55 protein-coding genes, 1 pseudogene and 1 CRISPR repeat array (1 of these 57 running past the window's edge) are annotated in these 54724 nt (G+C 69.2%); of the genes and pseudogenes, 29 read left to right on the top strand and 27 right to left on the bottom strand.

Annotation, left to right across the window (positions count from 1 at the left end; translation table 11 throughout):
* Nucleotides 1–69 precede the first annotated feature (69 nt).
* Nucleotides 70–384: a hypothetical protein gene (locus AC27L4_RS24425; RefSeq protein WP_487145094.1), complete on the top strand. Its 315-nt coding sequence runs from the start codon at nucleotides 70–72 to the stop codon at nucleotides 382–384.
* A 100-nt stretch (nucleotides 385–484) separates the two neighbouring features.
* On the opposite strand, the gene AC27L4_RS24420 is transcribed toward AC27L4_RS24425, so the two are convergent.
* The 4 genes from AC27L4_RS24420 to AC27L4_RS24405 form a co-directional block, all read right to left on the bottom strand.
* Nucleotides 485–1147 (bottom strand): SRPBCC family protein, encoded by a 663-nt coding sequence (locus AC27L4_RS24420; protein ID WP_487145093.1) that lies wholly within the window; start codon nucleotides 1145–1147, stop codon nucleotides 485–487.
* Nucleotides 1148–1230: 83 nt separating this feature from the next.
* Nucleotides 1231–3123 (bottom strand): hydantoinase B/oxoprolinase family protein, encoded by a 1893-nt coding sequence (locus AC27L4_RS24415; RefSeq protein WP_487145092.1) that lies wholly within the window; start codon nucleotides 3121–3123, stop codon nucleotides 1231–1233.
* A gap of 11 nt (nucleotides 3124–3134) precedes the next feature.
* On the bottom strand, nucleotides 3135–5186 hold the full coding sequence (locus AC27L4_RS24410; RefSeq protein ID WP_487145091.1) for a hydantoinase/oxoprolinase family protein: 2052 nt from the start codon (nucleotides 5184–5186) through the stop codon (nucleotides 3135–3137).
* 274 nt (nucleotides 5187–5460) lie between these two features.
* The gene (locus AC27L4_RS24405; protein ID WP_487145089.1) at nucleotides 5461–6468 is read right to left on the bottom strand and encodes a serine hydrolase domain-containing protein; all 1008 of its coding nucleotides are present in this window, start codon (nucleotides 6466–6468) and stop codon (nucleotides 5461–5463) included.
* 144 nt (nucleotides 6469–6612) lie between these two features.
* Here AC27L4_RS24405 and AC27L4_RS24400 point away from each other — a divergent pair, with 144 nt between their 5' ends.
* From AC27L4_RS24400 to nikR, 3 genes are all read left to right on the top strand, one after another.
* A complete protein-coding gene (locus AC27L4_RS24400) occupies nucleotides 6613–6963 on the top strand; it encodes an ArsR/SmtB family transcription factor (RefSeq protein WP_487145088.1) in 351 nt (116 codons plus the stop codon).
* Nucleotides 6960–7448 carry an SRPBCC domain-containing protein gene (locus tag AC27L4_RS24395; RefSeq protein WP_487145087.1) on the top strand — a complete coding sequence of 163 codons (489 nt, stop codon included), beginning with the start codon at nucleotides 6960–6962 and terminating at the stop codon, nucleotides 7446–7448. The genes AC27L4_RS24400 and AC27L4_RS24395 overlap by 4 nt, the downstream gene beginning before the upstream one ends.
* A gap of 547 nt (nucleotides 7449–7995) precedes the next feature.
* On the top strand, nucleotides 7996–8487 hold the full coding sequence (gene nikR, locus AC27L4_RS24390) for a nickel-responsive transcriptional regulator NikR (RefSeq protein ID WP_487145086.1): 492 nt from the start codon (nucleotides 7996–7998) through the stop codon (nucleotides 8485–8487).
* Between the two features lie 53 nt (nucleotides 8488–8540).
* On the opposite strand, the gene AC27L4_RS24385 is transcribed toward nikR, so the two are convergent.
* From AC27L4_RS24385 to AC27L4_RS24365, 5 genes are all read right to left on the bottom strand, one after another.
* Entirely contained in the window at nucleotides 8541–9305 is a 765-nt protein-coding gene (locus AC27L4_RS24385; RefSeq protein ID WP_487145085.1) for an energy-coupling factor ABC transporter ATP-binding protein, read from the bottom strand.
* Complete coding sequence (gene cbiQ / locus AC27L4_RS24380) at nucleotides 9302–10075, bottom strand: cobalt ECF transporter T component CbiQ (protein WP_487145084.1); 774 nt, start codon at nucleotides 10073–10075, stop codon at nucleotides 9302–9304. The genes AC27L4_RS24385 and cbiQ overlap by 4 nt, the downstream gene beginning before the upstream one ends.
* Nucleotides 10072–10611: a hypothetical protein gene (locus tag AC27L4_RS24375; protein WP_487145083.1), complete on the bottom strand. Its 540-nt coding sequence runs from the start codon at nucleotides 10609–10611 to the stop codon at nucleotides 10072–10074. Before AC27L4_RS24375 ends, cbiQ begins: the two co-directional genes overlap by 4 nt.
* A gap of 340 nt (nucleotides 10612–10951) precedes the next feature.
* Nucleotides 10952–11581, bottom strand: coding sequence for a cobalt transporter CbiM (cbiM, locus tag AC27L4_RS24370; protein WP_487145082.1), 630 nt, complete (start codon nucleotides 11579–11581; stop codon nucleotides 10952–10954).
* 17 nt (nucleotides 11582–11598) lie between these two features.
* The gene (locus AC27L4_RS24365) at nucleotides 11599–12366 is read right to left on the bottom strand and encodes a DUF4198 domain-containing protein (RefSeq protein WP_487145081.1); all 768 of its coding nucleotides are present in this window, start codon (nucleotides 12364–12366) and stop codon (nucleotides 11599–11601) included.
* Nucleotides 12367–12480: 114 nt separating this feature from the next.
* Here AC27L4_RS24365 and AC27L4_RS24360 point away from each other — a divergent pair.
* A pseudogene (locus AC27L4_RS24360) lies at nucleotides 12481–12597 on the top strand (XRE family transcriptional regulator); the annotation flags it as partial.
* A gap of 337 nt (nucleotides 12598–12934) precedes the next feature.
* Here the strand turns inward: AC27L4_RS24360 and AC27L4_RS24355 are convergent.
* From AC27L4_RS24355 to AC27L4_RS24315, 9 genes are all read right to left on the bottom strand, one after another.
* Nucleotides 12935–13873, bottom strand: a complete 939-nt coding sequence (locus AC27L4_RS24355; RefSeq protein ID WP_487145080.1) for an FCD domain-containing protein — start codon at nucleotides 13871–13873, stop codon at nucleotides 12935–12937.
* A 4-nt stretch (nucleotides 13874–13877) separates the two neighbouring features.
* Nucleotides 13878–15374 (bottom strand): aldehyde dehydrogenase family protein, encoded by a 1497-nt coding sequence (locus tag AC27L4_RS24350; RefSeq protein ID WP_487145079.1) that lies wholly within the window; start codon nucleotides 15372–15374, stop codon nucleotides 13878–13880.
* Nucleotides 15375–15380: 6 nt separating this feature from the next.
* Nucleotides 15381–16097, bottom strand: coding sequence for a cupin domain-containing protein (locus tag AC27L4_RS24345; RefSeq protein ID WP_487145078.1), 717 nt, complete (start codon nucleotides 16095–16097; stop codon nucleotides 15381–15383).
* On the bottom strand, nucleotides 16094–16819 hold the full coding sequence (locus tag AC27L4_RS24340) for a cupin domain-containing protein (RefSeq protein WP_487145077.1): 726 nt from the start codon (nucleotides 16817–16819) through the stop codon (nucleotides 16094–16096). Before AC27L4_RS24340 ends, AC27L4_RS24345 begins: the two co-directional genes overlap by 4 nt.
* Nucleotides 16816–18099 carry a nucleotide disphospho-sugar-binding domain-containing protein gene (locus AC27L4_RS24335; protein WP_487145076.1) on the bottom strand — a complete coding sequence of 428 codons (1284 nt, stop codon included), beginning with the start codon at nucleotides 18097–18099 and terminating at the stop codon, nucleotides 16816–16818. The genes AC27L4_RS24340 and AC27L4_RS24335 overlap by 4 nt, the downstream gene beginning before the upstream one ends.
* A 13-nt stretch (nucleotides 18100–18112) precedes the next feature.
* A complete protein-coding gene (locus AC27L4_RS24330) occupies nucleotides 18113–19222 on the bottom strand; it encodes an ABC transporter ATP-binding protein (protein ID WP_487145074.1) in 1110 nt (369 codons plus the stop codon).
* Nucleotides 19219–20022: an ABC transporter permease gene (locus tag AC27L4_RS24325; RefSeq protein ID WP_487145072.1), complete on the bottom strand. Its 804-nt coding sequence runs from the start codon at nucleotides 20020–20022 to the stop codon at nucleotides 19219–19221. Before AC27L4_RS24325 ends, AC27L4_RS24330 begins: the two co-directional genes overlap by 4 nt.
* Nucleotides 20019–20879, bottom strand: a complete 861-nt coding sequence (locus AC27L4_RS24320; protein WP_487145070.1) for an ABC transporter permease — start codon at nucleotides 20877–20879, stop codon at nucleotides 20019–20021. The genes AC27L4_RS24325 and AC27L4_RS24320 overlap by 4 nt, the downstream gene beginning before the upstream one ends.
* 217 nt (nucleotides 20880–21096) lie before the next feature.
* Entirely contained in the window at nucleotides 21097–22173 is a 1077-nt protein-coding gene (locus AC27L4_RS24315; RefSeq protein WP_487145068.1) for a polyamine ABC transporter substrate-binding protein, read from the bottom strand.
* Between the two features lie 433 nt (nucleotides 22174–22606).
* Here AC27L4_RS24315 and AC27L4_RS24310 point away from each other — a divergent pair, with 433 nt between their 5' ends.
* Entirely contained in the window at nucleotides 22607–22969 is a 363-nt protein-coding gene (locus AC27L4_RS24310) for a DUF427 domain-containing protein (RefSeq protein ID WP_487145066.1), read from the top strand.
* 16 nt (nucleotides 22970–22985) lie between these two features.
* Here AC27L4_RS24310 and gpt read toward each other — a convergent pair whose 3' ends face one another.
* The 3 genes from gpt to AC27L4_RS24295 form a co-directional block, all read right to left on the bottom strand.
* Nucleotides 22986–23486, bottom strand: a complete 501-nt coding sequence (gene gpt / locus AC27L4_RS24305) for a xanthine phosphoribosyltransferase (protein ID WP_487145065.1) — start codon at nucleotides 23484–23486, stop codon at nucleotides 22986–22988.
* 106 nt (nucleotides 23487–23592) lie between these two features.
* Nucleotides 23593–24348: a competence/damage-inducible protein A gene (locus AC27L4_RS24300; RefSeq protein WP_487145063.1), complete on the bottom strand. Its 756-nt coding sequence runs from the start codon at nucleotides 24346–24348 to the stop codon at nucleotides 23593–23595.
* A gap of 61 nt (nucleotides 24349–24409) precedes the next feature.
* Entirely contained in the window at nucleotides 24410–25267 is an 858-nt protein-coding gene (locus AC27L4_RS24295; RefSeq protein WP_487145061.1) for a LysR substrate-binding domain-containing protein, read from the bottom strand.
* Between the two features lie 203 nt (nucleotides 25268–25470).
* On the opposite strand from AC27L4_RS24295, the gene AC27L4_RS24290 reads away from it, so the two are divergent.
* Genes AC27L4_RS24290 through AC27L4_RS24280 form a run of 3 tightly spaced genes read left to right on the top strand, consistent with a single transcriptional unit; the run spans nucleotide 25471 to nucleotide 27798 of the window.
* A complete protein-coding gene (locus AC27L4_RS24290) occupies nucleotides 25471–26064 on the top strand; it encodes an ankyrin repeat domain-containing protein (RefSeq protein ID WP_487145060.1) in 594 nt (197 codons plus the stop codon).
* Nucleotides 26065–26101: 37 nt separating this feature from the next.
* Complete coding sequence (locus AC27L4_RS24285; protein ID WP_487145058.1) at nucleotides 26102–26572, top strand: nucleoside deaminase; 471 nt, start codon at nucleotides 26102–26104, stop codon at nucleotides 26570–26572.
* Nucleotides 26569–27798 carry a cyanate transporter gene (locus tag AC27L4_RS24280; protein ID WP_487145057.1) on the top strand — a complete coding sequence of 410 codons (1230 nt, stop codon included), beginning with the start codon at nucleotides 26569–26571 and terminating at the stop codon, nucleotides 27796–27798. The genes AC27L4_RS24285 and AC27L4_RS24280 overlap by 4 nt, the downstream gene beginning before the upstream one ends.
* 52 nt (nucleotides 27799–27850) lie before the next feature.
* Here the strand turns inward: AC27L4_RS24280 and AC27L4_RS24275 are convergent, their stop codons facing one another.
* Nucleotides 27851–28951, bottom strand: coding sequence for a DUF2336 domain-containing protein (locus tag AC27L4_RS24275; protein WP_487145056.1), 1101 nt, complete (start codon nucleotides 28949–28951; stop codon nucleotides 27851–27853).
* 11 nt (nucleotides 28952–28962) lie between these two features.
* Nucleotides 28963–29487 (bottom strand): hypothetical protein, encoded by a 525-nt coding sequence (locus tag AC27L4_RS24270; RefSeq protein WP_487145054.1) that lies wholly within the window; start codon nucleotides 29485–29487, stop codon nucleotides 28963–28965.
* A 639-nt stretch (nucleotides 29488–30126) separates the two neighbouring features.
* Here AC27L4_RS24270 and cas9 point away from each other — a divergent pair.
* From cas9 to AC27L4_RS24235, 7 genes are all read left to right on the top strand, one after another.
* On the top strand, nucleotides 30127–33390 hold the full coding sequence (cas9, locus tag AC27L4_RS24265) for a type II CRISPR RNA-guided endonuclease Cas9 (RefSeq protein ID WP_487145053.1): 3264 nt from the start codon (nucleotides 30127–30129) through the stop codon (nucleotides 33388–33390).
* On the top strand, nucleotides 33366–34274 hold the full coding sequence (gene cas1, locus AC27L4_RS24260) for a type II CRISPR-associated endonuclease Cas1 (RefSeq protein ID WP_487145051.1): 909 nt from the start codon (nucleotides 33366–33368) through the stop codon (nucleotides 34272–34274). The genes cas9 and cas1 overlap by 25 nt, the downstream gene beginning before the upstream one ends.
* 20 nt (nucleotides 34275–34294) lie before the next feature.
* Nucleotides 34295–34600 carry a CRISPR-associated endonuclease Cas2 gene (gene cas2 / locus AC27L4_RS24255; protein ID WP_487145049.1) on the top strand — a complete coding sequence of 102 codons (306 nt, stop codon included), beginning with the start codon at nucleotides 34295–34297 and terminating at the stop codon, nucleotides 34598–34600.
* 58 nt (nucleotides 34601–34658) lie between these two features.
* Nucleotides 34659–35751: a CRISPR direct-repeat array (repeat unit 36 nt; unit sequence AGCCTACCATGGGGAAATCGGTAGGGAAGCCACGGC).
* Between the two features lie 82 nt (nucleotides 35752–35833).
* Nucleotides 35834–36694: a helix-turn-helix domain-containing protein gene (locus AC27L4_RS24250; protein WP_487145047.1), complete on the top strand. Its 861-nt coding sequence runs from the start codon at nucleotides 35834–35836 to the stop codon at nucleotides 36692–36694.
* A gap of 74 nt (nucleotides 36695–36768) precedes the next feature.
* On the top strand, nucleotides 36769–37164 hold the full coding sequence (locus tag AC27L4_RS24245; protein ID WP_487145045.1) for a VOC family protein: 396 nt from the start codon (nucleotides 36769–36771) through the stop codon (nucleotides 37162–37164).
* A complete protein-coding gene (locus tag AC27L4_RS24240; RefSeq protein WP_487145043.1) occupies nucleotides 37161–37517 on the top strand; it encodes an MmcQ/YjbR family DNA-binding protein in 357 nt (118 codons plus the stop codon). Before AC27L4_RS24245 ends, AC27L4_RS24240 begins: the two co-directional genes overlap by 4 nt.
* Nucleotides 37518–37599: 82 nt before the next feature.
* Complete coding sequence (locus AC27L4_RS24235; protein ID WP_487145253.1) at nucleotides 37600–37941, top strand: hypothetical protein; 342 nt, start codon at nucleotides 37600–37602, stop codon at nucleotides 37939–37941.
* Here AC27L4_RS24235 and AC27L4_RS24230 read toward each other — a convergent pair.
* On the bottom strand, nucleotides 37825–38700 hold the full coding sequence (locus AC27L4_RS24230; protein ID WP_487145042.1) for an AraC family transcriptional regulator ligand-binding domain-containing protein: 876 nt from the start codon (nucleotides 38698–38700) through the stop codon (nucleotides 37825–37827). The genes AC27L4_RS24235 and AC27L4_RS24230 overlap by 117 nt on opposite strands.
* Here AC27L4_RS24230 and AC27L4_RS24225 point away from each other — a divergent pair.
* From AC27L4_RS24225 to AC27L4_RS24200, 6 genes are all read left to right on the top strand, one after another.
* Nucleotides 38652–38843 carry a helix-turn-helix domain-containing protein gene (locus AC27L4_RS24225; protein WP_487145041.1) on the top strand — a complete coding sequence of 64 codons (192 nt, stop codon included), beginning with the start codon at nucleotides 38652–38654 and terminating at the stop codon, nucleotides 38841–38843. The genes AC27L4_RS24230 and AC27L4_RS24225 overlap by 49 nt on opposite strands.
* A 371-nt stretch (nucleotides 38844–39214) precedes the next feature.
* On the top strand, nucleotides 39215–40297 hold the full coding sequence (locus tag AC27L4_RS24220; RefSeq protein ID WP_487145039.1) for a sugar ABC transporter substrate-binding protein: 1083 nt from the start codon (nucleotides 39215–39217) through the stop codon (nucleotides 40295–40297).
* Between the two features lie 121 nt (nucleotides 40298–40418).
* Nucleotides 40419–41429 (top strand): ABC transporter permease, encoded by a 1011-nt coding sequence (locus tag AC27L4_RS24215; protein WP_487145038.1) that lies wholly within the window; start codon nucleotides 40419–40421, stop codon nucleotides 41427–41429.
* Entirely contained in the window at nucleotides 41426–42943 is a 1518-nt protein-coding gene (locus AC27L4_RS24210; RefSeq protein ID WP_487145037.1) for a sugar ABC transporter ATP-binding protein, read from the top strand. The genes AC27L4_RS24215 and AC27L4_RS24210 overlap by 4 nt, the downstream gene beginning before the upstream one ends.
* Nucleotide 42944: 1 nt before the next feature.
* A complete protein-coding gene (locus AC27L4_RS24205; protein WP_487145035.1) occupies nucleotides 42945–43919 on the top strand; it encodes an ABC transporter permease in 975 nt (324 codons plus the stop codon).
* Nucleotides 43920–43936: 17 nt separating this feature from the next.
* Nucleotides 43937–45115, top strand: a complete 1179-nt coding sequence (locus AC27L4_RS24200; protein WP_487145034.1) for a dienelactone hydrolase family protein — start codon at nucleotides 43937–43939, stop codon at nucleotides 45113–45115.
* On the opposite strand, the gene AC27L4_RS24195 is transcribed toward AC27L4_RS24200, so the two are convergent.
* Both AC27L4_RS24195 and AC27L4_RS24190 read right to left on the bottom strand, forming a co-directional pair.
* Nucleotides 45099–46133, bottom strand: a complete 1035-nt coding sequence (locus AC27L4_RS24195) for an L-idonate 5-dehydrogenase (protein ID WP_487145033.1) — start codon at nucleotides 46131–46133, stop codon at nucleotides 45099–45101. The genes AC27L4_RS24200 and AC27L4_RS24195 overlap by 17 nt on opposite strands.
* The gene (locus tag AC27L4_RS24190; RefSeq protein WP_487145031.1) at nucleotides 46133–47080 is read right to left on the bottom strand and encodes a 2-hydroxyacid dehydrogenase; all 948 of its coding nucleotides are present in this window, start codon (nucleotides 47078–47080) and stop codon (nucleotides 46133–46135) included. Before AC27L4_RS24190 ends, AC27L4_RS24195 begins: the two co-directional genes overlap by 1 nt.
* Before the next feature lie 108 nt (nucleotides 47081–47188).
* Between AC27L4_RS24190 and AC27L4_RS24185 the strand changes: the two genes are divergently transcribed.
* The 5 genes from AC27L4_RS24185 to AC27L4_RS24165 all read left to right on the top strand — a co-directional run bounded on the left by AC27L4_RS24185 (nucleotide 47189) and on the right by AC27L4_RS24165 (nucleotide 50747).
* Nucleotides 47189–47944: an SDR family oxidoreductase gene (locus AC27L4_RS24185; RefSeq protein ID WP_487145030.1), complete on the top strand. Its 756-nt coding sequence runs from the start codon at nucleotides 47189–47191 to the stop codon at nucleotides 47942–47944.
* Complete coding sequence (locus AC27L4_RS24180; protein ID WP_487145029.1) at nucleotides 47944–48441, top strand: gluconokinase; 498 nt, start codon at nucleotides 47944–47946, stop codon at nucleotides 48439–48441. The genes AC27L4_RS24185 and AC27L4_RS24180 overlap by 1 nt, the downstream gene beginning before the upstream one ends.
* The gene (locus AC27L4_RS24175) at nucleotides 48438–49325 is read left to right on the top strand and encodes an NAD(P)-dependent oxidoreductase (RefSeq protein WP_487145028.1); all 888 of its coding nucleotides are present in this window, start codon (nucleotides 48438–48440) and stop codon (nucleotides 49323–49325) included. Before AC27L4_RS24180 ends, AC27L4_RS24175 begins: the two co-directional genes overlap by 4 nt.
* On the top strand, nucleotides 49322–49654 hold the full coding sequence (locus AC27L4_RS24170) for a hypothetical protein (protein ID WP_487145026.1): 333 nt from the start codon (nucleotides 49322–49324) through the stop codon (nucleotides 49652–49654). Before AC27L4_RS24175 ends, AC27L4_RS24170 begins: the two co-directional genes overlap by 4 nt.
* 103 nt (nucleotides 49655–49757) lie before the next feature.
* Nucleotides 49758–50747, top strand: coding sequence for a LacI family DNA-binding transcriptional regulator (locus tag AC27L4_RS24165; protein ID WP_487145024.1), 990 nt, complete (start codon nucleotides 49758–49760; stop codon nucleotides 50745–50747).
* Nucleotides 50748–50826: 79 nt separating this feature from the next.
* Here the strand turns inward: AC27L4_RS24165 and AC27L4_RS24160 are convergent, their stop codons facing one another.
* Nucleotides 50827–51912 carry a hypothetical protein gene (locus AC27L4_RS24160; RefSeq protein ID WP_487145023.1) on the bottom strand — a complete coding sequence of 362 codons (1086 nt, stop codon included), beginning with the start codon at nucleotides 51910–51912 and terminating at the stop codon, nucleotides 50827–50829.
* A gap of 489 nt (nucleotides 51913–52401) precedes the next feature.
* On the opposite strand from AC27L4_RS24160, the gene AC27L4_RS24155 reads away from it, so the two are divergent.
* Both AC27L4_RS24155 and AC27L4_RS24150 read left to right on the top strand, forming a co-directional pair.
* Nucleotides 52402–53154, top strand: coding sequence for a GNAT family N-acetyltransferase (locus AC27L4_RS24155; RefSeq protein ID WP_487145021.1), 753 nt, complete (start codon nucleotides 52402–52404; stop codon nucleotides 53152–53154).
* A 346-nt stretch (nucleotides 53155–53500) separates the two neighbouring features.
* Nucleotides 53501–54724, top strand: the 5' portion of a protein-coding gene (locus tag AC27L4_RS24150; protein WP_487145020.1) for an aminotransferase class III-fold pyridoxal phosphate-dependent enzyme. The gene runs 60 nt beyond the window's last position; only the first 1224 of its 1284 coding nucleotides appear in the window; the start codon lies at nucleotides 53501–53503; its stop codon lies beyond the right edge, outside the window.

The following is a 54724-nucleotide window of genomic DNA, read 5'->3' as shown; positions in this document are numbered from 1 at the left end:
CTGGTCTACCCCTATCTCTGGCGCCGGCAGGCCGACAGGCGCGAAACGGAGGGCAGCAAGGAGCGGCCCGTGTGTCTTCTGCTGGCCGTCCCATCGGACAAGGCCACCCATGTCCTGCTGCTTGCCATCTCAGGCACGCCGCCGCGATCCGATCAGACGGCCCTGACGATTCCGCCCCTTGAACGCCGTCGCGCCGGCCTGCGTGAGTGGAAGGACGCCTGGATCACCGTCTCCGAGGTCAACTACGATATCGCGGAGACGTCCTGCTGTCTCGATCCGAACGCCGAGGTTCTCGGTCGATTCAGCCCGTCGTTCCTATCGAAGATTGCAGCCGCTGCGCGGCCCTTCATTCGAGAAAAGTCCGCGAGAGTCGATCGGACATAGCGGCGTCCTCGCTTCTCCGGCTCACCCGCGACGGCAAACCCGTCCCTGCGTTCGCACCATTCTCCCTTCCCAGCCGGAAGGGCAGTCCCGCCGCCCGAAGCTACGCCTGCCGACCGACCAGGCGACGGAAGAAGGAGGCGATGAGCAGACCGAGGATGCGCAGGGCGCTGATCTGGTTTTCCCCACCGGGCGCGGCCGGCGGCAGCGGTGCTGCGGCCGGCGCGGCGGCCGCCGTAGGCATGGCGACGGTGGGAGCCGGCGCATCCGGGGTCGCAGTCGCCGCCGCGGGAGCGGGCGCCGCGGCCGGCGCCGGCGGCAAGGCTGCGAGCCGGGCCTCGACGTTGCGGACGAACTGGCCGATCAGGATGCCGGCCGTCTCGGTGATGATGCCGGTGCGGCCGAACTGGGCGATCGGGCCTGACAGCTGCACATCGGCATCGATGTCGACACGCGTGCCGGACGCGACCTCGGCCAGGCGATAGTCGAGCACCAGCTTGGAACGGCTGCCGCCCTTCTTGTCGAGGGCGCGGCCCTCGGCGTGGCCGCTATGCTCGGCGGGATTGGCGGTCACCTCGGCTTCGCCCTCGAATGAGGCGCCGAAGGGGCCGAGCTTGATGCCGACGCGGCCGGCATAGCGCCCGCCGCCCTTGTCCTCGGTCAGCTCCGCTCCCGGCATGCAGGCCGCGACGGCCGGCACGTCCTGGAACAGGTCCCATACGGCCGCCAGGGGACGGGCCACTTCGAACGATTGCGTGATCTTCATTACCTAGCTCCCCTCCAGGCAGCCTTCGGAGGCCGCGCCCCCGGCAGGTTCGGGAGAACCTGCCGGGGGCGCGGCCGCCGACATCAGGCGACGGGTTGCGCGTACCAGCCGGCGTCGGGGTCCGTCCAGCCCTCCGGCCTCGAGACCTTTCCGGCAGCCTTCAACCGGGCGAAATAAGGCCCGCGGTCGAACATCGGCGGCACGCCGCGCGCCTCGGCCAGGGCCTTGCGCCGAGCTTCGGTCGCTCCCGCGTCGGCCGACCATTTGCGCCCGTCGCGGATCAGCACGACGCCGTAGTCGTCATGGGCCGATTCGGGCGAGACCAGGCCGCAGGCGACGTCCTCGACCACCTTGTCGACGGGGCGCTGCAGCGGGTCGCCCCAGCCGCCGCCGCCGGTGGTGACGATGCGGATCACCGAGCCGGGCGCGACGGTGACCGTGTCGCACATGCCGGGATGGGAGGTCTCGCGGCCGTCGGGCTCGACCACGGAGACCTGGTAGTTGTCGCCGGCCTTGCCGCCGTTGACGCCGTAGCAGCCGAGCAGCGACCGATCGGCGTTGGAGATCAGCCGGCATTCGCCCAGCGTGCGGATGCGCTTGTCGTAGCCGAAGCCGCCGCGATGGTAGCCCGGCCCGCCCGAGCCCTGCTTCAGGCCGAGTTGCTCGACCAGGATCGGATAGCGCGTCTCGGAGAACTCGGCCGGCAGGTTCTTCGAGTTCGGCACGATGTGGACGACGTCCGAGCCGTCGGCCCAGGGCCGGCCCGGGCTGCCGCCGCCGAGCACCTCGCGGAACAAGTAGAAGTCCTCCTGCCGCCGGCCGCCGGTGACGCCCCAGATGCGGATGGTCTCGTGGTCGGCCGGCATGCGCCCGCCGGTCGCCTTGGACAGGCACGCGGCGAAGGAGCCGAGGGTGCGCAGCATCAGGAAGAAGCGCATGCCCGTCGGCTTGCCGAAGGTCGGCGTGATCAGCGTGCCCTTCTCCGGGAAGACCACCTCGATGACGTCGAGAACGCCCTCGTTGGAGTCGATCTCGGCGGCGCGCTCGGGCGAGGCAGCCAGGGAGCGCAGGGTCGGCGCCAGCCATTTGCGGAAGTAGCGTCCCTCCACCTCGTCCAGCGACCAGTTGATCGGCCCCTTGGCTTCGGGGTCGGTGCCGGTGAAGTCGAGGATGATCTTCTCCGGCGTCTTGGTCATCTTGATGCGCAGGGCATGCAGGCGCGGTTCATCGACGCCGTCGGCCTCGATATAGTCCTCGAAATGGTACTCGCCGTCCTTGATGCGCGGCAGGATCTCGCGGCGGAAGATCTCGGCGGTGTTGCGCAGGATCTGGTCGAACGCCGCCTCCAGCGTCTCGACGCCGTAGCGCTCGGCCAGGGCGACGATGCGGCGCGAGCCGAGCTTGGCGGCGCCGATCTCGGCGTCGAGGTCGCCGGCCAGGTGCTCGGACAGGCGCGAGTTGCGGATGATGATCTTGAACGCCGCCTCGTTCAGCTTGCCACGCTCGTAGAGCTTGATCGGCGGGATCAGCACGCCCTCCATCCAGCTGTCGGTGGCGTGCACCGGCAAGCTGCCCGGCACGGAGCCGCCAATGTCGTCGTGATGGCCGAAGACCTGGCTGAAACCGATCAGCCGCTCGCCGTGGAAGATCGGCACGGTGGTGCACAGATCCGGGACGTGGCCGATGCCGCCGCAGGAGTTGTACGGGTCGTTCCAGAAGAACACGTCGCCGGGATGGATGTCGTCGGCGCCGAAATATTCGAACACCGGCTCGACGATCGCCGAATAGGACCGCCCGGTGAGCTTGCGGCCCTTGGCGTCGAACAGCGCCACGCGATAGTCGTGCTGGTCGCGGATCATCGGCGAGCGCGCGGTGCGCTCCACCGCCGCCTCGATCTCCAGCTCGGCGGCGCGGATGGTGCCGTGGATGACCTCGAGCTCGATCGGCCCGAGCGTCGTGCGCGTCTTGTCCAGCATGGTCCCCTCCCTCACTGGCTCTTTTCAAGAATCAGATTGCCGTAGGCGTCGGCCCGCACGCTCCAACTCGTCGGCACCACCACGGTCGAGCCATATTCCTCGATGATGGCGGGCCCGGCGACGGACTGGCCGACGGCGAGCTCGGTGCGGCGGTAGAGCGGGCAGTCGATCCAGCCGGTCCGGCGCCAATAGGCCTCACGGCTGGCGAAGGGACGGGCCGGCTCGCGGCTGACCGTGTCGGGGCTCAGCGTCGGCCGGTGCTGCACGCCCACGGCCTGGACGCGCAGATTGACCAGCTCGACGTCCTGCTCGCCCTCGTAGTGGAAGCCGAAGGTCTGATCGTGAACGCGGTGGAAATCCTTCCACATGTGCGCGATCGCCGCCTCGCCGGAAAGGCCGGCGGGAATGTCGACCTGCACCTCGTGGCCCTCGCCGAAATAGCGGACGTCGGCGATGCGATGGATCTCGACCTTGTCCTCCGGGATGCCCTCGGCGGCGACGTCGGCGAGGCCGCCGCGGGCAAGCTCGTCCCAGGCGGCCAGGATCTCGGCCACGTCGGCGTTCGACTGCTGGCGCACCAGGGTGCGGATATAGTCGCGCCGCACATCGGAGACATGCAGGCCGAAGGCGCAGAGATTGCCGGGATTGGGCGGAGAGACGATGGTGCGGATGTCGAGGAAGTCGGCGACCTCGGTGGCGAACAGCCCGCCGGCGCCGCCGAAGGCGACCATGGCATAGGCACCGGGGTCGCGGCCGCGGGTGGTCGTGACCTGGCGGATGCCGAACACCTGGTTGACGGCGGCGATCTCCAGCGCGCCGGCCGCCACCTCCTCGGCCGACATGCCGAACTCGCGGCCGAGCTCGGCATAGGCCTTGCGCGCGGCCTCCAGGTCGAGCTTGATGGCGCCGCCGATCAGCGCCGCCGGCAGGCGCCCGAGCGCGATGGCGGCGTCGGTGACCGTCGGCTTGGTGCCGCCCCGGCCGTAGCAGATCGGCCCGGGATCAGCCCCGGCGCTCTTCGGCCCGACCTTGAGCTGGCCATAGGGGTCGGTCCAGGCGATCGACCCGCCGCCCGAGCCGACCGTGACGATGTCGAGCATCGGCGTCTTGACCGGATAGCTCTCGACCATGGAGGACGAGGTGTACATCGGCTTGTAGTTCTCGATGATGGCCACGTCCGTGGACGTGCCGCCGACATCGATGGTCAGGATGTCCTTGAAGCCGGCGAGATGGGCCATGTGGATCGAGCCGAGGATGCCGGCCGCCGGCCCCGACAGCAGCATGGTCACCGGCCGCTCGCCGGCGGTCGAATGCTTCACCACGCCGCCGTTCGACTGCATGATCAGGAAGGGGATGTCGCCGGACTGGGAGCGGATGCGGTCGGCGGCGTTCTGCAGATAGGTCTTGCAGTAGGGCTTCACCAGGACGTCGATCAGCGTCGTCATCGCCCGCTCATATTCGCGGTATTCCGGCAGCACCACCGAGGAGAGCGAGACGAACACGTCCGGGAAATGCTCGCGGATCAGGGCGCCGATGCGCTCCTCATGGGCCCCGTTGGCGTAGGCGTGCAGCAGGCAGACGCCGATGCAGGTGACGCCGTCCTCGACCAGCTCGCGCACCGCCTGCAGCGTCGCCGCCTCGTCCAGGGGCTCAAGCTCGGAGCCGTCGAAGGCCATGCGGCCCGGTACCTCGCGCACCAGATGCAGCGGCACCAGACGCGGCGGCTTCACCCAGAAGAAGGAGTTGCCGTAGCCGTCCGGCACGGACTGGCGGGCAATCTCGATCATGTGGCGGAAGCCGCGGGTGACGACCAGCCCCAGCCCGGCGAACTTGTGCTCGAGCACGGCGTTGGTCGCCACGGTCGAGCCGTGCAGCAGCATGCGCACGTCCGCATGGGTGCTGCCCACCTCGTCAAGCACCTTCTGCACGCCGTTGAGCAGCCCGATGCTCGGATCGGCCGGCGTCGAGGGAGTCTTGACGGCGGTGATCCCGCCCGTCCGTTCGTCGATGGCCACCACATCCGTGAAAGTGCCGCCCGTGTCGATGGCGATCCGCAACCCCATGCCGTCCTCCAATATCCATATAGTGGATACCATGTTCATATTATGCATATGAAAATCCGGACTGGCAAGCGGTCGCCATTGGGAAGGCGGCGAAGATGCGCTTCGGCGAAGGACGCGATGGCCGGCCGACGGGCCGTCGGCGCGGCGCCGCGTTGGGAAAGACCGTGCAAACGGGGGGCTTCGGGGACTGCTCGGGCGGCGGCCGGCCCCACGCCGAGTCGCGATCCGTGCTTCGGTTCCGGATGCCGGGAACTCGCCTCGCGGTGGATCGGGCCTACCGCATGGATGCCGCAACACCGCGCAGGAGGTCGAGGAAGGCCGTCGTGCGCACGCCCTTCGGAGTACGGGCGAGGTCGACGGTCTGGACGGCGACGAACCGCCGGGACGGGACCACGGCGACGATCTGTCCGCCATAGCCGGTGGCCATCACCGCCCCTTCGCCCCACTCTTCCGGCGACAGCACCCACCACAGATAGCCGTAGCCGCGATCGCCGCGGTCGGTGCGGGAGCGAGCCGCGGTCGCCTCCCGCACCCAGGCGGCAGGCACGATCTCGGCCCCGTTCCAGCGCCCGCCATCGCGAATCAGCAGGCCGAAGCGGGCGAGGTCTCGCGCGCTCATGCTGAAGGGATAGGCGGGGTGGATGGAGGCGGCCTCCAGCACGTAGCGGCCGTCGCGGGCGGAAAAATCCTCCATGCCGATCGGCCCGGCGATGCGGTGGGCGAAGCTCGCGAAGATGTCCTCGCCGGTCGCCCGCCGATAGATCGTGCCGAGGGCGTTGAAGTCCCAGTTGTTGTAGAACCAGAATGCACCAGGCGGATAGCTGCCCCGGGCCGGCCGCTTGCGCCGGATATCCTCCGTCTCGTAGGCGGCCGGATGGAACACCCCGGAGCGCGCCGCGAGCAGGTCGCGGACGCGCGCCTGCTTCTCCGCCACCGTCAGGCCGGGCGGCTTGTCGTCGATGCCGAGTTGCGCCAGCGTGGCGTCGAGATCGATGCGGCCCTCGGCCACCGCAAGGCCGTAGAGCGTCCCGAGCAGGCTCTTGCGCACGGAGCGCACGTTGAGCCTGCGGTCGACCTCGCCCCATGCGGCGGCGATCCGGTCGTCGCGGACGATGACGACCGCGGCGGGCCTCTGCGCCGCCGCATAGGCCTCGACCTGTCGCGACACCGCGGCAGCCCAGGGCGCGGCTCGCGCATCCACGGCCTGCCAATGCGCACCGGGCTCGGCCAGGACGGGAACCGCGAGGGCGAGGCTCAGGACAAGAGCGACCAGAACACGCAACAAGGCCTCCCTCCCCGCCGCCTCGCCGGTCGCAGACCGGCATCGCGGCTGATTCGCGGTCATCACCCATCCCTCGCCGCTTGACACCATAGGGTCCCGTCGATTATTCAACCAATCAGTTATTAACTAATTGGTTGAATAACGATGCCCCCCGATCCACTCAGCGCCACGCTTTTCGCCATCGCCGACCCCACCCGCCGCGGCCTGCTGGCCCGCCTCGCCCTTGGCGAGGCGACCGTCGGCGAGCTGGCGGAGCCCCACGACATGAGCCTGGCCGCCATCTCCAAGCATCTGAAGGTCCTGGAAGGCGCCGGCCTGATCACCCGCGGCCGCGCGGCGCAGTGGCGTCCCTGCCGCCTCGACGCCGCGCCGCTGCGGGCGGTGGCCGACTGGGTCGGCGACTACCGACAGTTCTGGGAACGCAACCTCGACGGCCTCGGCACCTATCTCCAGGCGCTGCAGGCCAGGACGCCACGGAAAGGAAAGCCCGAATGAGCACGCGCACCGACATTCCGGCGGACGAGCCGACGATCGTCATGACCCGCATCTACGAGGCGCCGCGCGATCTGGTCTGGCAGGCCTCGACCGAGCCGGCCCATATCCGGCAATGGTGGGGCGGCCCGGGCTGCTCCAGCCCGGTGTGCGAGATCGACCTGCGGCCGGGCGGCCGGTGGACGCATGTCATGCGCTTTCCCGAGGGCCGGGAGATGCGGCTCGACTTCGTCTTCCTCGAGGTCGAGCCGCCGGCACGCCTGGTCTGGCACCAGCCCGGCCCGGGCGCGATCGAGGAGGGCCCGCGGCCGCACTTCACCTCCACGCTGGAGGATCTCGGCGGCCGCACCCGCTCCACCCTGGTGATTCGCTTCGCGTCCATGGCCGAGCGCGACGCAGCCGTCGGCTACGGTTTCACCGGGCCGATCGAGGCGAGCCACGAGAGTTTCGCGGCCCACCTTGCCAGCCTGCCGCGAGACGAAGCATAAGCTTCCGCACGTGCTCCGGCCCGCCTGGACAAGGGCCCGCCTCGCGAAGGCTCTGCCCAGGCCCCGGAGCGCAGATCGGCGGCTACCGCGGCCGCGCCGGCAGTGAGGAACGGCTGCCTCGTCCGGAATACTGCAAGCGGTGGACAGGAAATCCCCGCCATCATCGGCCCGGTTGTTGATCCATCTACGGATTTTAGCCTATTGTCGCGATTGCTACCTTGCGTTAAGCAGAGTCATGACATCGACTCACGTGGGACGCTGGCTTGGCCGCCCCTCGGGGAACGGGCGGATCGCTTCTGCGTAGCGACGACGCAGTGTGCCTTCCGCCCCGACGAGACGAGAACACGGTCGGCGAGGCCCGGGCAGCCTGGGTGCGGCGCCACCCTACCGCGCCATCGCCCGCCAGTCCGGACCGACCGTGTTCTCGACCCTCGGCTGCCCGCCCCCCAAGGCCCTGCCGGCAGCCCCTCCCGGATTGAGGCGGGAGTGGAGGCGGCGGCGGCTCGGGCCTATAGTCCCGGACCGGATCCAGCGAGGGAGCAGCGCGGTGCAGCGTGTGACGGTTACGATCGACGACGATCTGCTGCAGGAGATCGACGCGCTCTGCGCGCGCCGGGGCTATCAAAGCCGCTCGGAGGCGCTGCGCGACATCGTCCGGTCCGAGTTCGCACGCCCGGATCCGGCGCGGGACGAAGGCCGCGATCCGCATGAGGTCTGCCACGCCGTCCTGACCTATGTCTACGACCACGAGACGCGGGCCCTGGCGAGCCGGCTCACCTCCAACCACCACCATCATTCCAACCTGTCGATCTCGACCACCCACGTGCATGTCGATCCCTGCAATTGCCTGGAGATCTCGATCCTGCGCGGGCCGCTCGACCAGCTCCGGGCCTTCGCCGACAGCGTCACCAGCCAGCGCGGCGTCCGGCACGGCGCCTTCCACGTCATCCCCGCCGAGCGGCGCGCGGCGGAGCCGCACCGCCACCCGCATCATCACGGGCACGGTCACACGCACGACGAGGACGGGCACCATCACTGACAGTCGGCACCGCGGCTTTCAGCTCGAGTCCCGAAGCGCCGCCGTGCCGATCCTCAGGCGGCGGAACCGGTGTCGCGCGGATCGCCGGCCGCGCCGTCGCCGGGCTCATGCTCGAAATGCACATGGGCATGGCTGTGGCTGTGCGCATGCTCGTGGATGGTGCCGCGATGGCTGCGGCCGTCGCGGAGCAGCGTGGCGCTGGTCGCCAGGCGGACCATGAAATGCGCGTCGTGGGCGACGATGATCATCGCCTGCGGCAGGGTGGCGAGGATCTCGCAGAGCCGGGCATAGGCGTCGGGATCGAGGCCGACCGTCGGCTCGTCGAGCAGCAGCACCTCCGGCCGCATCGCCAGCACCGCGGCGATGGAGACCAGCCGCTTCTCGCCGCCAGACAAATGATGCGTCACCCGGCTTTCCAGGTGCAGGAGGCCGAGCGAGCGCAGCGTCGCCCGCGCCGTCTCATACGCCTCGTCGCGCCGCTGGCCGAGATTGAGCGGGCCGAAGGCGACATCCTCGATCACCGTCGGGCAGAACAACTGGTCGTCGGCGTCCTGGAAGACGAGGCCGGCCTTGATCCGGACATCGCGGAACTCCGACTCGGTGCGCCGGGCCTTGCCGAAGGCCTCGACCGAGCCGGCAAGCGCCGGCGCGAAGCCGGTGATCACATGCAGCAGAGTGCTCTTGCCGGCGCCGTTGGCGCCGAGCAGCACCATGCGCTCCCCGGCCGCGAGCGTCAGGTCGACCCCATCCAGCACCCGTCGGCCGCCATAGCCGGCGGCGATGCCCGTCAGCCGGATCAAGGGGGCAGGCCCGGTCATGCGGCAAACTCCAAGGCGGCAAGTCCGGCAAGCAGTGCCGGCCAGGCGAGCAGGACAAGATGGTCGGCGCGGCCGAGGCGGCGATGGACGAAGGCGGGAAAGCGGCCGGTGAAGCCGCGGGCCCGCATCGCGCGGGCGACGCGCTCGGCCCGCTCGGCGCTGCGCAGCACCAGCATGCCGACGAGATAGCCGAGGCTGCGCCAGCTGTGCCGGTTGCTGCCGGGCCGGAAGCCGCGGGCCCGCATCGCCCGACGCAGCCGTGCATATTCCTCGTGGAAGACGGCGACATAGCGGGCCGTGAGCTGGAAGAGATGCGCCAGGCGCCCGGGCATGCCGATGCCACTCATGGCGCCGGCGAGCCGGGCCGACCCCATGCTCGACAGCAGCGCCGCCGCCAGGAGGACGCCGGCATTGACCCGCACGATGATCGTCAGGGCGCGCCGCACGCCCTCGGCCGAGACGACGAGGCCGCCGAGGCGAAAAAGCTCCGGGCCGGGAACGGTCAGCGGCAGGGTGACCAGCAGGAAGACGAGGAAGCCCTCCACCGCGGTGAGCCGGCGCAGCGTCGGGCCGGCCGGCAGGCGGGCGAAGACGGCCGCCGCCGCGGCCACCAGCAGCGCGGCGGCGAGAGCGGCAGCGGAGTGCAGCACGGCCAGCAGCGCCAGGAAGCTCAGCGCCGCCGCCAGGCGCACGCGCGGGTCGATGCCGGCGAGCGGCCCGGTATCCCGGTCTTCCGGGAAGATCGCCGCGGCGCCGGCGTTGCCGCTCATCGCCCCTCCCCCCGCCGGCGCGCCTTCAGGAAGGCGAAGAGCCCGAACAGGCCGACGATGTAGCCGACGCCGCCGATGATGTCGCGCAGGCGGATCGAGGTCTCCAGCGCGTCGATCTGCTCGGCCAGCGCCGCGATCTGCCGGGCAATGGCGATGTTTGCATCGGTGGGCGGCGCGGCCGCCTGGCCGACGGACGCGGCAGCGGGGGCCGCAGCCGGCGCGGGCGCAGGCGCGGCTCCGGCCAGGGAAAAGCGGGCGACATGGCCGTCCTGCGCATCGGCGACCACGACGATGCTGCCGGCGGCCGGCGCCGGCAGGGCGAAGCGCCCGGCGCCGTCGGTGCGTCCGGAGGCAAGGGTGGCATCGGCGCCGTCGCGCAGGGTGACGAGGATATCGGCCGCCGGCCCGCCGCCGACGAAATAGGCCTCGCCCTCGACGCCGGTGCCGATCAGCGACGCGAAGACCCGCAGGCGATGGGCCGACGCCTCGCCGGCCGTCGCGACGAGCGCCAGAGCCAGGAAAACCGTCGGGGCCATCCCCATAAGCGCTGAGATAGGGCCGGACCACCTCGGTCCGGGGAAAGGCGATGCCCTTTCAGCCGTCATGGCCGGACTTGATCCCATAGGCGCTGAGATAGAGACGGACCACGACGCTGCCGGAAAGGGCGATGCCCTCTCAGCCGTCATGGCCGGACTTGATCCGGCCATCCACGCGACCACGGATCTGGCAGAATGATACGATGGTGGCCTCACAGGACTGGTCAGCTGTCGTGTTCGCGTGGATGGCCGGATCAAGGCCGGCCATGACGCGATTGAACGGGCGAGCCCATTTTCCCCACGATCACTTATCTTAGCGCCTATGGGGGCGATCCCGGCGCTACGGCAGGCCATGGCTGACCTTCCGCCGCGGAGCCAGCATGTCCGGGGCGACACGCGCCAGGAAGGCGCAGGTGACACCGACGATCAAGGCCTCGCCGACCAGCAGCGGCACATAGGAGGCGAGCACGATCCAGGCCGACACGGTGTAGGCGCGGTCGCTCAGCATCAGCACCAGCACCACCATCAGCGCCGTCGTTGCGGCCGAGAGCACGGAGACCGCCGCGCCGACCAGGGCGGCGCGGGACGGCGGCGCCCCCCGGATCAACGGCGCGAAGACCAGCGCCCAGGCCACGCCCGGCAAGGCGATGTTCATGGTGTTGACGCCGAGCGTGGTGATGCCGCCCATGCCGAAGAACACCGCCTGCAGCACCAGTCCGACGAACACCGCCGGCACGGCCGACCAGCCGATCACCAGCCCCATCAGGCCGGACAGCAGGAGATGCACGCTGGTCGGCCCGACGGAGACGTTGATCAGGCTGGCGACGAAGAACAGGGCGGCGACGACGGCGACCCGGGGCAGGCTGTCCTCGTCGAGCTGCCGCAGGGCGAAGGCGAGCGCCCCCGCCGTCACCACGGCGCCGCCAGCCAGGACCGGCACGGACAGGACACCGTCGGGGATATGGGCCATGGCGCGCTCCCGCTTGCCTATTTCATGTCGACGGCCTTGACCCAGATCAGCCCGCCGAGCTCGACCGGCTGGGGCGTTCCCTCGGGGCTCGGCAGCTTGTAGTCGGCCTCGACCAGGGCGGCGAAGCCCCACCAGCCGGCCCGCGGCAGCGCATAGTGGAACACGCCCTGCCCGTCCGCCTTGACGACCTGGGTGATGTAGGCGTCGGCCGGCGGCGTCACCGAGCCGTCGTTCACCCACTCCACCTCGACCTCGGCGAAGGGCACCGGCTTGCCGTCGCGACGCACGACGCCGCTGAACAGGTTACCGGTCCATAGGCCGTAGGGGCGCACCAGCGGCTCGATCTCGACGGGCAGGCCGACCAGTCGGTCCCAGTCCGAGCCCCAGCCATAGGCGTCCACAACGACCTTGGCGTAATGGATGATCGACTTGCCCTCGGCCGGTTCCCAATAGGGCCTGGGCTCGACGAAGAAGGTGTAGGCGCCGGGCTTGTCCGGCTGATAGTCGGCGCGCCAGGCCGACTTGCCATCGCGCGGCGCTTCGGTCAGGCTGGGCAGGAGGTCGGTGACCCCATCCTTGGTCTGGACGCCGAAGCGCACGGGCCTCGGCATGTCCATGGTCGGTCCGCGCTCCATCGGATGGGTGAAGACCAGATCGAGCGAGAGCGCCTTGGCCTCCGGGCCGACGGTGTCGGTGGAGGGCAGGATCTCCTGGAAATGCGCCTGCGCCGCTGCGGCAGACAGCAGCAGCGCGCCGGCCGACAGCGCGGCGATGGTCCTTCTCACGATCCCCTCCGTCGGGCGGGTGGTGTTTCGTATGAACTTTTCAGGAGAACGTCACACCTGTCAACCTACCCGAGCGGGGAGGAGCCCGGTGATTTCGCCGGGATGCCCAGCGCCGCGCGCGTGACGGTGGACACGAAGCGCCAAGGCGGCCAGATCCTGGGCTTCGAAGGCGCGAAGCGCGGCTTTCGCTTCCCGATCCGGCAGACCGATGCCGAGGGGAAGCCCTATGCGGAGCACTATCTCGCCGAGATCAACGCCGTCCATCCGTTTCGAGAGGGGAACGGTCGCACGCAGCCGGCATTTTTGATCCTTCTCGCCGAAAGCGCGGGCTTTGCCGTCGACGCCGACGGATTGGATCGCGACCGCGTGCTTCACGTCATGATCGACAGTTTTCTCCGGGCGTGAAGGCTCGTTGGCAGCCCTTGTTCGCGACCTCATTTCCGACCGGGACTGATCTGACGTCGGCAGGGACCACAAACGCCGCTCTGTCCGTGACAAGGGACGGTATCATTGAAACCGGCGGATGGTGGTCTCTCCGACTAGACCGCCGGGGTGCAACTCCCTCCCCTCAGCGCCTTACCAGCCGGCGGAAGGCCAGGGCCTTGGCCTGGTCGAGCGAGGGCTGGCGGTCGTGGCTCGCCACCAGGTGGGCGCGCAGCCGGTCGGCGGCGAGCGGGGCGTCGCCGGCCTCGATGGCGTCGAGGATGCCGAGATGCTCGCGCAGCGTCGCCGCGTAGGAGCCGCGCATGGCGTGGAGCTGGTATTCGTCGAAACGGCGCAGGGCGGTGTGCTGGCGCACGGCGGCGCGCAGGAAGCGGTTGCCGCTGCAATGGGCGAGCTGGTCGTGGAACTGGGTGTCGAGCTCGACCAGGGCGGCGATGGAGGGCGGACGGTCGGCGGCGGCGAGCTCGGCCTCGTGACGGCGGCGCAGCGCCGCGAAGCCGCGGCGGGCGATCTCGAAGCCCGGCGCCAGCAGCGCCGCCGGCTCCAGGATCAGCCGGAAATCCAGGCTCTCGCGGTAGGAGGCCTCGTCGGCGAGGCCGGGCATGAAGATCCAGGTGTGGCCGACGGAGCGGCGCACCAGGCCGTTGTCGCGCAGCGTCTCCAGCACGTCCTGCGCCTTGACCCGCGTCACGCCGTAGCGCTCGGCGATGCGGGTGATCGAGATCTGGTCGCCGACCAGCCCGGCGAAGCGCTCGGCCAGGATGGTGCGATAGAGCGGGTCGACCTCCTCGCCCGGCAGGCGCGAACGATCGAAGCCGGCGGCGTCGGGGTCGGCGACGAGGGCGAAGCCGCCCTCCTCCCGGCGCGCGGCGAGGCCGAGCTGCTCCAGGAGCTCCAGCGCCTTGCGCACCGGCGTGCGGGAGATGCCGCAGCGCCGGGCCAGGGCCGGCTCGGGCAGGCGGTCGCCGGCGCCCCAGCCCTCCGCCTCCGCCACGTCGAGGATCTCGCGGGCCAGCGCCAGCGTGCGTTCGGACGGCGTGTCGTCGGCGTCGGGCTCGGCCATGGCGTCAGGCGGTTCGGTGGAAGACATCCGGCTTGTAGGGATACCACCAGTCCTGCACCATGGCGCGCCCGTCGATCACGCCCATCTTCGAGCGGCGGAAGGCGTTGAGCCCGTCGCGGCCGAGGGAGCGGCCGAGGCCGGACTGCTTCCAGCCGCCGAAGGGCAGCGCGTCGTTGTCGATCAGCGGGTTGTTGACCCAGACCATGCCGGCCTCGATCTCGGCCACCGCCTGCATCGCCTCGCCGAGGTCGCGGGTGAACACCGAGGCGCCGAGGCCGAAGGGGGTGTCGTTGGCCCGCCGGATCGCCTCGGCGAACGAGCCGACGCGGCTGACGGCGGCGACCGGCCCGAACACCTCCTCATGGGCGATCGCCATGTCCGGCGTCACGCCGGTCAGCACGGTCGGCTCGTAGAACCAGCCGACGTCCCGGCCCGGCGGTACCCGGCCGCCGGCCTCGAGCCGGGCGCCCCGGGCGACCGCGTCGCCGACCAGGCGCATGACCTTGGCCCGCGCCGCCTCCGACACCAGCGGGCCGATCTCGGTCTCGCCGAGCCCCCCGCCGATGCGAAGCCGGCGGGCCTGCTGCACCAGGCCGGCGACGAAGGCGTCGTGCACGCGCTCGTGCACCAGGAAGCGCTCGGCCGAGGTGCAGATCTGGCCGGAGAGGTGGAAGGCGGCCATCACCGAGCCGGCGATGGCGACATCGAGATCGGCATGCTCGGAGATGATCATCGGGTCGGAGCCGCCGGCCTCGAGCACGCAGGGCTTCATCCGCGCCCCGCAGGCGGCGCCGACCGCCTTGGCCGCCGCCACCGAGCCGGTGAAGGCGACCGCATGGGTGCGCTCGCTCTCCACCAGCGCCCGGCCGACCGCCGGCCCGCCGGGGACGCAGCCGACCACGCCGGGCGGCAGCGCCCGCATGTGCTCCATGAAGCGCAGGGTCGAGAGCGTCGTCGCCTCCGCCGGCTTGACGACCGCCACGTTGCCGGCGGCGAGCGAGGCCGCCAGCGTCCAGGCCATCAGCAGGACGGGGAAGTTGAACGGCAGGATGTGCACGCTGATCCCGTAGGGATGATAGGTGCAGAACTGGAAGGAGCCGGGCTGGATCGGCCCGGCGATGCGGCCGGCCTCGTCGCGCGCCATCTCGGCGTAGTAGCGGAACACCGAGGGCACGTTGGCCAGCTCGCCGACCGCCTCCGGATAGGGCTTGCCCATCTCCTGCGACATCAGCCGCGCCACGGGCTCGGGGTCCGCCGCCTCGATGCGTGCGGCAAGGTCATGCAGCAGCCGGGCCCGGCTCTTGGCGTCGAGCCCGGCCCAGGGCGCGCGGGCGGCCTCGGCCGCCGCCAGCACCCGGTCGACGTCGGCGGCATCCGCCTCGGCCGCCCGGCCGACCTCGGTGAGGTCGGCCGGGTTGATCACGGCGCGCGCGGCGCCGCCGGCCGGGACGAAGGCGTTGCCGACGAACAGCGTGGCGATGGCAGGGTCATATGTCGGCATGGCGCCTCAGCGATCGAGGTAGATCTTGCGGGTGACGGCAAAGGTCTCGCAACTGCCGGTCCAGCCCGCGGGGAAGAAGGCGATCGTGCCGGCGCGGACCGTCAGGCTCTCGCCGTTCGCATGGGTGTAGACGGCGTGACCGGCGAGAAAGTGCGTGAACTCGTCACGCGCGATGGTGACGGCGCGCCGGGCCGGATCGCACTCCCAGATGCCGCTCGCGGCCCGCCCGTCCGGCTCCTTGGCGATCTCGACGCCGCGCAGGCCGGCCAGCCGGCCGTCCAGCGTGACGGCGATGCCCCAATCATCGAGGGCCAGCGTCGAAGGGCTTCGGATCACGGGCGTGACCGCACGCGGGCCGCCCTCCGTCAGCATGTAGGTGACGAGGATGTCCTCGGTCACCTCGGCGCGCCCGCGCCAGCCCTGCTTGAAGTGCACCAGCGTGTCCGGCCCGGCCTCGATGGTCTCGCCGTCATCGGAGACGTAGCGGGCCCGGCCGGAGACGAAGTAGCAGAGCTCGTCCGCCGGCAGGATCAGCCGCCAGGAGCCCGGCGTCGAGCGCCAGAGGCCGGCCTCGGGCAATCCGTCCTCGCCCTTGAACAGGAGGCGCCCGCGGTTGAGTGAACGCCCGTCGATCGGCATCTGGTGGGGCCCCCAGTCGACCAGCCCGTCGGCGAAGGCGGCGGCGTCGGCGATGTGCGGCACCAGGGCGGACAGCGTCGTCATTGGATCATGTAGACCTTGCGCACGGTCTCTTGGACGCGGCAGGTGCCGCGCCAGCCGGCGGGGAAGAAGGCCAGCGTGTCCGGCGTGATCTCGATGACCTCGCCGCTCTCATGCACATAGGTGCAGCGCCCGGAGAGGAAATGGCAGTACTCGGCCGAGACCACGTGGCAGTTCCAGAAGCCCGGCGTGCAGATCCAGATGCCGCTTTCCGCCCGCATGTCCGGCTCGCGCGACAAGAGCACGCCGGAGGTGTGCGATTCGCCCTCGATCATGGTCGGGATCACGCCCCAGTCCCCGGCGGCGGGAATGGTGGCGGCCTCGCGCAGCAGCGGCGTCGCCTCGGCCGGGCCGCCGGGGCACAGCATATAGGTGACGACGATGGTCTCGTGCACCGTGGCCTCGCCGGTGAAGCCGGTCTTGAAGTGCACGACGGTGCCGGGCGCGGCCTCGATCGTCTCGCCGGCGTCGCTGCGATAGGTGGCGCGGCCCCTGGCGAAATGGCAGAGCTCGTCGGCGGGGATCGTCAGGCGCCAGCGCCCGGGCGTGCAGCGCCAGAGGCCGACTTCGGGACGCCCGCCCTCGCCCTTGAAGACCAGGCGGCCGCTCGAATGCGACTGGCCCTCGATCATGTCGGGCTGCGGGCCCCAGTCGACCAGGTCGAGACCGTCCGAGGTCACGTCGTGGATGTGGGGCGCGGAGGATGTGGCTGAGGGCGCGGTCACGCGGTCGTTTCCTTCAGGAGGGCGTCGAGACGTCGGGCGGCCGTGGTCGGGCCGTGGGCTGCCTGCATCGCCGCCGAGGCTTTTGCAAGCCGGGCGGCCATGGCTTCGTCGGTGAGCAGGCGCTGGATATTGGCGGCGAGCCCGTCGAGGCTCCAGTCCGCCCGGTGCATCCTGATGCCGTGGCCGGTCTCGTCGACGCGCTGGGCGTTGTCGTGGCCGTCCCAGACATAGGGCATGACGATGGCCGGCTTGCCGAAATAGAGGCACTCGGTGAAGGTGTTGTTGCCGCCGTGGTGGATCACCGCATCGACCTGCGGGATCACCGAGGGCTGCGGGAACCAGCTGCCGAGGATGACGTTCGGCGGCGGCGCCTCATAGGCCTCGCCATAGCCGCCGACATTGACCAGCGCCCTGACCGGCATGGTGCCGAGCGCCGCGATCAGGCGCTTCAGGGTCTCGGTATCGCCCGAGCCGAGCGAGCCGAAGGAGACGTAGAGCAGCGGCTTGTCCCGGTTCGCGGCGAACTCCGGCACGGCGTAAGGCTTGTCCTGGCGCACCGAACCTTCGAGGTACTGGAAGCGGACGGGATCGAGCGGCTCGCGCCGCCGGAAGCGCACGGCCTCGGGATAGAGCAGGATGTTGAGGTGGGGCGAGGCCTCGAAGAACTGGCCGAGCGGATAGGCTTCTTCGCCGTTCTCGGTGAGGAAGTCGTTGAAGCGGGCATGGATCGGCCCGATCACGTCGTTGAAATGCGCCTCGTAGGCGGAAAAGCCCGCCTTGTCGTCCTCGGCGCAGCCGGAGAGGTGCGGCGGGATGTCGGGGTCCGGGATCTCGTTCTCGCTGCAGGAGATGATCCTGACCCAGGGTTTGCCATACTGCTTGATCGCCGGGAACAGGATGACGTTGTCGACGCAGATCAGGTCGGGCTTCACCTCGTCCAGCACGCGCGGCAGGTCCTTCTGGGCCCAGACCGCGGTGTCGACGATGGCGTCCCAGCAGTCGCGGACATAGGTGCCGACCTGCTCGAACGGCGTCTTGTTGAAGTTCGGGATGTGGCCGTTGATGAAGGTCTGCCAGTACTGCGCCAGCTCGTCCGCGCCCATGGGCGGGGCCATGGTGACGACATGCTCGGCGAAGCCGTAGCCGGCATAGGTGCCGGCCATGTCCCCGGCGGTGATGAACACCGCCTTGTGGCCGAGCGCCTCGCAGGCCTGGGCGATGCCGACCGAGTTGAGCGCGGGTCCGTAGGCGGCCTCGGGAAAGAACGCGATCGTTGCCATGGGGCGTTCCCTTTCAGGTCGTTGGCATCGTTGCAGCGGAATCCGACCCGCCGCCGAGCAGGCGGGCATGGGCCGGATCGAACAGGACGGTCGCCCGGTCGCCGACGGCGAGCGGGGCGGCGTCGACATCGCCGGCGCGGCGGTCGACCATCAGCGTCGCCCCGTTCGCCAGCCTCAGGTGCACGCTCTGGCCGACGCCGTGATAGGCGATCTCGGCGACCGTGCCGGCCAGGGCCGGCGCGCCGTCGTCGGGACGCCCCGCCGGCGTGAGCCTGAGGCGCTCGGGCCGGATGGCGAGGCACCCCGGCCCGTCGCCGACGCCCTCGGCCCTGGTGCCGGCGAAGGCGCCGAGACCATCGGCGATCAGGCGGTCGCCGCTGACGCGGCCCTCGATCAGGTTCATCTGGCCGAGGAAGCGGGCGGCGAAGCGGTTCAACGGGCGTTCATAGACCTCGGCCGGACTGCCGATCTGGGCGATGCGGCCGCGGTCGAGCACGGCGATGCGGTCGGACATCACCAGCGCCTCCTCCTGGTCGTGGGTGACGACGACGAAGGCGATGCCGATCTCGCGCTGCATGCGCTTGAGCTCTAGCTGCATCTGCTCGCGCAGGCGCCGGTCGAGCGCCGACAGCGGCTCGTCGAGCAGCAGCAGGCGCGGCCGCTTGACCAGGGCGCGGGCGAGCGCCACGCGCTGGCGCTGGCCGCCGGAGAGCTGCGAGGGGCGGCGGGCGGCGAGGTCGGAAAGCAGGGTCAGGGCCAGCATGTCACCGACGCGCCGCCTGACCTCCGGCCGGGCGACGCCCTCGGCCTCCAGGCCGTAGGCGACGTTCTCGGCCACCGTCATGTGCGGGAACAGGGCGTAGGACTGGAACATCATGTTGACCGGCCGCCGGTTCGGCCGCGTCGCGGTGACGTCCTGCCCGCCGATCAGAATGCGGCCGGCATCGGAGGTCTCGAAGCCGGCGATCATGCGCAGCAGGGTGGTCTTGCCGCAGCCCGAGGGGCCGAGCAGGGCGAAGAACTCGTCGGCGCCGACGCCGAGCTCGACGCCGTCGACCGCGACCAGGGCACCGAAGCGCTTGGTCAGCCGGTCGACCACCAGGATGGGGTTGGCGGCGGTCATGGCCGGGCCTCGTCGGCCGGCGACAGCCGCTGGGCGAGGAAGAGCAGGGTGCAGGTGAACAGGAGCGTCAGGGTGGCCAGGGCATTGATCTCCGGTGTCACGCCGAAGCGGATCATCGCGTAGATCTGCATCGGCAGCGTCGTCGAGGCGGCGCCGGCCCCGGCGGTGAAATAGGCGATGATGAATTCGTCGACCGACAGGGTGAAGGCGAGCAGCGCCGCGGCGACCACGCCCGGCAGGATCGCCGGCAGCACCACCTTGAAGAAGGTGCGCATGCCGCCGGCGCCGAGGTCGGCGGAGGCCTCCACCAGGGTGAAGTCGAAGTGCTTGAGGCGCGTGCGCACCATCATGCAGACATAGGCGACATCGAAGGTGACGTGGGCCAGAACGATCGAATAGAGCCCGAGCGTCATCTGCAGCGCGGTGAAGAAGGACAGGAGCGCGATGGCGAGCACGATGTCGGGGATGATCAGCGGCATGGTCAGGATCGCGTCGAGCAGCCCCGCGCCGCGCCGCCGGCCGCGCGCCTCGACGCCGAAGGCGAGCAGCGTGCCGAGCACGGTGGAGATGGCGGTGACCGAGACCGCGACGATCAGGCTGTTCCAGCCGGCATGCAGGATCTTGGTCGAGGCGGCGAGCGCGGCATACCACTTGGTGGAGAAGCCGGACCAGACCGTCGGCAGGCCGGCCTCGTTGAAGCTGAGCAGCACGACGATGGCGATCGGCACGTAGAGGAAGCCGTAGACCAGCGCCAGATGCGCCCGGAGCCAGCGGACAGGCAGGCCGAGGGGATTTCTCATGCCGCCGCTCCCCGCCGCGCCGCCCGGCCGGTCAGGGCGGCCTGGGCGAAGAGGAGCAGCATCATCACCGCGATCAGCACCAGCGACAGGGCGGCGCCGAAGGGCCAGTCGCGCGCGGTGAGGAACTGGTCGTAGATCAGGTTGCCGATCATCTGCACCTGGCCGCCGCCGAGCAGGTCGGCGGAGACGAAGTTGCCGATCGACAGGACGAAGATGAACACCGCGCCGGTGGCGATGCCGGGCAGGGTCAGAGGCAGCATCACCTTCAGGAAGGTGCGCAGGCTCCCGGCGCCGAGATCGGCCGAGGCTTCGAGCAGCGAGCGGTCGAGCCGGCTGATCGAGGTGTAGATCGAGAGCACGACGAAGGGCAGGTAGGAATAGACCAGGCCGAGGATGACGGCCGGCTCGCTGTAGAGCATGTCGACCGGCTGCTCGACGAGGCCGCCGGCGCCGAGCGCGCCGTTGATCAGGCCCTTGCGGTTGAGCAGCACCATCCAGGCATAGGTGCGGATGAGGTAGTTGGTCCAGAACGGCAGCATCACCAGGAAGAGCAGCGTGGTGTGCCGGCGCGGCGGCGCCAGCGAGATGGCGAAGGCCGCGGGATAGGCGACGAGCACGGCGATGACCGTGGCGACGAGGGCGACGCGGGCCGAGCCGAGGAAGACTTCAAGATAGAGCGGGTCGAGGACACGGGTGAAATTGTCGAAGGTCTGCGCCTCGTAGTCGATGCCGCCATAGACGCCGCGCTCGAAGAAGGCGTTGAAGAACAGCACGCCGCAGGGCACCAGCAGGAACAGGGCGATCCAGCCGAGCCCGGGCGCCGCCAGCAGCATTCGCGACCATCGCGAGGTGATCATCGGGGCGAGTCCTCGGCGTTGCCTGCGGCGGTGGGAAGCGCCACGGTTCCGTCCTCACCGCGACGCCTGCGTCTTCCCTCCCCCTTGCGGGGAGGGATAAAGGGTGGGGGTCGTACAGGACAGGACGAGCCCTGCGTCCACTACCCCCACCCCTTACCCCTCCCCGCAAGGGGGAGGGGATCGGCAGGCGTCGCGCCTGAATGCTATCCCCCCTGCCCTACTTCGCCGCCATGATCTCGGTGACGGCGCGGGCGTAGTCCTTCTGCGCCTTGCCGACATCGAGAAGCTGTTCCTGCTTGAGCAGTTCGGCCGGCGTCATGGCCAGGTTCGGATATTTCTCGAACAGGGCCTTGTCGAGGCTCTCCATGCCGGCCTTGTTCGGCGTCTTGTACATGATGTTCTCGGACACCCACTTGGCCACGTCGGGCTGCAGGATGAAGTTCAGGAAGGCGTGCGCCGCGTCCTTGTTCTCCGAGGCGGCGGTGACGACGATGGTGTCGACCCACAGGTCGGTGCCTTCCTTCGGCACGACGTACTTGATCGCCGCGTTCTCGGCGGTGCCGTAATTGCACCAGCCGTCCCAGGCATGGACCAGCAGCGCCTCGCCGGAGACGAGCTTGGAGTAGAAGGTCGTGTCATCATAGGCGAGCAGCGACTTCTTCGTCTCCTTGAGCAGGGCCACCGTGTCCTTGATCCTGGCCGGATCGGTCTCGTTGACCGAGAAGCCCTGGTCCTTGAAGCCGGCGCCGAGCAGCCAGCGGTCGGTCGAGAGCATGGTGACCTTCTTGGCCAGCTCGGGCGCCGGCTTCAGCAGGTCGTTCCAGCTCGCCGGAGCCGTCTTGACCAGGTCCGAGCGGTAGCACAGCCCGGTCGTGCCCCAGGCGTAGGGGATCGAGATGGCATTGCCCGGATCGTGCCTGAGCTGCGAGGCCTCGGGATAGAGATTCTTGAGGTTCGGGATCTTGGCGTGGTCGAGCTTGGCGACCAGGCCGAGCTTGTCGAGCGCCTGGGCGAACTGGCCGGACACGAACAGGACGTCGTAGCCCTTGCCGCCGCCGGCGGTGACCTTGCCCATGATCTCCTCGTTGGTCGCGTGGACGGTGAGCTCGGCCTCGTAGCCGGTCGCCGCCTTGAACCGATCGAGCAGGTCCTTGGGCATGTAGGCGTCCCAGTTGGAGATCACCAGCTTGCCGCCGGCGTCGGCGGAGCCGCCGAGCGCCAGGACGGTGCCGAGGGCCAGCAGGCCGGCACGAGCGACGTTTGCAAGAGAGGAGGCAGTCCCGGGCCGTTGCATGCGATCGTCCCCTTCTGGAATGGGCGCCCTTCATGGAGCGCACCTGTGTTATCGACGATCATTGTACATGACGAAGACTTGTCGAAAAGCCGAAAGTGCATAATTCCAGAAAATAATACATATTGCATTGCGGCATAGGCAGTGACCGGCCGGCCGCGCGGGGAGCTCCCTGCGACATCCCTCCCCTGCATTCGCGAGGGCCGCGCGTGCCGCGACAGCGCGCGAGCGACGTCGCCGCTCGGCATCAAAATCCGACGAACTCGGCGTTGCTGCGCGCCCTCGGCCGCCGCGAGCGCAGCGCCGGCGAGCCGGGCCTGGTGGCACGGGATGATCGGCCATTGAGAGTTGGGGGGACGGGACGTATTCTGCATGCGTGGCGGACGGTGGTAAGCCATGGCCGCCATCCCATGTTGCGGCATGCAGGAGGCGTCCGATGAAGCTGTCCGGCCCCGACCACCCGATCACGATCAAGCCCGGCACCCGTCGCGTGCGCGTCCTCTTCAACGGCCGCGTCGTGGCCGACACGATCCGGGCGCTGGTGCTGAAGGAAGCTGCCTATCCCGAAGTGCTCTACATCCCGCGGGAGGACGCCAATATGGGCCTGCTGCGCCGCACCGACCACGAGACCCATTGCCCCTACAAGGGCGAGGCGAGCTACTTCACCGTGGTCGCCGACGGCCGGGAGGCGGAGAACGCGGTCTGGAGCTACGAGCAGCCCTTCCCGGCCATGCAGCCGATCGCCTGCCACCTGGCGTTCTATCCCGACCGGATCGACCGGATCGAGCAGATCGGCTGAGAAGGAGCGTCCTGCGCTACCCCGCGGACGCCTGGGCGATCGGCGGCTGGAAGGCGTAGCCCATGTCCCAGGGGAAGTAGATCCAGGTGTCCTGGCTCACCTCGGTGATGAAGGTGTCGACCAGCGGCCGCCCGAGCGGCTTGGCGTAGACGGTGGCGACATGCGCCTTGGGCAGGCGGTCGCGCACGACGCGCACGGTCTTGCCGGTGTCGACGAGGTCATCGATGACCAGGATGCCCTCGCCGCCGTTGACGGCAAGCTTGTCGTCGACGTCCTTGAGCACCTGCAGGCCACCCTGGGAAGTGTAGTCGTGGTAGCTGGCGATGCACATGGTCTCGATCAGGCGGATGCCGAGCTCGCGCGAGATGATCGCCGCCGGGACCAGCCCGCCGCGGGTGATGCAGACGATGGCCGAGAACGGGCCCGAGCCGGACAGCCGCCAGGCGAGCGCGCGGGCATCGCGGTGGAACTGGTCCCAGGAAACAGGGAAGGCCTTGTCGGGCAAGGGTGAACTCATCGTCCGGTCCTTTTGCGAGGCGGCGCGGCCAGCGCGCCAGGGTGGCGCGCGATAAAGCGCATGCGCGCGCTTTCCACAAGTCCCAAGCCGCGGCCCGGCAGCCGGTTCATCGCCGCTGGTGCTCGATCACCTCGACCACCATCCGTTCGACCGCCGCCTTGGCGGCGGCGACCGCGGCCGGGTCCTTGCCGCGGATCACCAGTTGGGTCTGGAAGCCCTTCGGGCCGAAGGACGGATAGGAGCCGATCGAGACGTCGGGATGCGCGGCGGCGATGGCGCCGAGCGGCTGGGCGATCAGGCCCTCGCCGATGCCGTAGCCCGGCGACACGGTCTCGGTGATCATGCGGGCGCCGGCCTGGAGGGTCGGCACGACGCTGTCGAGCATGCGCTGCATGATGTTGGGCACGCCGGCCATGACGATGACGTTGCCGACCCTGAAGCCGGGCGCGCCGGACACCGGATTGTCGATCAGCTCGGCGCCGTCGGGGATGCGCGCCATGCGCAGCCGCGCCTCGGTCAGCTCGCCGTCGGCATAGCGCGCCTTCAGGACGGCGACGGCGCGCGGGTCGTGGCCGATGCCGACGCCGAAGGCCGCGGCCATGGAATCGGCCGTGATGTCGTCGTGGGTCGGGCCGATGCCGCCGGTGGAGAAGACGTAGTCGTAGCGCGCGCGCAGGGCGTTGACCGCCGCCACGATCTCGGCCTCGACGTCGGGGACGACCCGCACCTCGCGCACGTCGATGCCGACGGCGGTGAGATATTCGGTGATGTAGCCGATATTCTTGTCCTTGGTCCGGCCTGAGAGGATCTCGTCGCCGATGACGAGGATCGCGGCCGTGACGGTTCTCAAAGTCTCGCTCATGAAACAACTCCGGCGTCCCCGCCGGTTTATAGCGCGGCGCGGGAGAAGCAAGAAGCGCCGCCTATGCCCCCTCCACCGCCGCCGCGAGCGCGCCGGCGAGCTCGACCACCAGCGGCCCGGCATCGGGGCGATGATGCAGGGCGATCTCCATGGGCTCGACGGGCGGCAGGCCGCTGTCGGGGCCGAGGACGCGGTGGGTCGGCGTCGCCACGCGCTCCGGCAACAGGCTGATGCCGAGACCGTCCGCCACGGCCGCCTGGATGCTGGCGAGGCTCGACGAGGTATAGCTGATGCGCCAGCGCCGGCCGCGCGCCTCCAGCGCGCCGATCATGTCGTCGCGGTAGAGGCCGCGCGGCGGAAAGGCGACCAGCGGCAGCGGGTCGAGGGCGGCGGAGGGATATCGCCCGCTGTCGATCCAGGCCAGCGCCTCGAGCCGGCACAGCATGCCCTCGCCGGCGCCGCGGCGCTGCTTGACCAGCACCAGGTCGAACTCGCCGCGGCCGTAGCGCTCGCGCAGGTCGCGGCTCAGGCCGCTGATCACCTCCAGCTTGACCTGCTCGTGCCGGCGGCTGAAGGCGGCGAGCACGCGGGTGGTGGCGCCGGCGGCGAAATCCTCCGGCACGCCGAGCCGCAGCGTCACCGCCAGCTTCGTGCCCGCGAGCGCCGCGATCATCTCCTCGTTCAGCGCCAGCATGCGCCGGGCGTAGGCGAGCAGCGTTTCGCCCGCACCGGTCGGTGCGACGCGCCGGCGACTGCGTTCGAGCAGGCGCTGCCCCGCCGCCTCCTCCAGCCGCAGCACCTTCTGGCTGACGGTCGACTGGGTGGAGTTCAAGCGGCGCGCCGCGGCGGTGAAGCTGCCGGTATCGGCGACGGCGACGATGGCGCGGAGCAGGTCGAGGTCGAAAGCCGAACTATTCATAATCCCACTGCTTAGCAGTGAAACATTTCATTTTGAACTGGAAATGGACGCGTTTATTGCAGGGGCGAGCCGCGGCCGCGGGTCCCGGCCGCATTGCACACCAGCGGGGAGACATGCGGATGCCGCGGTTCTGGCCGAGACTTGCCTGCGCCTTCGTCGTCGCATCCCTCGCCTGGCTTTCCCCCGCAACCGGCGGAGGCGGCATGCCCGAAAGCGAACTGCACCAGGCGGCGGCCGGCGGCGATGCCGCAGCCATCCGCGACCTTCTCGCCCGCGGCGCCGGGATCGAGGCCCGCGACGACCGCGGCCGCACCCCGCTGCTGGTCGCCACCCAGGCCAACCGGGTCGAGGCGGCCCGGACGCTGATCGAGGCCGGCGCCGACGTCAACGCCAAGGATGCGATCCAGGACAGCCCCTATCTCTACGCCGGCGCCCGCGGCCACCTCGACATCCTGCGCCTGACCTTGGCGCACGGCGCCGACCTCCGGAGCACCAACCGTTACGGCGGCACGGCCCTCATCCCGGCGGCCGAGCGCGGCCATGTCGAGACGGTTCGCACCCTGATCGAGGCCGGCGTCGACATCGACCACGTCAACCGGCTGCATTGGACGGCGTTGCTGGAGGCGATCATCCTCGGCGACGGCGGACCGCGCCATGTCGCCATCGTCAGGCTGCTGGTCGATGCCGGAGCCGACGTGAACCTGGCGGACGGTGACGGCGTCACGCCGCTGCAGCACGCCCGCAGGCACGGCCATGCCGAGATGGCGACGATCCTGGCGGAAGCCGGCGCCCGCTGAGCCGGCCCTGCCCCATTCCCTATCGGAGACAGCAGACATGGAGAGCACGCAGCGTTTCCTGTGCGAGGCGATCGAGCTGGCGCGCGGCAACATCGCCGGCGGCGGCCGGCCCTTCGGCGCCGTCGTCGTCAAGGACGGCAAGGTCATCGCCTCCGGCGTCAACCAGGTGGTGGCCACCCATGATCCGACGGCGCATGCCGAGCTGACGGCGATCCGCGCCGCCTGCCGCGCCCTCGGCACGCCCCGGCTCGACGGCTGCAGCGTCTATGCCAGCGGCCACCCCTGCCCGATGTGCCTGGCGGCCATGCGGATGACCGGCGTCGCCGCGGTCGCCTACGCCCATTCCAACGAGGAGGCCGCGCCCTATGGCCTCTCCACGGCGGCGGTCTACGCCGACCTCGCCAGGCCCTTCGCCGAGCAGTCGATGGCGATCACCCATGTGCCGGTCCGGCCGGAGGGCCATGGCCACCTCTACGCCGAATGGCGGGCCGCCGCGGAGCGGGCATGAACGCCGCTCCGCCCCCGGTCTCCGCGCCGCCGCGACAGGCCCTGCTCCTCCTCGGCGTGGCGCTGGTCGGCCTCAACCTCAGGCCGTTCCTGACCGCGGTCGGCCCGCTCGCCGCCGAGATCGGCGCCGAGACCGGCCTCGACCTGCGCGGCCTCGCCTGGCTGACCCTGGCGCCGATCCTGCTGATGGGCGCGTGCGCCTTCGCGGCGCCGGCGCTGCAGCGCCGGCTCGGCGGGCGGGCGGCGGTGCTCGGCGGCCTCGCCCTGCTCGGCCTCGGCTCGGGCCTGCGCCTGTTCGCCGGGACCGGCGCCGCCCTGATCGGCACGGCCGCCCTGTGCGGCCTCGGCGCGGCGATCATCCAGGCCGTGTTCCCCGGGATCATCAAGCAGCAGTTTCCCCGGGCCGTCGCCGTGGTCACCGGCCTCTATTCGGCGATGATGATGGGCGGCGGCGCGCTCGGCGCGCAGCTGTCGCCCATCCTTGCCGGCTGGTCCGGCGACTGGCGCCCCGCCCTCGCCTGGTTCGCCGCTCCGGCCGTCCTGGCGCTGGCCCTGGGATGGCGCATCCTGCCGCGGCGCGCGGCGGGCGAAGGCGTGCCGCCGCAGGCGACGGCGCTGCTGGCTCGGCCGCGCACCTGGCTGCTGATGGCCTGCTTCGGCCTGGTGAACGGCGGCTATTCCACCAGCGTCGCCTGGCTTGCCCCCTTCTATCGGGCCCACGGCTGGAGCGGTGCCGCCGGCGGCAGCCTGATCGCCGTCATGGCGGCGGCCCAGGCCGTCGCGGCGCTGGCCCTGCCGACGCTGGCGGCAGGACATCGCGACCGCCGCCCCTGGCTCTGGCTGACCCTCGGCCTGCAAGCCGTCGGCTTCGCCGGTCTCGCCGCCTGGCCGGACGCTGCGGCGCTGGCCTGGGCCGTCACCGTCGGCGCCGGCCTCGGCGGCTGCTTCGCCCTCATGCTGGTGGTCGCGCTCGACCATCTCGCCGACCCGGCCGAGGCCGGCGCTCTCTCGGCCCTGATGCAGGGCGGCGGCTTCCTGATCGCCGCCGTCGCGCCCTGGATCGCGGCGCTGCTGCACGACAGCACCGGCGCCTTCACGGCCGGATGGCTGCTGCACCTGGCCAGCGTCGGCGCGGTGGCCGTCCTCTGCCTGCGCTTCTCGCCGGCCGGCTATGCCGCCGCCATGGGCGCCGGCCGGCTGCCGGCTGCAGGAACGGCTCCTTCGTGAGAACCGCGAAAACGGCGGCGTCCCTCGAAGCGTGAGGCCGGCCCGAAGGCGATCAAGCCGCCATCATGGCGCGGTTGGTGTCGCGGGCGACCATGAAGCGCAGGGCGCGCCGGGCGGTGGCGGGGGTCATGCCCTCGAACTCGCGCTTCAGGTCCTCCAGGTCGCCGCGTCCCGGCGAACCCTGCGGGCGCAGGCGCAGCACCAGCTTCATCGTCGCCCAGGTGAAGTTCAGCGCCCGCACCATCAGGATGAGACCGCCGTTCTTGTCGGCGCACAATGCGGTCTCCACCGCCTCGACCGGCAGCTTGGTCAGGCCGGACAGGGCGCAGACCACCTCCTCGAACTTGCCTGAACGGGCGAAGCCGGCTACGGCCGGCTCGTTCAGCTTGCCGCAATTGGCGACGCGGGTCACCGCCTCGATCGCCGCCGCATAGTCGCGCGCACCGGTCCGGGCCTGCGTCTCGAGGGTCGCCGCCGCAGCCTGCACCAGCTTGTCGAGCGCGCCGATCGTCTCGCGGTCGCTCCGGCGCGCCAGCCGTGCCCTGACGTCCTTGGCCGCCTTCTCGACCAGCAGCTTGAAGTGCTGCGGCGGCAGGTCGACCCGCAGGCCCACCATTTGCTGCAGCGCCGGATCGTCCTCGGAGCGGTGGACGAGCGTCTCGAAGCCGCCTTCGGAGAAGGCGGCATTGGGATTGCCCGCCGCCGACCGCAGCACCGACCGGTCGCCGCGCTCGACCAGGACGTCGGTGACCATGGCGGTGAGGACCTTGCGGCTGGAGATCGCCAGCAGGTGCTCCTGGCCGGATTCTCGGGCAATCCGGCTCAATTCCGCCTCCGACAGCCGCTCGGATTGGGCGAGGACCGGCGCGGCGACGCTGATATGGTCGCGCGCCAGATCGTGGATGGCCTGCTTCGGCGCGTTCGGGATCGGCGCCAGCACGCGGGCGACGCTCGCCCTCGTCTCGGTCTCGACCACGTGGAGAAGACGGCGCATCACCTCGTCATAGACCTCGACATGGGTCTCGGCGAGGCTGTCGGCGGTGGCGACGAACAGGTTGGTGATGCTCTTCAGCGAGCGGACATGCCGCATCGGATCCTGCTCGGCAATGGCGGACTCCAGCTCCGTCAGGAGCGCACTCAACGACTGACTCATGAAACCTGTCCTCAGGCGGCGGAAAGTTCGACGGCGTGTTCGCCGAGATTGGCCTGGATGACGCCGGTGATCTTGGCGCTCAGGTCCGGATTGGTGCTTTCGCCGAGCAGCATGCGCAGCGTCTGCTGCACCGTCGAGACGGTCACGCCCTCGTCGACGGCCATGGCCAGGGCCCGCCATTTCATCATCGGGTCGAGCGTGCCGCAGACGTCGAACAGGATGATCGGCCGGATGCCGAGCGGGGCGAGCCCGAGCGCGAAGGGGATGATGTCGCGCTCGATGAAGTTGCCGGCCAGCAGCGCCCGGCTGACGCCGGCCTCGGCCAGCGCCGCCACGGCCGCCTCCGGGTGCAGGCGCCGGGCTTCGGGCCCGACGGCCTCGGTGCCGATATGGGAGACGCCGATCGGCAGGATGTCGATCGCCGCCTCGAGCACGCGCGTGCCTTCCAGCCAGTTGATGTAGGATCCGTCATCCACCATCGACGCGGACGAGCCCCAGTTGAAAAGGCACAGTGCCGAATGCTCTCCGAAGCTCATGCCATGGATTCCTGTCTGCCGACCCCGTGCTGGTAGCATCGCGGGGTGTAAGGGCCGGTTTCGGCCATTGCTGCAATTTGATGCATCCCTCCGGCCGATCGTGACGCGGCGCGCCGCGGGCGTGACCGCCGGCCTGTCCGGATCGACCGCACCGATCCGTTTCGTCCGGCGGAGGCGATGCGGCCATCGCCGCAGCAACTTCAAGGCCACGCCCTGCTTGAACGCCCGTCGGCCCGCAACGTCCGGCAGACCTCGGCATGCTCGTTGCGGCCGACCAGTTCCTGCACTGCGAAGGAGGCTGTGTCTGGCCCTTCCCCAGATGTCGCACCGCTGTCGAGGAAGCAGCCGGCTTCGTCCCTCGCCGCGAGCAGGGCTCGGGTCTCCGCCAGCGCGCCGGGCTTCGGGGGTAGCTATCGCATGTAAAAACACAACAAACCCCGGCATCATCACCAGGGCATAAATTTCATAATATGACTGAAAGGAATCCCCCCATCGCCCTTCGACGATGGGGGTAATCCTTCAATGGTAAAACCACCTTGCCGTGGCTTCCCTACCGATTTCCCATGTGGACCTTGGCTTCTTGCGCAGCGTTCGTCAATAGGGCTTGATCAAGCGAGCGGAACAAATCAGGGGACGGGCATGCGCGTCTTGGGACTGGATGTCGGTATCGCATCGGTTGGCTGGGGGCTGATCGAGATCACCGATCCCGACGAGGCGTGCGCTGCTGTCCCGAGCGTGATCGCCGCTGGCGTGTGGATGCACGATGCACCAGAGGACAAGACCCAGACAGGCACCAAGCTGCGCTCGGAAATGCGCCGCGTGTTTCGCGGCCAACGCCGGGTGATCCGCCGCCGGCGCCAGCGCATGAATGCTGTGCGCCATTTGCTGGCAGAAACCGGCCTGCTGGCATCGTCCGACCGCGACGCCCTGCGGGCGCCGGATTGCGACCCCTGGCAGCTACGGGTCGACGGGCTGGAAGAGCGGTTGACGCCGCGACAATTCGCGGTCGCGCTCGGCCACATCGCCCGCCATCGCGGCTTCAAGTCCAACGCGAAAGGCAACGGCGGCAACGATCCGGAAGACGGCAAGATGCTGAAGGCAAGCGCCGAGACGCGGGAGAAGCTGGCAAGGTTCGGGACGCCGGCCCGCGTGCTGACCGAGGACGAAAGCTTCGTGCTGCGCCGCACGCCGCGCCGCGACGGCGGCGTCGACACGGTGCGGCGGCTGCGCAACCGCGAAGGCGACTATTCTCGTTCACTGCTGCGCGACGATCTCGGCCTGGAGGTGCGCGACCTCTTCCGTGCCCAGCGCCGCCTCGGCCTTGCCCAGGCCACGACCGAGCTTGAGGAACGCTTCCTGAAGGCGGCCATGGATCAACGCCCGTTGCAGGACAGCGAGCACCTCGTCGCGTCCTGCCCCTTCGAGACGGCCGAACGGCGGGCGGCCCGGCGCGGCTATTCCTTCGAGCGCTTCCGCTATCTCTCGCGCCTCAACGCCCTGTCGCTGGAGGGGCGCGAGGCCAAGCGTCTCACCCGCGAGGAGATCGCGTCCGCCTTCGCCGATTTCGGCGCCACGGCGCGGATCAGCTTCTCCGCCCTTCGCAAGAAGCTCGGCCTGCCGGTCGGCGTCTCCTTCGGCGGCGTCAAGACCGAGGAGGAAGGCAAGCGTGACGTGGTCTCACGCAGCGGCGACGCCGCCAGCGGCACAGCGCGGCTGCGCAAGCTCATCGCCGGCGCGCATGGCGAGATGGCGTGGCGTTCGCTTGCCGACACCCGACCCGAGCTCCTCGACAGGATCGCCGAGATCGTCTCGTTCCGCAGCGACCTCGACAGCATCGCCAGGGGGTTGGCCGAGGCCGGTCTCGACCCCGCAATCCAGGAGACGCTGAAGCGGGCGGCCCGGGCCGGCGAGCTCGACATGTTCGGCGGCGCCGGCCATGTTTCCGCCAAGGCGGCCCGCGCCATCCTGCCCGGCCTGCAGGACGGGCTGACCTATGACAAGGCCTGTGCCGCCGTCGGCTACGACCACACTGCCAGCCGGGAACGCCATGCTTTCGACACCGGAGCCGAGGGCAAGGAAGCCCTGGCCCGCCTGATCCGAGAGGAGCGCATCTCGCGCGACCTCGTCGGCAGCCCGACGGCGCGCAAGGCACTGATCGAGGCGCTGAAGCAGGTGAAGGCCGTCATCGAGGAGCATGGCCTGCCGGACCGCATCCATGTCGAGCTCGCCCGTGACGTCGGCAAGTCGATCGAAGAGCGAGAGGAGATCGAGCGCGGCATCGAGAAACGCAACAGGCAGAAGGACAAGCTGCGGCAGGAGTTTGAAAGCAAGGTGGGACGCGCGCCAAGAGAGGGTCAACCCGGTACGGAAGAGCTCTTGCGCTTCGAGCTTTGGAGTCAGCAAAATTGTCGCTGCCTCTATACGGACACCTATATTTCGCCGCCGCAGCTCTTCGCAGACGACAATACCGTCCAGGTGGACCATATCCTGCCCTGGGGCCGGTTCGGCGACGACAGCTTCCACAACAAGACGCTGTGCCTCGCCGGCGCCAACCAGGCCAAGCGGGACCGCACGCCCTACGAATGGCTGGGCGGGGACGAAACCGCGTGGGAGGCCTTCGTCGCTCGCGTCAGATCCATCCCTTACATGAAAGGCATGAAGCGGCGGAATTATCTGCTCCAGAACGCCGACGAGGTGGTGGAGCGGTTCAGGACCCGCAATCTCAACGATACGCGCTGGAGCTGTCGCCTGCTGGCCGAAGCCCTGCGCCAGGTGCTGCCCGACCAGCCGACCGGCCGTAAGAACGAGAGGGGCCAGGACATCCTGCGCCGCCGCGTCTTTGCACGGCCGGGCAGCCTGACCGATCGCATGCGCCGGGCCTGGGGCTTGCAGCATGGCAAAAAGGATGCGGACGGCAAGCGCATTCCCGACGACCGGCACCATGCCGGCGACGGCTTGATCACCGCCGGCATGACGGAATCGCTGCTCAACCGCGCGACTCGCGAAGTGCAGAAGATCGAGGCTCAGGGCCTGTCCTACGACCTGACAAAGAGCATCTCGCCGCCCTGGCCGGATTTCCGCGCTGAGGCACTCGAGGCCATCGAAGGCGTCTTCGTCGCCCGGGCCGAGCGCCGCCGGGCGCGCGGCAAGGCCCATGACGCGACCATCCGCCAGATCGGCGAGAAGGACGGCGAGGAAATCGTCTTCGAGCGCAAGCGCGTCGCCGACCTGAAGGCGGCCGACCTCGATCGCGTCAAGGACCGGGAGCGCAACGCCGCCCTGATCGCCAGCCTCGCCGCCTGGATCACCGACGGCAAGCCGAAGGACCGTCCGCCACTTTCGCCCAAGGGCGACCCGATCGCCAAGGTGCGGCTGGAGTCCAGGGGCAAGGTCGCGGTGAGGCTCTATCGCGGCGGCCCCACAAACCCACCTGGCACGGTAGATCGCGGCGAGATGGCGCGTGTCGACGTCTTTGCCAAGGCGACGCCCAAGGGCGTGCGACAATATTTCCTCGTGCCGATCTATCCGCACGAGATCGCCACGCTCGACCAGCCGCCGAACCGGGCCGTGGTCGCCTACAAGCCGGAGAGCGAGTGGGTGGCGATGGACGAGACCTACGACTTCCTGTGGTCCCTGGTACCGATGAGCCTGCTGAAGGCGGTCGACCGGAACGGAAGCGTCTTCTTTCCCGGGCAGGTTGACGGCAATCTCGGCTATTTTCGAGGAATGCATCGCATCACAGGTGCAATCAGCCTTTCAGGCATCGTCAACCAAACCGACATCAAGACCGGAATCGGCGCGCGGACGTTAAGTCATTTCAGGAAATTTACAGTGGATCGTCTTGGTCGAACGTTCGAGATCGAACGGGAGATACGGACATGGCGTGGAAGGGCGTGCATCTGAGCCGACCGGCTCGTCTGAACACCGCTGACGGGCAGATCGTGGTTGCGCAGGACGACGGCGAGGTGCGCCTGCCGCTGGAGGACGTCGCCTACATCATCCTCGACGCACCGCATGCGACACTGACCAGCACGCTCCTCAGCGCCTGCATGGATGCCGGCATCGTGATCGTCGGCGTCGACCAGCGCCACACTCCGAACGGCATCATGCTGCCCTTTCACAGCCACCATCGGCAGGCCGGGGTGGCGGCCGCGCAACTCGCCCTCTCCGAGCCGTTCCGCAAGCGCTGCTGGCAGCGCGTGGTCGTGGCGAAGATCGGCAACCAGGCCGCGCACCTTGCGGTGCGCGGCCGTCCAGGTTCCGACGCGCTTCTCGCCATGGCCAAGCGAGTCGGCTCGGGCGATCCCGACAATGTCGAGGCGCGTGCGGCGCGTGATTATTGGCGCGCCCTGTTCGAAGGCTTCGTCCGGGAGGATCCGGCCGATCTCCGCAACAAACTGCTGAACTACGGCTACGCGGTGATCCGCGCCGGCGTCGCCCGCGCCCTCGTCGCTTACGGACTGCTGCCGAGTATCGGGCTGAACCACGCCAGCATCACCAACGCCTTCAACCTCGCGGACGATATCGTCGAACCGTTCCGTCCCTTCGTCGACCGGTTGGGCTTTGCCCGCGCCGAGGGGCGGCCCACGGAGGATGAACTCACCATCGACGACCGGCGGGCGATGGCCGGCATTCTCACAGCCGACTGTCGTGTCGGCGGCGAGACGGTGAGCCTGCTCGTCGCCACGGAAAAAGCCGCGGAGGGCCTCGCGCGCTGCATCGAGACCGCGAGCCCTGCCCTGATGGCGCTGCCGAGCTTCGCCCCGACGCCGGCTCCCGCACCATGAAGGCCGCGGAGGTTCGCTACATGTGGCTGTTCGTCTTCTTCGACCTGCCCGTCGGCACCAAGACCGAACGCCGCCATGCCACGCGTTTCCGCAACTTCCTGAAGGATGACGGCTTCCTGATGCTGCAGCTTTCGGTCTATTCCCGCGTGATCCGCGGCGAGGAAGCTGTGGATAAGCACCTGAACCGGGTCACCAAGAACCTTCCGCCGTGCGGCAGCGTGCGCACATTGACAGTGACTGAACGTCAATATGCCCGCATGAAGCTGCTGATCGGAGAGCCGACCAAAAATGAGCGAGTCGCACCGCAACAGCTGGTCCTGCTCTGATTTCGGCCTCGGCAAGAAGGCAGAAATCAGAGCAATTCCAGCCAGTTACACGTGGCGGAGCCTACCATGGGGAAATCGGTAGGGAAGCCACGGCTACCAGGTGTGCATGTCGAAGTTCTCCGGGAGCCTACCATGGGGAAATCGGTAGGGAAGCCACGGCGGCGCGGCCGGTGGCCTCGGGTCAGAAGTTAGCCTACCATGGGGAAATCGGTAGGGAAGCCACGGCGCCTCCTCCGTCGCATACAATGCGGCCTGTAGCCTACCATGGGGAAATCGGTAGGGAAGCCACGGCCGCTCTCTATCGCGGAGCGCTTGGGCACGCAGCCTACCATGGGGAAATCGGTAGGGAAGCCACGGCTACAGAGGGGAGGCGCGCGTCGAGGGCGAAAGCCTACCATGGGGAAATCGGTAGGGAAGCCACGGCGCCGTCCGGCGCCACCCAGGTGCAGTGCACAGCCTACCATGGGGAAATCGGTAGGGAAGCCACGGCTCCGCGGAGCAGACGTGCCCGGGCAGGAAGAGCCTACCATGGGGAAATCGGTAGGGAAGCCACGGCCCACGTCAGATTCTTGCCGATCCGCGCGCTAGCCTACCATGGGGAAATCGGTAGGGAAGCCACGGCCGCTGGGCAGGTATCTGGCGAGGAAGTCGAGAGCCTACCATGGGGAAATCGGTAGGGAAGCCACGGCCTGTAGGAGCCGGTCCTGCCCGGTGCTGATAGCCTACCATGGGGAAATCGGTAGGGAAGCCACGGCCGTCCCGGTCAGCGTGACCGCCGCCAAGATAGCCTACCATGGGGAAATCGGTAGGGAAGCCACGGCGGCGACGAGCGCCCCGCCGAGCGCCGTACAAGCCTACCATGGGGAAATCGGTAGGGAAGCCACGGCTGCAGTGGATCGGGAGGCCATCAACAGAGCAGCCTACCACGGGGAAATCGGTAGGGAAGCCACGGCCTCCGGTGGCGGCACCAGCGCGTTGACCAGAGCCTACCACGGGGAAATCGGTAGGGAAGCCACGGCCCATGACGTTGCTCCTATGTTGAGGAGGTCAGCCTACCACGGGGAAATCGGTAGGGAAGCCACGGCAGCGACATCCTGCGGGCCCTCCGCGCGGCAAGCCTACCACGGGGAAATCGGTAGGGAAGCCACGGCCCTGGTGACACTCTCATCCCAGGCCCCGCAAGCCCATCATGGAACCGTTCTCCCCGCCCCGCCCCCGTGCTAGCCTGCCGTGATGAGCGACCGGGGGCAGGCCGGCGGCGAGACCGGGGCATCGTCGTGGCGGGCGGCGTTCGCGCCGGCCGGCGGGGCAGTGCGGCCCTTCCTGGTCGGACGATATGTCGGCTGGGAGGAGAGCTCGGCCGGGCCGATCCGCCGGCGCGAGATGCCGGTGCCGATGGTGCCGGTGATCTTCGGCTTCGGCGAGCGCTTCACGGTCACCTCGGGCGGCGCGGCGGGAGGGGCGCCGGTGCGCCTCGCCTCGTTCGTCGCCGGAGCGCATCGCGGCCACGCCATGGTGGAGCAGAGCGGGCGCGTGCTCTGCGTGCAGGCCAACCTCACCCGCGAGGGTGCCTGCCGGCTGCTGCGGCGGCCGATGCACGAGATCAGCGACCGGGTCGTCGCCTGCGCCGACCTGTTCGGGCCGGCGGCCGACTCGCTGGCGCAGCGCCTCGGCAATGCCGGCGGCTGGGCCGAGCGCTTCGCCCTGGTCGACGCCTTCCTGGCGCAGGGGCTGGCGGAGCGCGGCGGGTTGACGCCGGCGATGCAGGCGGCGCTCGCCGGCCTCGAGCGCACCGGCGGCCGCATCGGCATCGGGCGCCTGGCCGAGGAGGCCGGCCTGACGCGCAAGCGCCTGATCGAGGAGTTCCGCCGGCAGGTCGGGCTGCCGCCGAAGCTGGCGGCACGGGTCCTGCGCCTGCAGCACGCCGTGCGGCAGCTGGCGGGCCCGGCGCCGGACCTGCCGGCGATCGCCCTGGAGGCCGGCTATTACGACCAGGCCCATTTCAACCGCGACTTTCGCGAGTTCGTCGGCCTCAGCCCCGGCGCCTATCGGCGCGAGCTGCGATCGCGGCCCGCCCTGCCGGCGCCGGACTGAGCCGGGAAAATCCGTCCAAGACGGCAGCCCGGTAAGGGTTCAGCATCGCCGCCGCAGCTCAGGAGGACAATGCCATGCCCGAACGCCCGACGCCGTCGCCCGACATCTATCCGGTCCTGCGCTATCGCGACGGGCAGGCCGCCATCGACTGGCTGGTCCGCGTCTTCGGCTTCGACAGCCGCCTCGCCGTGCCCGGCGCCGACGGCGGCGTGGCCCATGCCGAGCTCGCCCATGGCCGCGGCATGGTGATGCTGGCCGGCGGCGGGCCCGCCGATCCGGCCAATCCCTGGTCGAGCGCGCCGGGCGGCGTCTATGTCGCGGTCGACGACGTCGACGCCCACCATGCCCGGGCCCGGGCGGCCGGCGCCGATATCGTCATGCCGCCGGCGGACACGCCGCACGGCTCGCGCGAGTACACGGCCCGCGACCCGGAGGGCCGGCTGTGGTGCTTCGGCACCTATCGCCCATGACGCCGCAGGACGTCCGCCGCCTCGCCCTCGCCTTCCCGGAGACGGAGGAGAAGTCCCATTTCGGCAAGGCGGATTTTCGCGTCCGCAACCGCATCTTCGCCACTTTGCCCGACGCGGCCACCGCGGTGGTGAAGCTGACGGCCGAGCAGCAGGCCGTGATGACCGGGGCGGAGCCGGCCGTCTTCGCCGCCGTGCCGGGCGGATGGGGGCGCCAGGGATGGACGCGGGTGGCGCTCGGCCGGGCCGACGAGGCCACGCTGCGCAGCGCCCTCACCGCCGCGTGGCGCAACGTTGCACCCGCCCCGCCGCGCCGACAGCGGGGCGGGAACGCCACGAGGATTAACGAGCCCTAAAGCGCCCGTTCAGGTTCCATTAAGCAACGAATCGGCATTCTTTTGTTATCGTTGGCTGGGGCTCAACAGTACGGAGATACCTATGCGTATAAGCACGACACTCCTTGTCGCGGCAGCGGCCGCCGGAGCGGCGGTGCTTGCCGTCGGGCCGGCCGCAGCAGCGCCGATCCAATCAGTCGCCGGAACGGAAGCTCTGACAGGCTCGATCGAGCCGATTCAGTATTATCGTGGCAGATACTATTACTATGACACGCCCTACGGCTATCATAGTCCTCAGTACGTCTACCGGCAGCGATACGGCCTGCATTCAAAAGAGTACATGCGCCAGGTCTGGCGCCGGCGCTACGCGCCCGAGCTCTACTATTCGGACCGCTCCTACTATGAGCGTCCGGCCTGGCGTTACCGCTACAACGACGGCTATTGAGGGTTGCGTCGGCAGAGGTCTCTTCGCTGGGGCGGTGAGCGTCGCGGCTCGCCGCCCGTCGCCGCTGACCGGCTCCGCGCGATGCGGTCGCGCACGGTCCGCGGCTGATATCGCAGCCGACAGGGCCCGGCCGGAAACGGGAGCGAGGTGCCTGTCAGCAGGCCAGTGCGCGCCTGGCGGCGCGAAGGCAGGCGCATGACGTCGCTGTGAAGGAGGCCGTGGATGCCGATCCGCATGTCCACGACGCCCCAATTGCGGCCGAGCATCGACCACGATTCCGGAAGATGGCATCCGATGTCCAGGCGGCGACAGCACCTGCTCGGAAGAAGGCAACGCTTGCCAGCGGCGCGGCCGGACGTGACGCCGGACCTGTCCTACGGCCTGCCGGAAATTCGTGCTGCAAAGGATCGCGTGGCCACACACGCCGCAGGTCGAGACGTGAACGACCGCCCCCGATCCGAAAGGCAGATGCGGACCCCGTGAAAGCTCCAGCGCATTCCTGCGCGCCGCGGGGATCTGGATCAGCGAGACCCGTGTTGCGGGGGAATGCAGCACCTCCGGCTCGCTTCCGGCGCCCCGCAACCCATCGGCCGGCCTGATCTCGCGCCCGGTCTGCGTATCGACGATGGCCGCAAATTTCGTGGACGAACAGACCTGATCCTCGACGCTTCTCGCGTCTTCGGCGTCCAGAGGAGCACCTGCTCCCTGACATGACGCTGCGCTCCGCGGACGGTTCGCTCGCCGAGATCGCCGGAGCATGCGGTTTCTCCAGCCAGAGCCATGTCACGAAGGTGCTCACGCTCAAGGTCGGGACGAGTCCGGGGCTGTGGCGTCGCGAGCGGACGGGCGGTCTCGGCGGCCTCGCGGCCGGCGGGCAGGGAGCGGCCGGCCCCTCCCCGTGACCGGCCCTCGCCGTTCCCCGACATCCGGGACGCCCGAGGCCTGCGGCGGAAGGTCAATGCCGGCGAGCCGGTCAGGCAGGATCGTGATCATCGGACAGGCCGGCGCCCGGAGGGCGGTCGCCGGCACCGGGCCGACGACCGGCCCCAACCGATGCGCCATCGTCTCCGGGCAGGACCGTCTCGCGCCGAACCGCCGTTTGCGCCGCAAGACGGCATGGAAAGGAAGCTGCGAGGCGATCCCTTGACAGATGGTATCGATAACAAATAGGGTTGGCCACCGTCGCGAACAAGCCTGGCGATCCATCAGTCAGACAGATGATGGTGCCCGGGAGACGCCCTTGCCATCGAAGCGACGCGGAGAGGGAAAGATCATGAAAACGAACAAATTGAGACACGGCTTGTTCGCGGGGGCAGCCATCGCCGTGCTTGCGGCGTCCGGCCAGGCTTTCGCGGCCGATGCGATTTGCGCCAAGGGCGATATTCGCCTGGTGAACTCGATGCGCGAGATTGCCCAGCCCTTCCACGCGGCCCTCGACAAAGGCGGCCGCCTGTTCGCCAAGTGGGCGGGCATCCCCGACCAGTATGTGCTTCAGCTCAATCAGGGCGATTCCGACAAGCAGGTCTCGCTCATGCGGTCTCTGCTCGCGACGAAGCCCGAATGCACGATCTTCAACGTCGAGCCGAACTCGGACACCGCCTTCCAGCCGATGATCGAGGCAGCCAACGAGACCGGCTCATGGCTGGTCACGCACTGGGGCCATCCGGAGAGCCTCAAGGTGACGGAGAACGATCACTGGATGGCCCACGTCGCGGTCAACAGCCTGGAGGCCGGTGTCGATATTTCGAAGGCGCTGGTCGAGGCCGTCGGCGGTGAGGGCGGGATCGTCGCCCTGCAGGGCCGCCTCGACACCGACACGGCGCAGGGGCGCTTCAAGGGCCTGCAGCAGGTCCTGGCGGCCAATCCGAAAGTGGAGCTGCTCGACCAGCAGACGGCGAACTGGGACCGCACGGCATCGTTCCCGATCGTCCAGGCCTGGCTCACGAAATATGGCAGCAAGATCAAGGGCATCTGGGCCGCCAACGACGACATGGCGCTGGGAGCCCTCGAGGCGCTTCGCGCGGCCGGGCTGGCCGGCAAGATCCCGATCGTCGGCGTCGACGGCATCCCCGAGGCGATCCAGGCCGTCGAGAAGGGCGAGATGCTGACGACGGTGTCGAGCGATGCCACCTACCAGGGCAGCATCGGGCTCGCCCTCGGCTATTGCGTCGTCACCGGCAAACTGCCGCAGCCCAAGGACTGGCCGGCCGAGCACCGCGATTTCTATCTGAAGCTCGTCGTCATCAACAAGAGCAATGCCTCGCAATATCTGACCGAGCCGGTCGCGGACTCCTATGTCGATACGTGGGAATGCGACAAGGTCTTCAGTCGCAGCACGGGTCCGGCCGCGCCCTGATACTGGCGCGTCCTGCGTTGCCGGCGCGGCGTCTCCTCCACGCCGCGCCGGCAGTCATGCATAGGCATAGCGTGGACAGAATGTCGTCTGGCTTCCTTCGGCACGAGTGGATATGGCGCCGGTGAACAACTCCCTCCCCGTCCAGGGTACGGCAGCGCAGGCCAGGCCTGGGGTATCCGTGCTGTTCCGATTGAGGCAATGGGGGCCGCTTCTGGCGCTGGTCGTCCTGTTTGCCGGCTTCGCCATCGTAGACCCGACATTCGCCAGTTGGCAGAACCTCCAGACCATCGCCAATCGCTCGGCCATTCCCCTCGTCCTCGCGATCGGCATGACATTCGTCATCCTGCAGGGATCGATCGACCTGTCGGTCGAAGGCATCATGGCGGTCAGTTCGCTGTCCTTCGGCATGGTGGTCCTGAACAACCGCACCGGCCTCGATCTCGGGCCGCTCGGCATCCTGGTCGGCGTCGCGGCCGGCGGAGCCTTCGGCGTCCTGAGCGGCGTGATCGTCACCAGGCTGCGGGTGCCCTCCTTCATGGTCACGCTCGGCATCTGGTCCGCCAGCCTCGGCGTCGCCATGCTCATGTCGGGCGGCTCGCCGCCGCTCATCCGCGACGAGACGCTGCGGGCCCTGGGCCTGGGCTACACCCTCGGCATTCCCAACCTGTTCATCGTCGCGGCCCTCGTCCTTGTCCTGGCATGGGGCGTGCAGAACCATACGCGCTTCGGCCGCTACTGCTACGTCATCGGCGGCGGGGAGGACATCGCGCGCCTCTCCGGCCTGCCGGTCGACCGCTACAAGCTGCTCGTGTTCGCCTTCGCCGGGCTTCTTTCAGGCCTGGCGGGAACGATGGAGTCGGCCCGGATCGGCCTGGGCCATGTCGATATCGGCCTGGGCCAGATGTTCGCGGCCATCACCGCGGTGGTCATCGGGGGCACGTCCCTCGGCGGCGGGCGCGGCGGCGTGCTGCAATCGGCGATCGGCGTGTTCATCCTGGCCGTCCTCGCCAACGGCATGATCTTCGTCGGCGTGTCGCCGTTCGTGCAGAAAGCCGTCCAGGGCGCCATCATCCTGATCGCCATCCTCGGCGCCACCTGGCATCTGCGCCATCGCTTGAGGATCGTGAAATGACCGCCCCCGTGTTGCGTGTCGAAGGCCTGAGCAAGGCGTTCCCCGGGCTGAAGGCGCTGGACAACGTTTCCGTCGAGATCCGCCCGCGCGAGGTCGTCGGGCTCATCGGCGAAAACGGCGCGGGCAAGTCGACGCTGCTCAAGATCCTGGCCGGCCTCTACGCCCCCGACAGCGGCCGCATCGTGCTGCGCGGCGAGGACGTCCGGCTGAAATCCGTCGCCCATGCCGCCGGGAACGGCATCGGCATGGTCTTCCAGGAGCAGTCCCTCCTCCCCAACATCACCGTGGCCGAGAACATCCTGCTCGGGCAGGAGCGGCAGGCGATGCGCTTCGGCGTCTATGACTGGCCGAAGCTGTTCGCGCTCGCCCGCGCCCAGCTTGCCAAGGTGGGCTCGACCATCGACCCCTCGGCACAGACCGACTCGCTGTCCTTCGGCGAGCGGCAGATCGTCGAGCTCGCCAAGGTGCTCACGCTGGAGGAGCGGACGCGGCACGAGCCGGTCATCCTGTTCGACGAGCCGACCTCCGTCCTCGAAGCGGAGGAGGTCGACATGGTGCTCAAGCAGATCCGGCGGTTGCGGGAGCGCGCTTCGGTCGTCTTCATCTCGCATCGCCTCGACGAGGTCCTCGAAGTCGCCGACCGTGTCTATGTCATGACCGGCGGGCGCTGCGTGGCCGAGCGCGAGCGCGCCTCCTGCGACGTGGCCGAGCTCCAGGAGCTCATGCTCGGGCACGAGCTCAGCGGCGAATACGGCCGCCGGCCGCAGGATCGCCCTGCCCTCTCCGACGAGGTGCGCCTCAGCCTGCGCAATCTCTCGCACGGACGTCATTTCCGGGACGTGAGCTTCGACGTGCGGCGCGGCGAGGTCCTGGGCCTCGCCGGCGTGGGCGGTTCCGGCCGCGAGGAGGTCTGCCGCGCCATCTTCGGCGCGCACGACATCGAGGCCGGCGAGGTCAGGCTGGACGGCCGGTCCCTGCGCTTCGCCGATCCGTCCGAGGCGGTTGCCGCCGGCATCAGCTATCTGCCGTCGGAAAGGCGCATCGAGGGGATCGTCGGCGGCATGAGCGTCCGCGAAAACATGACGCTGGCCCATCTGCGCCCGATCATGCGCGGCCCGTTCGTCGACAGGAGCAGGGAGAAGCGGCTGGCCGGACATTGGATCGACCGGCTGTCGATCAAGACGCGGACCACGGAGACGCCGGTCGGCCTCCTCAGCGGCGGCAACCAGCAGAAGGTCGCGCTGACCAAATGGCTGATTGCGGACAATCCGAAGATTTTCATCCTCGATCATCCCATGCGCGGGCTCGACGTCGGCGCCAAGGCCGAGATCTTCGGGCTGATCCGCGACCTGTCCAAGGCCGGCATCGGCATCATCCTGATCGCCGACACCCTGGACGAGCTCATCGCCCTCAGCGACACGATCCTGGTCATGCGCGACGGCGCCGTGACCGGCCGCTTCGATGCACGCGACACGCCGCCGACCCAGCTCCAGATCCTTGAGCGGATGATTTGAGATGACGAGCGCATCCACCGACAGGCATCCGGCGAGGGGACCGGATTTCACCGAGCTCCTGGGAAAGCTTGCGCCGACCGCGGTCTTCGCAGCGCTTCTCGCCGTGTTCGGGGCGATACAGCCGTCCTTCCTCTCGGGATACAGCCTCGGGGTGCTCGCCGGAGAATCCAGCGTCATCCTCGTGCTGGCCGTCGGCCAGACGCTGGTGATCCTGCTCGGGGGCATCGACCTTTCCATGGCCGCGCTGGCGTCGCTGACATCGGTGCTGCTGGCGCTGGTCCTTCCCGTCGCCGGCGTGCCCGGTCTCCTCGGCGTGCTGCTCCTCGCGACCCTGATCGGCGCATTGCAGGGCTACATCCACGCGCGCGCGCAGATCCCGTCCTTCATCGTGACGCTCGCCGGGATGGGGCTGCTCTCCGGCGCCGCCCTGGTCATCGGCCACACCACCATCATCCTGCAGGGCGGCAAGGAAGCGGTGTCATGGCTGTCCGGCCGCCTCTACGGCGTGCCGCGCGCCTTCATGTTCGCGACGGGGCTGCTGCTGGTCCTGCTGGCGGCGATGCGGTGGCTGCCGTTCGGCCGGCACATCTACGCCATCGGGCTCGGGGAGCTCGCCGCCCTGCTCTCCGGCGTCAAGGTGGCGCGGACCAAGATCATCGTGTTCGCGATCAGCGGTTTGTGCGCCGGGCTCGCAGGCATGATGCTCGTGGCGCGCACGCAGAGCGGCAACCCGACGATCGCCGACAGCCTGCTGCTGCCGAGCATCGCCGCCGTGGTCGTCGGCGGCTCCGCGATCACCGGCGGCGTCGGCAGCCTGCTGCGAACGCTGGTCGGCGCCCTCACCATCGGCGTGCTGCGGGTCGGCACGGCGGTGGTCGGCCTCGACCCCGCCTATGAGCCGATCGCCTATGGTGTCCTGATCGCGGGTGCGGTGGCCTTCACGATCGACCGCTCCAAGACCGCCATCGTCAAGTAAGTCATATGAGTGCAAGCATGTCCCTTCGCCATCTGGGTCCGTACAGCGACATCGTCCCCGCCGCCAAGGCGCAACAGCCGCTGTTCGGCACGGGGCTCGGCAATGCCGAGATTCGAAAGCGCCTCAAGGAGATGCTCGCCTTCACCCTCAACGGCGACCAGCCGGTGGATGTGCGCGAGGGGGGCAGTTGGGCCGCCGACGGCGTCGAGGGCCGGCAGGTCTCGTGGTCGGTCGGCTACGGGCCGCGGACGGAGGCGTGGGTCCTGAAGCCGCAGGGTGCGTCCGGCAGGCTGCCGGGCATCCTGGCGCTGCACGACCACGGCCACTTCAAGTATTTCGGCAAGGAGAAGATCGCCGACGGTCCCGAGGGGCCCCTGGCCAGCCTCCGGTCGTTCCGCGACACCTATTATGGCGGCCGGGCTTTCGCCAATACCCTGGCCCGGGAAGGCTACCTGGTCGTCGTCCACGACGTGTTCCTGTGGGGCAGCCGCAAGTTTCCGCTGGACGTCATGCCCGATCGCGACCGGACGGTCGGCCCCGCCATCGCGCCGACGATCGGCGACGGCGCCGAAGGCGCGGAGATCGGCGCCTACAACGGCGCCGCCTATCTCCACGAGCACCTGGCGGAAAAATACTGCCGCGTTCTCGGCACGAGCTTCGCCGCTCTCGTCGCCTACGAGGACCGCGTCGGCCTGAACTATCTCTTCGGCCGCGACGATGTCGACGCCGACCGGGTGGCGAGCATCGGCCTGTCCGGCGGCGGGCTGCGCTCCTCGCTGCTGCGCGCCACCTCCGACCGGCTGCCGGCCTGCGCGATCGCCGGGATGATGAACACCTACGAGGAACTGCTCGACCATTGCATGGCCGAGCACACCTGGATGTTCTTCCCGCCGGGACTGAGCCGCTTCGGCGACTGGCCGGATCTGGCCGGCAGCCTCCCGCCGAAACCGCTGCTCGTCCAGTATCTCCTGGACGATGCGCAGTTCACCGTGGACGGCATGCGCGGATCGGACGCCGCCATCGGCGAACGCTATGCGGCCGAGGGCGCGCGGGCGGCCTATCGCGGGGAATTCTACCCCGGACCGCACCGCTTCGACGTGGCCATGCAGGACGCCGCCCTGCGCTGGCTCAACCAGGCCGTCCGCGACGGGTCGCGGGATGGGGCGGCGGCAGCGCGGGTCACTCCGCGAAGGTGACCTGCGCCTTCATCGCCTGCGAGCGATCCGAGGCGAGACGGAAGGCGGTCTCGGCCTGCGCGAGCGGGACGGTGTGCGTGATCAGCGGCTTCACATCGACGAGCCCCTTGCGCATGAGCTCGACGCCGACCGCGAACTCGGCATGGAAGCGGAACGAGCCGCGCAGCTCCAGTTCCTTCGCCGTGATCGCCATCATCGGCAGGGTCATGTCGCCGCCGAGCCCGAGCTGGAGGATGACGCCGCGCGGGCGCATCGCCGCGATGCCCGCGGCGAGCGCCGCCGCCGCGCCCGAGCATTCGTAAAGCACGTCGAAATACCCCTTGTCCGGCGCATAGCCGGCAAGGCCCTCCGGCTCCGCGGCCATGTTGATGGTGCGATCGGCGCCGATCCCGCGTGCCATGGCCAGCGTGAAGTCCGACAGGTCGGTGGCGACGATCTCGGTGGCGCCGGCGCGGCGCGCCGACAGGATCGACAGGATGCCGATCGGGCCGCAGCCGGTGACGAGCACCCGCTTGCCGAGCATGTCGCCGGCGCGCCGCGTGGCATGCAGCGTGACGGCCAGGGGCTCGGCCATGGCGGCCTCGCCGGGCGTCAGCCCGGTGGCGTCGACGCACTGGATCGCGTCGGCCACGAGCACCTCGCGGAACGCGCCCTGAATGTGCGGGAACGGCATGGCCGAGCCGTAGAAGCGCATGGCGGCGCACTGGTTCGGCAGTCCCTCGAGGCAGAACTTGCAGTGGCCGCAGGGCCGCGAGGGCGACACGGCGACGAGCTGGCCGATGCCGAAGCCGCTCACCCCCGCGCCGATCGCCTCGACCCGGGCCGAGACCTCGTGGCCCAGGATCATCGGCTCGCGGAGCCGGACGGCGCCGAAGCCGCCATGATTGTAGTAGTGCAGATCCGAGCCGCAGACGCCGCCATTGGCAAGCCTCAGCCGCAACTGGCCGGGGCCGGCCGCTTCCTCGGGACGATCCTCGATCCGCAGATCCTTCGCGGCATGAATGACGATGGCTTTCATCACAGCACCGGTGTGAGCAGGGGTTGACCGGAAAAATGCGCGCTCAGATTGTCGCGCATCAGCTTGCCCATGGCCTGGCGCGTCTCGATCGTGCCTGACGCGTGGTGGGGCTGGAGCAGCACGTTGTCGAGCCTCAGGAAGCGCGGGTCGAGCCTCGGCTCGCCCTCGAAGACGTCGAGCGCCGCAGAGCCCAGCCGGCCGCTCTCCAGCGCGCCGAGCAGCGCATCCTCGTCGATGTTGGCGGCCCGGGAAATATTGATCAGCATGCCCTCCGGCCCCAGCGCCTCGATCACCGCGGGGCCGACAATATGCCGGGTGGCGGCCGAGGCCGCCAGGGTGACGAAGAGGAAGTCGGAGCGCCGGGCCAGCTCGACCGGCTCGGCGACGAACGCCCATTGCCCGGCAGTATCCTTCGGCCCGACATCGCAATAGGCGATGTCCATGTCGAAGCCCGCAAGGCGCCTGGCGACCTCCCAGCCGATGCGGCCGAGACCAAGGATGCCGACGCGCTTGCCCCAGACCCGGCGCTTCAGCGGATAGAGGCCCTTGGACGCCCAGGAACCATCGCGCACCCAGATCTCCGCCCCGATCACGCCGCGCGACAGCGCCAGCATCATGGCGACGCCGAGATCCGCGACGTCGTTGGTCAGGACATCCGGCGTGTTGGTGACCCGGATGCCGCGAGCCCGCGCCGCGCCGAGGTCTACGGCGTCGAAGCCGACGCCGTAAACGCCGATGACCTCCAGCTTCGGGCAGGCAGCGATGATGTCGGCGCTCGCGCCCAGCTCCCCGCGCGTGGCGATGCCGCGGATGCGCGGGCCGACCTCGGCCAGGAACCCGGCCTTGTCCGCCGCCTCGAAGTAGCGATGCACGGAGAAGGCCTCCTCGAGCGGGACCTGATCCCAGTCCGGATAAGGCCCCATCTGCAGGATCTCGGGCTTGCTCATGCCTCCTGACTTTCCTTTCACGCTTGACATCGCATGTTAACGATAACATATCTAAGCGACGTCGATTTGTCGAGAGTCGATTTGCAAGCTCCGGCCGAGGAGAGAGGAATGACATCGTCGCTGTTCGATCTCACGGGCAAGCGCGCCCTGGTCACGGGTTCGTCGCAGGGAATCGGCCTGGCGCTGGCCAAGGGTCTCGCCGGCGCCGGCGCGCGGGTGGTGCTGAACGGACGCGACGCCGGCAAGCTGGGCCGGGCCGCATCCGGGATCGGGGGAGCGACGGCACTGTCCTTCGACGCGACCGACCATGCCGGCGTCCGGGCCGCCGTCGACACCTTCGAAGCCGAGCACGGCGCCATCGACATCCTGGTCAACAATGCCGGGATGCAGTTCCGCTCGCCGCTGGAGGATTTCCCGGCCGACGCGTTCGAGCGCCTCCTGCAAACCAACATCGCCAGCGTCTTCCATGTCGGACAGGCCGTCGCCCGGCACATGATCGGACGCGGGCGCGGCAAGATCATCAACATCGCCAGCGTTCAGACCGCGCTCGCCCGTCCCTCGATCGCCCCCTACACCGCGACCAAGGGCGCGGTCGGCAACCTCACCAAGGGCATGGCGACCGACTGGGCGAAATACGGTCTGCAATGCAACGCCATCGCACCGGGCTATTTCGACACGCCGCTGAACGCCGCGCTGGTCGCCGACCCGGCCTTTTCCGCCTGGCTGGAAAAGCGGACGCCCGCCGGGCGCTGGGGCAAGGTCGAGGAACTGGTGGGCGCCTGCATCTTCCTGGCCTCCGACGCATCCAGCTTCGTCAACGGCCATATCCTCTATGTGGACGGCGGCATCACGGCCTCGCTGTGATGCTCCGCGCCGTCATCATGGGGGTTTCGGGCTGCGGCAAGTCCAGCGTCGGCGAGGCGCTGTCGGCTCGCATAGGCGTGCGATATTTCGACGGCGACGACATGCATCCGGCCGCCAATGTCGAGAAGATGAGCAAGGGCATTCCCCTGGCCGACGACGACCGCTGGCCCTGGCTCGACGAGGTCGCCGCCGCCCTGTCGGACCGCGCCCCGGCGATCGTCGCCTGCTCCGCCCTGAAGCGGGCCTACCGCGACCGCATCCGCGCCGGCGCCGGCGGGCCCGTCCGCTTCGTCCACCTCGCCGGCGGCCGGGACATGGTTGCCGCGCGCCTGGCCGGGCGCACCGGCCATTTCATGCCGCCCTCCCTGCTCGACAGCCAGTTCCGCGCCTTGGAGGCACCCGGCCCCGACGAGGCGCTTACCCTGGACATCGGGCCTCCCATCGCCGTGCTGGTGGCGACCATCGCGGCCGACCTGAAAGGAACGACGCGGTGGTGACCGGACATCTCGCCCTGATCGGAGCCGGCGCCATGGGCGGCGCGATCGGATCGCGGCTCGCCCGCACGGGGTCGGACCTTCACGTCTTCGACCCGGATGCCGCCAAGGTCGCGGCGCTGACGGCGCTCGGCGCGGTCCCCGCGGCATCCGCGGCCGAGGCCGCACGCGGCGCCGGGGCCGTGATCCTGAGCCTGAATGCCCCGCACATCGTCCGCGCCGCCGTCTTCGGGCCGGCCGGCGTGGCCGAGGGCGCCGCGGCCGGAACCCTCGTCGTCGACATGTCCTCGACCAACCCCGAAGCCACGAAGCAGCTGGCGGCCGACGCCGCCGCCAGGGGACTGCGCTGGGTGGACAGCCCGCTCTCCGGCGGCGCGCCCAAGGCGGAAATCGGCCATCTGACGCTGATGCAGGGCGGCGCGGCGGCGGACGTCGCCGAAGCCCAGGGCGTGCTGGCGCAACTCGCCTCCAACCAGACCCGTATGGGCGCGGTCGGCGCCGGCCAGACGACCAAGCTCGTCAACCAGGTGCTGTGCGCGCTCAACTTTCTCGCGGTCGCCGAGGCCACGGCGCTGGCCGAGGCGTCGGGCGTCGACGCCGCGCGCATTCCGCAGGCCCTGAAGGGCGGGCGCGCCGACAGCGCCATCCTGCAGGAATACATGCCCCGCTTCGCCGCGCGCGACTATCGCCGCACCGGGCGCATCGACAACATGGTCAAGGACCTCGACGGCGCACAGGACCTCGCCCGCCTCACCCATACCGCCATGCCGCTCACCGCCATCTGCGCCGAGGTGCATCGCCTGCTGACCGCCGCCGGCCTCGGCGGCGAGGACCAGGCCGCGCTGATGGAATTCTTCAAAGGACCAGGCAAGGAGCCGTTCGCATGATCACCCGCTACGCCCTGTTCGAGGGAAAGCTCCACGCAGGCCAGACCGATGCCTTCCGCAAGGCGGTGCTGGGCGAGGTCCTGCCCAAGTGGAAGGCCTTTCCGCGCGCCCTGGCGGTGCGCGTCAACTTTGCCGAATCCCGCGACGACGGCGCGCCGGAATATCCGATGATACTTGCCATCAGCTATCCTGACCTTGCCGCCGTCGAGGCCGCTCTTGCCAGCCCTGTCCGTGCGGAAGCCAAGGCGGCGACAGAATCCGTGCTGGCGCGCTTCTTCACCGGCCGCATCCACCATCATGTCACCGTCGCCCATGATTTCGAGCCGTGAGGGACGGGCGCCCTTGAATTCACGCTCGATGTCTTGATAACTGCCGCGTGAACGGTGCCATTGCATGCGGAGCCGGATGCCCCAACCCCGCAAACCGCCGACCATGAGCGACATCGCTCGTGCGGCCGGCGTCTCCTCCATGACGGTCAGCCGAGCCTTCAAGAACGATGGCTCCGTGATTGCCAAGACTCGTGAGGCGGTTATGCGGGTGGCTGAAGAACTCGGCTACGTCTTTGACAGTACGGCAGCCAATCTGCGCTCGCAACGCACCAATTTCGTCGCCGTCACGATCCCCTCGATCAACAATGCCAACTTTGCCGATACTGTGAGGGGTCTGTCCGACAACCTGACGCCTCGAGGGCTTCAGATATTGCTCGGCTATACCGACTATGACGTCGACAAGGAAGAGGACCTGATCGAGCAGCTTCTGCGTCGGCGCCCCGAGGCTATCGTCGTCACCGGCGGGAAGCACACGCCGCGCGCGCGCAGCCGGCTCGAGAATGCGGGCATTCCGGTCATCGAGACCTGGGACATGCCCGAAAAACCCATCGGCCACGTGGTGGGATTTTCCAACGCTGCTGCCGTAGGGGCGCTCGTCGATCATTTCGTCGCCGCCGGCAAGCGCCGGATAGCCTTTATCGGCGGCGACACCAGCCGGGACACGCGCGGCTCCGATCGACGGGCCGGCTTCGTCGCCGCGATGCGGCGTCACGGGCTGGACACGCACCGTCTGATTGCCGCGGGACAGCCGCCCATCTCGATGCGCGAGGGTGCCTCCGCGATGGCGCATCTGCTCGAAACCATGCCTGACACCGAGGTCGCGATCTGCGTCTCCGATCTTTCGGCCTTCGGCGCCCTTACGGAATGCCAGAGGCGCCATATCCCGGTTCCGGCCCAGATCTCGATCGCCGGCTTCGGCGACTACGAGATCGCGGCGATCTGCGTGCCCTCGATGACGACCATCAATCCGTTTCCGCACGAGATCGGCGCCCGGGCGGCGGCCATCATCCTCGATGCGCTGGATGGTCGGCTGGAGGAGCCTCAGACCGTTGCCATCTCCACCCGGCTTCTGCTCCGCGACAGTTCCATCTGAGAGGCATCCCGGACATTCGGCGCGGCCTCCGGCCGGCCGCGAGGTGCGCCGGTCCGGCGTGCCGCCGCCGTTCGCGCGTTCACGCGGCCGGCATCGGCTGCAGCATCACCTGGTCGCTCAACACGGCGTGACGGGCTTCGACGATCCGGAACCCCGCCTGCGCCGCCAGGGGCCGGAAGCCTTCGAGCCCCCGCGGCACGAGCGCAAAGCGGTGTCCGGCGATCATCCTGCGGCGGAGGTCGTCGGCGCACGTCACCGAACCGACGACGCAGCTGGCACCGCTGCCGCCTGCCCGCAGCGCGGCGAGATTGGCGACGATGGCGTCGTCGCTGCCATACTCGAACAATCCCCCCTCGGATGCGGCGACGACGATCCCGCCCTGCCGGCCGAGCTCGTCCATCAGTTCGCCGAGAGGCGACGCGTCACGCCAGTCATAGTCCCGAGGTCGAAGCTCGACGTCGAAGCCGCGCAGGCCGCCGCCCTCGCACTTCAACGCGGCCAATGCCGCCCGCCCGAAGGCTGGGCCCGCCGGATCCAGGTCGAGCACATGGACCACGACCGGCCGCATGAGCCGGTCCGGAGAGGAGCGGGCCAGCAGGATCAGCGCATTGATGGCGTCCATCGCCGTGCCGCCGCCGATATCCACCAGGTGCAGCGGCCGGTCGTCGGTGCTCACCGCCCGCAGCGCGCCCGCCGCGATCAGCTTCGCCATCTGCTGCAGGCGCAGCCGCATCAGGGCGAGATGCGGCGAGGCCGCGAACTCCCGGTCGAGCGGGCCGTCATAAGGCGGCGGCAGGTTGCCGGGCCCCAGCTTCAGAAGATAGGTGCTCACACTGTCGAGGAACGGGGCGTCCCCGCCGAACAGCGCGCGCATGAGCGGCGAGGTCTGCGCCGCAGCCCTCAGCATTCCGCGGGCGATGAAACCCGGCAGCCAGCGCCACCAGCTGTCGCTGGCCAGCACCGCCTCGCGCAAGGCCTCGATGTCCTCGGGCGCATCCGGCACGGTGAAGCGCGGGTGCGTGATGTCGATCACCGGAAGCTCGACGCCGTCCGCGGTCGGCACCACCGCGATCCCGTCCTGCCGAAACGCGTCAGCCGCCGTGCTCATGCTCGCGCTCCAGTCTGTCCCTCCGGCGCCCGCAAGTCCGTCGCACCGGGAGCCCATGGAACTGCCGAACGCTCAGGCATCGCCGCGCGACGCCCCGTTCGGGTTTGCGCCGACGGATGGCGGCTCAGGCACGTCCCTAGAGCGTTTTGCGATTTGACGGACTCGCGTCAAGTCGCAAAGACGCGTCGAAACAAGGAGCTAGAGCAAAGCGCGTTTCCACCAAAACGCGCTTTGCTCTAGAGATAGGGGCCGCGGCGCACGATTGAAACCGCGCGCCTGTCGAATTGCGGCGACGGCGATCACATCGGCGGGCTCCTTTGGCGGGCAGCGCCGAAGGGCCAGAAGGAAGCACCACCCCACACGGAACGTCCCTCCTCCTTGAATCTCTCGAATGCCGTGGTCGCGTCGGCTCGCCGGCCCTCCACCGCGGGCCGAAGATCTGGCACCTTTGCCGGACGGGACATCGAACCGGCTTCCCGCCCGATCCGCGCCTTTGGCGCGGACGACATGACTTGAGCGGGGCGACGTGCATGTTTCCGGCGGTCGATGGCGGACGGGGCGGCACGCCGCGGACCTGCCGGTGCCGCCGGGCTGCTGTTCGACAGGAGGGGGAAAAGGGCCATGAGTGAGAAACCCGCCGCGCGCCGGCCCGCCGCGACCACCGTCGCCGGGCGTTACGGCAGCCTGAGGCCGCTCGACGCGGATGCGGACGCATCGGCGCTCTATCGGCTTTCGCATGACGAGAACACGGCCGTCACCTGGGCGGAGATGAAAGTCGGTCCGTTTGCGGACGAACCGGCCTTTGCCGAGCATGTCGGCGAGCTGGCCGGAGACCCGAAGCGAGCCTTCTTCGCCGTCGTGGATCGGGACAACGCCGTGCTGGGCTGGCTTTGCCTGATGGAAGCCCGGATCGCTCATCAGGTCGTGGAGCTCGGCTATGTGCTCTTCACGCCGCGGATGCAGCGCACTCGACTTGCCACCGAGGCATTCTACCTCATCATCCGGCACGTGTTCGAGGATCTCGGCTACCGTCGCCTGGAATGGACCTGCACGGCCGAGAACGACCGGTCGCGCGCCGCCGCCGACCGGCTCGGATTCGTCTATGAGGGAACGCTCCGCCAGGGCCTGTTCCTCAAGCGCCGGCCGCGAGATATCTGCGTCTATTCGATGCTCGCGTCCGAATGGCCCGCCAACCGCGCCGCGATGGAGGGCTGGCTGGATCCGGCAAATTTCAAGGACGGCCGGCAGGTCCGGTCGATCGCAGAGATCCGGATGAGACCCCTGCCCGACGGGCGGTGATCGCCGGATGACATTGGACCGCCGACCGGCATAAGTCGGCTGCGTCAGTCCCCGATCGCGCATGGCGGTACCGCGGGCCGCCCCTCGGAACAAGCCCGGAGGATTGCTCCAAGCCGGAAGCGCCTGAACATGTGACGTTTTCCGAGCTTGCGCTTGAAAGCCAGCGTCGAAGAGTCGGCCGGCGACGCCCGGCCCCGCGGGAGTGACGCGCCCGGATGCCGGGAACCTGCTCGGGCGCCCCCGGCGGACCCTGCCGTCATCGGCGGCCGTCTGTAACTTTCGGTCGATTCCACCTGGTCGGCCTTTTGACTAGCGTCGATGCCAGTCAAAGCAGGAGAGGCCGCATATGGGCAGCCGGACCAATTCACTCGACACAAGCTTGCGCCAGCGTGCCCTGGCCGTCGTTCCCGGCGGCATGTGGGGGCACATGAATGCGGCCTCGCTGCCGGCAGGCTATCCGCAGTTCTTCTCGAGGGGCGCCGGCAGCCACGTATGGGACGTCGACGGCAATGAATATGTCGACTTCATGTGCAGCTGGGGGCCGGTCATCCTCGGCCATCACCACCCCGAGGTCGACGAGGCTGCCCAACGCCAGTTTCGTCTCGGCGACTGCCTGAACGGGCCGGGCGAGTCCATGGTCGAACTGGCCGAGACCTTCGTGCGGCTGGTTCCGCATGCATCCTGGGTCCTGTTCCAGAAGAACGGCACCGACGCCACGACCGTGGCCGTGACGCTGGCCCGGGCCGGTACCCGCAAGCGCAAGATCCTGGTGGCCCGCGGCGCCTATCACGGCTCGGTGCCCTGGTGCTCGCCCTCCCTCGAAGGCGTCACCGCCGAGGATCGCGCACACATCCTCTATTATGACTTCAACGACATTCCGAGCCTGGAAAAGGCCGCGGCCGAAGCCGGGGACGACCTTGCCGGCATCCTCGTCTCGGCTTTCAAGCACGACTACGCCAAGGACCAGGAATTGCCGACCAAGGCCTTCGCCACACGCCTGCGCGAATTGTGCGACGCCGTCGGAGCCGCGCTGATCCTCGACGACGTGCGCGCCGCCTTCCGTCTCGACCTCGGCGGAAGCTGGGAGAACCTCGGCGTTCGGCCCGACCTGGCGGCCTACAGCAAATCGATCGCCAATGGCTACACGCTGGCCGCCGTCACCGGCAACGAGCGCTTCCGCGAGGCGGGCACCAGGGTTTTCGCCACCGGCTCGTTCTGGTGCTCGGCCGTGGCCATGGCGGCGGGCGTCGCCACCCTGCGTGCCCTGGAGCGCGACGATGGGGTCGGCCGGATGCGCGAGATGGGCCAGATGTTGCGCGACGGGCTCGATGCTCTGAGCCGGCAGTACGACATCGGTATCCGCCAGACCGGCCCCGTGCAGATGCCGCAGGTGCTGTTTGACGGCGACGCCAATCATGTTCGCGGTTACACATTCTGCCAGGCCGCCCTGAATCAGGGTGTCTACTTCCATCCGCTGCACAACATGTTCATCTCGGCCGCCCATAAGTCCGAGGACATTGCCCGCGCCCTCGACGCGGCCGAGCACGGCTTCAAGGCCATCCGGGCCCTC

It is taken from the genome of Labrys sp. Lb11 (genome assembly GCF_057554225.1).
Note: the sequence above shows the minus strand (reverse complement) of the source record. Positions and strands in the feature narration are given on the sequence as shown.

Bases quoted from the DNA above. Each gene is read 5' to 3' on its own strand.
- AC27L4_RS24420 (WP_487145093.1), bottom strand. From the start codon at position 1,147: ATGAAGATCACGCAATCGTTCGAAGTGGCCCGTCCCCTGGCGGCCGTA.
- AC27L4_RS24415 (WP_487145092.1), bottom strand. From the start codon at position 3,123: ATGCTGGACAAGACGCGCACGACGCTCGGGCCGATCGAGCTCGAGGTC.
- AC27L4_RS24410 (WP_487145091.1), bottom strand. From the start codon at position 5,186: ATGGGGTTGCGGATCGCCATCGACACGGGCGGCACTTTCACGGATGTG.
- AC27L4_RS24400 (WP_487145088.1), top strand. From the start codon at position 6,613: ATGCCCCCCGATCCACTCAGCGCCACGCTTTTCGCCATCGCCGACCCC.
- AC27L4_RS24395 (WP_487145087.1), top strand. From the start codon at position 6,960: ATGAGCACGCGCACCGACATTCCGGCGGACGAGCCGACGATCGTCATG.
- AC27L4_RS24385 (WP_487145085.1), bottom strand. From the start codon at position 9,305: ATGACCGGGCCTGCCCCCTTGATCCGGCTGACGGGCATCGCCGCCGGC.
- cbiQ (WP_487145084.1), bottom strand. From the start codon at position 10,075: ATGAGCGGCAACGCCGGCGCCGCGGCGATCTTCCCGGAAGACCGGGAT.
- AC27L4_RS24375 (WP_487145083.1), bottom strand. From the start codon at position 10,611: ATGGCCCCGACGGTTTTCCTGGCTCTGGCGCTCGTCGCGACGGCCGGC.
- cbiM (WP_487145082.1), bottom strand. From the start codon at position 11,581: ATGGCCCATATCCCCGACGGTGTCCTGTCCGTGCCGGTCCTGGCTGGC.
- AC27L4_RS24355 (WP_487145080.1), bottom strand. From the start codon at position 13,873: ATGGCCGAGCCCGACGCCGACGACACGCCGTCCGAACGCACGCTGGCG.
- AC27L4_RS24350 (WP_487145079.1), bottom strand. From the start codon at position 15,374: ATGCCGACATATGACCCTGCCATCGCCACGCTGTTCGTCGGCAACGCC.
- AC27L4_RS24345 (WP_487145078.1), bottom strand. From the start codon at position 16,097: ATGACGACGCTGTCCGCCCTGGTGCCGCACATCGCCGACGCCGCCGCC.
- AC27L4_RS24335 (WP_487145076.1), bottom strand. From the start codon at position 18,099: ATGGCAACGATCGCGTTCTTTCCCGAGGCCGCCTACGGACCCGCGCTC.
- AC27L4_RS24330 (WP_487145074.1), bottom strand. From the start codon at position 19,222: ATGACCGCCGCCAACCCCATCCTGGTGGTCGACCGGCTGACCAAGCGC.
- AC27L4_RS24325 (WP_487145072.1), bottom strand. From the start codon at position 20,022: ATGAGAAATCCCCTCGGCCTGCCTGTCCGCTGGCTCCGGGCGCATCTG.
- AC27L4_RS24320 (WP_487145070.1), bottom strand. From the start codon at position 20,879: ATGATCACCTCGCGATGGTCGCGAATGCTGCTGGCGGCGCCCGGGCTC.
- AC27L4_RS24315 (WP_487145068.1), bottom strand. From the start codon at position 22,173: ATGCAACGGCCCGGGACTGCCTCCTCTCTTGCAAACGTCGCTCGTGCC.
- AC27L4_RS24310 (WP_487145066.1), top strand. From the start codon at position 22,607: ATGAAGCTGTCCGGCCCCGACCACCCGATCACGATCAAGCCCGGCACC.
- gpt (WP_487145065.1), bottom strand. From the start codon at position 23,486: ATGAGTTCACCCTTGCCCGACAAGGCCTTCCCTGTTTCCTGGGACCAG.
- AC27L4_RS24300 (WP_487145063.1), bottom strand. From the start codon at position 24,348: ATGAGCGAGACTTTGAGAACCGTCACGGCCGCGATCCTCGTCATCGGC.
- AC27L4_RS24295 (WP_487145061.1), bottom strand. From the start codon at position 25,267: ATGAATAGTTCGGCTTTCGACCTCGACCTGCTCCGCGCCATCGTCGCC.
- AC27L4_RS24290 (WP_487145060.1), top strand. From the start codon at position 25,471: ATGCCCGAAAGCGAACTGCACCAGGCGGCGGCCGGCGGCGATGCCGCA.
- AC27L4_RS24285 (WP_487145058.1), top strand. From the start codon at position 26,102: ATGGAGAGCACGCAGCGTTTCCTGTGCGAGGCGATCGAGCTGGCGCGC.
- AC27L4_RS24280 (WP_487145057.1), top strand. From the start codon at position 26,569: ATGAACGCCGCTCCGCCCCCGGTCTCCGCGCCGCCGCGACAGGCCCTG.
- AC27L4_RS24275 (WP_487145056.1), bottom strand. From the start codon at position 28,951: ATGAGTCAGTCGTTGAGTGCGCTCCTGACGGAGCTGGAGTCCGCCATT.
- AC27L4_RS24270 (WP_487145054.1), bottom strand. From the start codon at position 29,487: ATGAGCTTCGGAGAGCATTCGGCACTGTGCCTTTTCAACTGGGGCTCG.
- cas9 (WP_487145053.1), top strand. From the start codon at position 30,127: ATGCGCGTCTTGGGACTGGATGTCGGTATCGCATCGGTTGGCTGGGGG.
- cas1 (WP_487145051.1), top strand. From the start codon at position 33,366: ATGGCGTGGAAGGGCGTGCATCTGAGCCGACCGGCTCGTCTGAACACC.
- cas2 (WP_487145049.1), top strand. From the start codon at position 34,295: ATGTGGCTGTTCGTCTTCTTCGACCTGCCCGTCGGCACCAAGACCGAA.
- AC27L4_RS24250 (WP_487145047.1), top strand. From the start codon at position 35,834: ATGAGCGACCGGGGGCAGGCCGGCGGCGAGACCGGGGCATCGTCGTGG.
- AC27L4_RS24245 (WP_487145045.1), top strand. From the start codon at position 36,769: ATGCCCGAACGCCCGACGCCGTCGCCCGACATCTATCCGGTCCTGCGC.
- AC27L4_RS24240 (WP_487145043.1), top strand. From the start codon at position 37,161: ATGACGCCGCAGGACGTCCGCCGCCTCGCCCTCGCCTTCCCGGAGACG.
- AC27L4_RS24235 (WP_487145253.1), top strand. From the start codon at position 37,600: ATGCGTATAAGCACGACACTCCTTGTCGCGGCAGCGGCCGCCGGAGCG.
- AC27L4_RS24225 (WP_487145041.1), top strand. From the start codon at position 38,652: ATGACGCTGCGCTCCGCGGACGGTTCGCTCGCCGAGATCGCCGGAGCA.
- AC27L4_RS24230 (WP_487145042.1), bottom strand. From the start codon at position 38,700: ATGCTCCGGCGATCTCGGCGAGCGAACCGTCCGCGGAGCGCAGCGTCA.
- AC27L4_RS24220 (WP_487145039.1), top strand. From the start codon at position 39,215: ATGAAAACGAACAAATTGAGACACGGCTTGTTCGCGGGGGCAGCCATC.
- AC27L4_RS24210 (WP_487145037.1), top strand. From the start codon at position 41,426: ATGACCGCCCCCGTGTTGCGTGTCGAAGGCCTGAGCAAGGCGTTCCCC.
- AC27L4_RS24205 (WP_487145035.1), top strand. From the start codon at position 42,945: ATGACGAGCGCATCCACCGACAGGCATCCGGCGAGGGGACCGGATTTC.
- AC27L4_RS24200 (WP_487145034.1), top strand. From the start codon at position 43,937: ATGTCCCTTCGCCATCTGGGTCCGTACAGCGACATCGTCCCCGCCGCC.
- AC27L4_RS24195 (WP_487145033.1), bottom strand. From the start codon at position 46,133: ATGAAAGCCATCGTCATTCATGCCGCGAAGGATCTGCGGATCGAGGAT.
- AC27L4_RS24190 (WP_487145031.1), bottom strand. From the start codon at position 47,080: ATGAGCAAGCCCGAGATCCTGCAGATGGGGCCTTATCCGGACTGGGAT.
- AC27L4_RS24185 (WP_487145030.1), top strand. From the start codon at position 47,189: ATGACATCGTCGCTGTTCGATCTCACGGGCAAGCGCGCCCTGGTCACG.
- AC27L4_RS24180 (WP_487145029.1), top strand. From the start codon at position 47,944: ATGCTCCGCGCCGTCATCATGGGGGTTTCGGGCTGCGGCAAGTCCAGC.
- AC27L4_RS24170 (WP_487145026.1), top strand. From the start codon at position 49,322: ATGATCACCCGCTACGCCCTGTTCGAGGGAAAGCTCCACGCAGGCCAG.
- AC27L4_RS24165 (WP_487145024.1), top strand. From the start codon at position 49,758: ATGAGCGACATCGCTCGTGCGGCCGGCGTCTCCTCCATGACGGTCAGC.
- AC27L4_RS24160 (WP_487145023.1), bottom strand. From the start codon at position 51,912: ATGGGCTCCCGGTGCGACGGACTTGCGGGCGCCGGAGGGACAGACTGG.
- AC27L4_RS24155 (WP_487145021.1), top strand. From the start codon at position 52,402: ATGGCGGACGGGGCGGCACGCCGCGGACCTGCCGGTGCCGCCGGGCTG.